Genomic DNA, 57,671 nt, shown 5'->3' on the forward strand with positions numbered 1-57,671 from the left:
TGGCGGCAAATTCGCGGCGGACTTTGTCTTTGATGAAGGAGACCCGTTTCAGGTCATCCCCTCGAGGTTGCATGATGTTAACCGGTTCCTGAGCTTTAGGAGACCAGCCTTTGCCGAAGTGGGGCGCGTTATATGCCAGAAACAGGAAGAACGGTTTCTCAGCAGTCCGCTGGTCTTTCAGGAAATGTTCTGCTTCCTCGGTAATCAGATCGGTGGCGTACCCGTTCTCGGTCACGTGCTGCCGGTTGTGGTACCAGTCAGGAATGTTTCCATAGGTCATTGTGAAGTAATCGATACAGCCTCCGGTATGGCCGCGAAAGAGATCAAAACCGTGTGATACGGGGAGAAAGGATTCAGTGCCGTGCCCCAGATGCCACTTACCGAGCAGGGCGGTCTGGTATCCATTCTGCTGCAGGACTTCTGCGATGGTCGTCTCGCCCGGCTGGATGCCCCGATTCTGATCGACGTCACTCATGAACATCAAAGCGCCGAGCAGTTGATCGCGTGAGCGACTCGGATTGCGTCCCGTCAGCAGTCCAAACCGGGAGGGCGTACAAATTGCGGAGGCAGAGTAGTATTGCCGAAACAGCAGCCCCTCTTTTGCCAGGTGATCGATGTTCGGTGTGGGAATCTCGCTGCCATAACAGCCGACATCATGGATGCCCTGATCATCGGTAAAGATAATCAGGAAGTTCGGCCGCTCGGCTGCAGGTAGAGGCTTTACAAGCGTGATCAGCAACAGAAAGCAGATGAGGTACCAGCGCAGGTGTTGTCGTTGCATCGTATTCTTACCAGAGTGAGTTTATTCGGGCAGCGAAACAGGGAGGGAGATTCTCCCTGTATGATTAACTCACCATTGTATAGAAAAGCCGGGCTCAGGCAATAATGTCCTTGACGACCTTACCCCCTTCGGTACCAGTGAGACGGAATTCCCGTTCCCCCTGCTTGAAGGTAAGCTTATCGTGCTGCAGGCCCATCTGATGCAGAATAGTGGCGTGCAGATCGCGGAAGTGAACTTTCCCTTCGATGGCCCGGGCTCCGGTCGGATCAGTCTTGCCGTAGGCCAGTCCCCGTTTGATACCACCGCCGGCCATCCAGAAAGTGAAGCCGCGGGCGTTGTGCCCGGTTCCATCTTTCTTGTTTTCCGGCACGAGGCCGGGGCGACCAAATTCGCCCCCCCAGACAACGAGTGTCTCTTCCAGCAGACCACGCTGTTCGAGATCCTCCAGCAAGGCGGCAATCGGTGCATCCGTTGATTCACAGTTGGCGGTCAGATCGGCCCTGTGGTTACTGTGTTGATCCCAACTGCCGTGATTGACTTCGATGAAACGGACTCCGGCTTCCGCGAATCGCCGTGCCAGCAGACATTGACGACCGAAGTCGGAATCTCCACAAGCTCCGACCACCTTGCCCTGACCGACACGGTAGCGTTCGAGCGTGGATTTGGTTTCGTTACTCAGATCGAGTAATTCTGGAGCAGCGACCTGCATCCGGAACCCCAGTTCCATGGACTGAATGACGGCTTCGAGGCGGGAATCGTCGGGACGACGCGTGGCGTGTTCGCGATTCATGGCCTGCACAAAATCGAGCTGACGACGTTTCACGCGGGCCGGCAGGTGATCGCTGGCGATGTTATTGATTGTCGCTTTCGACATATCAGATGTATTCAGGCCAATCGGCGTTCCTTCATAGACTGGTGGTAGAAAGGCACTCGAATAAACCGATGGTTTGCGGGGAAAGAGACTGATGAACCCGGGCACATTCTGATTCTCAGTTCCCAGCCCATATACGATCCAGGAGCCCAGGCTGGGGCGGGGTCGCAAGCGGTCGCCGGTATGCAGTTGCAGAAATGACTGGGCGTGATTTGTGATGTCCGCATACATGCCGTTGAGGACACAGAGCTTGTCGGCGTGTTTTGCGGTTTCAGGGAGGAGCTCGGAAATCCAGAGACCGCTTTCACCGTGCTGCTTAAAATCGAACACCGAGCCGGCGTGCTTCTTTTTGCCGGTCTGCGGTTTAAAATCGAATGTATCGAGCTGAGCTGGTCCGCCACTCATGCAGAGAAAGATGACCCGTTTCGCGCGAGCCGGTAGCTGAGGGGGCCGGGCGTTAAGACTGGGCGCCGTCGCAGAACTTGCTGCAAACGAATTCTGCCCGCACAAGGCTGACATGGCCAGATAGCCAAAGCCGCAGGAAGCGGATCGTAACATTTCGCGGCGCGAGATTCCGAGCATGGCAGGATTCCTTGTGTCGTCTTCTTTTCTCTTTTTGGATTTATCTTCTCAGTAGTTAATCAACGTAGCGGAATTCGTTCGTTGTCAGCAGTCCCTGACAGAGTGTGGCCCAGACTGCAACTCGCCGGAGTTCCTCTTGTGAGATTTCTGATGCGAGTGCCTGGTCTACATCATGGATCAATGCCAGAGCCCGCTCGAGCTCTCCGGAGTTTGGAGCGCGGTTCAAAGCACGGCGATAAGCCAGATGAATGCGACCGCTCTCATCGAGTTCAGAATCGGAGAGCACCTCTTTGGCAAACCAGTCTGCCTGCTCGACCAGGAATGGGCTGTTGAGCAGGAACAGGCTCTGTGTCGGCAGTGTGGATTCGTTTCTTCGGCCTACCGGTTTGGTGGAATCAGGAAGATCGAATGCAGAGAGTTCAGGGGGATCAGAATGGCGGAGCATGCAGAGGTAGATACTGCGATGATTGTGAGACAGATGCAGATTGCTGACCTTGTTGACCAGTTCATCGACGTTGGCAATCGCTGATCCCCGTGCAGGTTCCCGATTAAGCTGACCACTGGCCGCCAGAATGCTGTCGCGGAGTGATTCCGCATCCAGACGTCGACGGTTGTGTCGGCAGAGGAGGCGATTCTCTGGATCGGCATCGAGAATTTCTGCATCGCAGAACGTGCTGAGTTGATAAGTACGGCTGAGGACGATCGCGCGGATCAGCTGCTTGATCGACCAGCCTTCCGTGCGAAAGCGGGTTGCCAGATGATCGAGTAGTTCCGGGTGCGTGGGACGTTCTCCATAAACTCCGAAGTCGTCGGGCGTGCGGACCAGTGCCTGACCAAACAGATGCAGCCAGATGCGGTTGACCATCACGCGCGCTGTCTGAGGATGATCGGCGGAGGTGAGCCACTGGGCCAGTTCCAGCCGACCACTGGATTTGTCAGTAAGTTCAGGTGGTTGACCAACTTTGCAGGCCGAGAGAAAACCTCGGGGTACCTGGGGCCCCAGCTTCTTCGATTCCCCTTTGATATTGATCTTACAGTCAACAATTTTTTTCTTTTCGCGGACCCCCATTGCCAGAGCGGATCCTGCTGGATAAACGTTTTTGGGCTTCTTTTTGCGGGACTGCGCCCGTTTGTTGACAACCGGTTTCACGCCACTGTCGGGCGGTGCGACATAGTGGGTTTTGGCTTTCAGGATGTGCAGCGGTGTTTCAGGAGCCGTCAAAGGTTGATTGGCGGCATACCCCCACATGGTTTCGGTGCTGAGAAAGATACCGGCCAGGGCATAATAGTCGCTGGCGGGAATCGGATCGTGTTTGTGATCGTGGCAGCGGGCACAGGCGACGCTGAGGCCCATGACGCCGGTGCTGATGACATTGATCTGATCATCGACCACATCCATATCAAAGTTGACGTTCATTGCCTTGGCAGGTTTAGCACCGATGGCCAGGAAGCCTGTTGCGATCAGCAGACGATCCCGTTCTGCAGGAGTCCCGGCTGAAAGCAGGTCGCCGGCGATCTGTTCGGTGAGAAACTGATTGTAGGGGACATCATTATTGAAAGCCTGAATGACATAATCACGATACCGCCAGGCATGGGGGAAGGTTGGATTACGTCCCAAACCATCGTTGCCGTTGGATTCACCATAGCGGGCCACATCGAGCCAGTATCGTCCCCAGCGTTCACCGAAATGAGGTGAAGCCAGCAGTTCATCAACCAGTCGCGTTACCGCCTGTTGTCGATGTTGTTCATAATCGTTCAGAAATGTTTCTACCTGCTCCGCCGTGGGAGGGAGGCCGGTCAGATCAAAGTACAGGCGGCGGACCAGATGTACGGGTGAAGCATCGTGCGTGGGTTGTAGTTGGGCCTGTTCAATACGTGAGAGAACAAACCGATCTATGGGATCAAAGCACCAGACTTGTTGTTTCACCGACGGTGGTGAGGGATTCTTCACCGGCTGGAATGACCAGAGTTCCGGGTTCGCTGCCGCATTTTCTGCAGTAGGCTTCCGGGCGACCACCGGTTGTTCGACGCGCGGATCGGGGACACCCATTTCAACCCACTTAATGAAGTCCTGGATCACAGCTTCTGACAGCGGCTCATCCGGGGGCATCTCCAGACCGTCATAACGGAGTGCCTGAATCAGCAGACTCTCATTGGGACGTCCTTCGACAAACGCCGGACCGGATTCTCCTCCGACCCGCATCCCATCGCGGGTATCCATCCGCAGCTTTCCCCCCAGTTCTTCCGACTTTGAGGAATGGCAGGAATAACATTTTTTGACCAGGACGGGCCGAATTTTATTTTCGAAGAAGGCGCGTTCCTGTGGATGCATGTTTTTGGAGGGCTTGTTCGCACTCCAGGCAGGGATCGCGGGATAGAAAGCGATCGCAATGATCCAATAGACGGCAGTGAGCGGGGTGAGCAACTTACGCATGGCCGACGAATTCTAATCAGGTGGGATTAAGTCATACGCGACCAGGCGCGTAAAGGCAAGATTAGTGAACAAGCTTAAATCATACTTTGTTGATGCGTTTAAGTCAACAACCTTAAATATATCTTCGTCCTGTTTGAAGACGATGCCCACCATTTTTGTAAGTACAACACTGATCGCTACAGTCTATCTGATTGATGTGACCCGTGGTTTTGCTACGATGAGCGGCTGAACGGCCCTGAAATTGAGATTCAACAGAGAGTAAACCCCGTGCTGAATGAATTTGATGTTGTGATCGTCGGAGGTGGTGGCAGTGGACTGGCTGCTGCTGCACGGGCTTTGGAATTCGGTGCCCGGGTACTCGTGCTGGAGAAGCAGTCTCAGCTGGGTGGTACCACGGGGATGGCCATCGGTTCGTTTACTGGTAATGGCACCAGCCTGCAACGAGCTGCGGGGATCGAAGACAATCCCGATGATCATGAAACCGACGCTGGTCTGTTCGCGGTACCTGAGATTGAAGCACACAATTATTCTGAGTTGAGACGATTCTTTCTGGGACAGACTGCAGAGACCCTCGAGTGGCTTCACAGACTGGGGCTGCACTTTCATGGACCGAACCCCGAGCCTCCCAACCGTGTACCGCGCATGCATAATATTGTCCCGAATGCGAAGGCCTACATTGCCGCTTTCCAGACAAAGATTCTCAAGCGACAGGGAACGATTGTCTGCGATGCACCAGTGGTCGAACTGCGTCGAGAAGCGGGGCGAGTGACGGGAGTCGTCGCTGAGATTCAAGGCGAACGACAGACGATCCGAGCGCAACGGGGCGTCGTACTGGCAGCGGGCGATTATGCGAATGCCCCGGAGATCATCGGACGATTCAAGGGAGATCGTTTTCGCTCGATCGAAGGGGTGAATCCCAAAGCATGTGGCGATGGTCATCTGCTGGCAGAACAGACGGGTGCGCAACTGTTGAACATGGAGATCACCTATGGCCCGGAACTCCGTTTTGTGCCGCCCCCGGGTGATCCGTTTGAACAACTGCTGCCTACCAGCGGATTTCTGGCGCAACTGATGGGGCGACTGGTCCCCTATCTGCCTCAATTTCTGATTAACTGGCGCATCAAGCGACTGCTGTTGACGTGGCAGCATCCGGAAAATGCACTGTTTGACGATGGTGCGATCCTCGTGAATACAGTTGGGCAGCGTTTCTGCAACGAGCGAGTCTCTCCGGAGAGGGAGATTGCGATTTCGGAACAGGAGAATAAAGCGGCTTATATTCTGTTGGATGAACGCATCGCTGCCCGTTACAGCGAGTGGCCGCATTTTATTTCGACTGCGCCCAAGATCGCCTATGCGTACGTGGAAGATTATTTGAAACTGCGTCCCGATGTGAGTGCCGCTGCCGGTTCACTGGAAGAACTCGCGAAGCAACGCCAGTTAAATCCAACCCACTTACAGGATACTGTCGCCCAATTCAATGCGTATGCCTCAGGCCAGCAGGCAGATCCGTTTGGGAGAGCCGGTGATACTGAACCGCTGGCCGGAAATCGCTGGGTTTTGCTGGGACCGGCAAAAGCCTACTTCACCACAACGGAAGGGGGCGTAGCGATCAACCACGGACTGCAGGCACTGGACGAAAAAGGTGATCCGATTCCCGGCTTATACGCGATTGGCTGTAACGGCATGGGCGGACAAGTGCTGTGGGGACACGGACTGCACATCGCCTGGGCACTTACCAGTGGTCGCCTGGTGGGGGAAGCTCTGGGAAAACCATAAGCTCATTATCATAAAAGTTTTAGTGAAATGCAAAATCTTTTACTCCAGCGTCTCAAATGCCATAGTTCCTCCTATCGCATAAGCATGAGATGACCGCAGTTCCTCCAGTGATTCTGGTTCTGTTATTCCACCACCAAATTCCAGCCCCAGGTTCTCATTCAAATCAAGGACATAAATCCCGTGACTGATAACCTGCAGTGATGCTTGCTTACGATGATCTATGAGTTTCAACTCACTAACATCATTCAGACAAAGTACCGCTCTGGTCCAGCCTTCATTTTTAATGCATTCGGCATCGCGAGTCTTTAGTATGATTTTCAACTCACGCGTGGCATTATCTGAAAAGGCTAGCTGGATCGACTCGATTACGGTATCACAGAAGTTATAAAATCGATTAAGAAACGGAGCTATTTCTGCTGGTTTAACATGCTGTTTCAAAACTGATCCCCTGGAATGGTTTACTGCCCAGATGTAGTCAACCTATAACAGGTTTTCGTTTCACGTCATACAGATCAAAACCGTCCAGATGCCAGAACTTTTCCAGGCCGATTTCATCGTAGAGATCAATTTCCGATTCAAACAGTGGATAGAGCCCCTGTAGATGAATTGTTCGATCGGGCAGTTCGAATGTCGCTTCTTCCTGACTCAGAAACGATGGAGCGAATACCAGGTAGGCACTCATCTCACTTTCTTCGGAGATCGGATCGTCGATCTGAAAAATGTCACCATAAGAAAAGCGTTTTTCGTTGAAGAACGCGGAGGCGAAGAACCCGGCGGCGAAGCCCCAGCTCTGGTCCTTTGTATCCAGAGAAACAATCAATTCCGGCTTGGATCCTTCTTCCCAGTCCGGATGGGAGGCCTGTGAGAGACCACAGGTAACCGCAGTCAGAGTTCCCTCTTCGGGCAGGTTCTCAAAGTAGATCACTTTGATCTCGGGCTGATCGTCATTGGCTTGAACTTCAACGATACCATCAATCTCTCCAAAGCGTTCTTCTAATGCCTTGAGCCAGTTCGTTTCGAATGTGTCCACTTATTAATTTATCCTTGAGAGCGAGTAGTGATGGTGTTGTAGTTAGTTCAACTGGCCGGGTTATCTGATCCTGGAATGACCTGAGTCAGATCTTTACCGAGAATCGAGGGACACCAGTAGCGTTCAATATGTTCGATGATCATTTCGGTCCCCCGGGTATGGCTGACGTAAGGTTTGTCGCGGGGGTCGTAAAGGGCATCGGTCAGGTCACGACAGAGGACCACGTTTTTGTTGAGGTAACGCATCTGTCGGATCCCGAATGGTCGTCCCAGCACGCACATATTCGTATGCACGCCCATCAGCACGATATTTTTCCGCTGTTCCTGTTCCAGGAAGTTATAGATTTCCTGGCCGTTGGCACTGATGACATCATAGCCGATGATTTTGATCGCCGGATGTTCGTGTCGATCGTGATTGGGCTGGTAGGTCGGAAAAGGATCATCACAGCCCCGGATGGGACCATCGGTGCGCTTGACGGTATCGTCTACGGGGAGCGGTCCTTCTTTTTCCGGATTCAGATAACACCAGCCCTGGATTTTGACGGGGGGTTCGGCCGGTTTGGCTTCTTTGATTCGTTTGCGGTAAGGCGTATCCTCATAGAGCTGGATTCCCCCACTGGGTGCATGAATGATAGCGACGCCCCGATCGCGGGCTTTCGAGATGACGTCATTCATCCGGGGGGCCATCCGGCCGACCCGATGTGCAGCCAGCTTACAAGGATGATCGGCCCACATGTCGCAGATAATGATTGCGGTTTCGGAAGCCTTCCATTCAGCGGTTTCCATCTGAGCGGGCGCGGATTCCTCTTTCCCCCGTTTTCTCAATTCGACGGACAATACTCCCGGTACTGGCGGAATCTGGCGGGTTGCCTCAGTCGTCTCTTCCGCGAGCAAACCAGCCAGGGAAGGAGTCAGCGCACCGGCCAGGCTCCCCTGCAGAATTGATTGCAGGAACTGACGTCGCGAGCGGGGATCGGGATGTAACATCATGCCTCTTACCTCTATTCGGGGAAGTGAATACCGCTCACATTGTGCTGGGGCTGTCTGCACAATTCAATCGGAATTGATTTATTAATTCCAGATGAGCATTCCTTCGTTTTAAAGACAGGCTTTCCTTTGCTCTGTCTGCCATTCATAATAGAACAAGCTAACAGAAATCGCTCCTCTCCAGTGACGAAATTTCAGGATTTGAAAATATGCGCAATCAAATCGGATGGATGCTGCTGCTCAGTATCCTCCTGCTGTCTGTCCCTGCAATCAATGCGGCAGAGCAAGATCAGAGTCCCTCAAAACGGCTGATATTGCAGGAAGGGGATCGCATTGTCTTTATTGGTAATACGTTCGCCGACCAACTGCGGTTATATAACTACCTGGAAACGCTGCTGACGGCACAAGCGCCGGTCAGCAAACTCAGCTTTCGCAACCTGGCCTGGTCGGGCGACACACTGACGTTACAGCCTCGTCCCTTGAATTTTGGTTCGCTGGACGACCATCTCACAGCAGAGAAAGCGGATGTGATTATCGCCTGTTTTGGCATGAATGAATCGTTCGCCGGTCCGAGCGAGGTGAAAGCGTATCGCGAACACTGGGAACAGTTCCTCAAGCATCTGAAGTCCAAGAAGTATAATGGTTCCACTGCACCGCGGGTGGTGATCCTCTCTCCCATCGCCCATGAAAATATGGAACCACCTCTGCCTGATCCAGCAGACCATAACCAGAGTCTGGCTGCATACACAAAAACAATGCAGTCCGTAGCGGAAGAGCACCAGTTGCCTTTCGTCGACCTGTATCATGCGACTTCCAGGCAGATGGAAGCCAACCCTTCGCAGAAGCTGACCCATAACGGCATCCATCTCAACCAATATGGCTATTGGGCGGTGAGTCAGCTGGTTGCAGACAGCTTGCTGGCGAAGGAGGTCACAAGTCCTCAACTGGTGATCGATTTGAAATCCCAGAAGATCGAAACGACCAATGCAGAGGTCACACAGCAGAAGCTCAAGTCGGACCAGATTGAATTCACCGTCAAACCGCTGCTCCTGCCGATCCCTGCACCGCCGGAAGGAGCGATCGCAGACAGCGATCTGCTGGCCCGGCAACCTCGCCTGAGCGTTAAACAATTACCCGAGGGTAATTATCGACTGGTAGTCGGCGGAACTGTGATTGTGACGGGTAGTGCAAGCGACTGGGACCGGGGCATTGTGTTGCTGAACCTGCCGTCCCAGGTGCAGGTGGCCGATCTTCGTTCTACCATCAACCGTAAGAATGAGCTCTTCTTTTATGTGTACCGTGCACACAACGCCGAATATATTTTCGGTCGCCGCACGAAACCGTTCGGTGCCGTCTCATTTCCACCTGAGATGGAAACATTCGACGAACTGATCCAGTCTCGAGAGAAGGCGATTCAGGAACAGGCCCGACCCATCGAAGCAGCAAAATGGGAACTGATTCGAGTCGACTGATTACAAATCGACCTGACAAGACTTCCCCATCATTACTGAAACTTTTCAATTCGATATATAGAGTGACTCATGCGAAACTCAACTTATTCAGCCCGCTTCTGTCTGGGACTGATTCTGACTTCGATCTGCTTTGTGATGACACAATCCGCTTTCGCTGCGGATCAGAAACCGGCGCAACCACATGTGGTGTTTGTGGTGGGGACAACCCATTATGCTCCACAGAAAACACTGCCCGCATTCGCGAAGCGGCTAGAGCAGTATGGTTTCAAGACGACCGTGGTGCTGCCTGACGGTGATCCTGAACGAAACCAGAAAGGACTTCCGGGGCTGGAAGTACTGGAAGAAGCGGATCTAGCTGTATTTTTCATGCGGTTTCTGCAACTACCGCCGCGGCAGTTTGCACACATTCAGAACTACATCAAATCCGGAAAACCGGTGATCGGTCTGCGAACCAGCACACATGCCTTCGATTACGAAAAAGGGCATCCCCTGGAAGAGTGGAACCGGGGATTCGGTAAACGCGTTTTAGGTTCCGAATATTTTTTTCACCTCACAGGTGAAACAGTTGTGGAGCATGTGCTGGAACATCGCGATCATGACATTCTGAACGGGGTCGCAGCGAAATTTCTGGCCCCCGGTGTCCTCTATCAGGCAGATATCCCTGCAGACGCCACACCGCTCTTGACCGGTACAGGAAACTCCAAACGTAAAGGGATCTTCAAAAACCAGTTTGGCACTTATGAACTGACGGGCGAGATGAGCTGGCCGGTTGCCTGGACGTGGAAGAATGAATGGGACAGTCGTGTATTTGCCACCACACTGGGACATGAAGATTCATTTCGGCTGGACGCTTTTAATCGCTTGCTGGTCAACGCCGTGCACTGGTGCCTGGAATTGCCTGTAGGCACGACACCGGAAAAACTAGCGGTTGCGAATTCCGCTCCTAACCTGAAGCGACCTTTCGAACTGACTCAAGATCACTCACCCGAAACAGAACGCAAGACATTCCAGCTGCTACCTGGCTACGAGGTGAACCTGTTCGCTGCCGAGCCGATGCTGGTGAATCCGATTCACATGACCTGGGATCCCCAGGGACGACTGTGGGTGATCTGTTCAACCTCGTACCCACAGGTTTCTCCGGGAGAAAAACCAAACGATCAGATTGTGATTCTGGAAGACACCGACAACGATGGACAGGCAGATAAATCAACGGTGTTTGCCGACGGGCTCTATGTACCGACGGGACTGGAACTGGGTGACGGTGGCGTTTACGTTGCCAATGCACCGGACCTTTGGTTCCTGAAAGACACGAATGGAGACGGTAAAGCCGATCATCGGGAAGTGGTTCTGACGGGATTTGCTACGGAAGACAACCACCACTCCATCAGTGCCTGGCGATGGGGCCCTGGAGGCTGGCTCTACTTTCAGGAGGGGACCTTTATGCATACCCAGGTGGAGACCCCGTATGGTACGGTCCGCCTGGAAAATGGAGGCGTGTTTCAATTCCAGCCACGCACTCTCAAGCTGAAAGTCTTTGCGGACTATCGTGCTTCTAATCCCTGGGGGCACATGTTCGATGACTGGGGACAGTCATTTGTGATCGACAACCCGCGCATCTATTTCAGTGCACCACTGACCGCGAACAGTCGCGCCAAGCTGGGTTACGAGGCCAGCGGCGAAGGAACGAAGCAGTGTGGCGGTGAATTCGTAGCCAGCCGCCATTTTCCCCCGGAAGTCCAGGGAGAGATCTGGACCAATCAGTATAAAACACACGCGGTGGCACGTTATGAAGTCACCGATGATGGAGCCGGTTATTCGGTCAAAGGGCTGGAGCCGTTGCTACAGTCGAGCAGTTCATACTTCCGCCCGGTCGATCTGAAGATGGGACCGGATGGAGCCGCTTATGTGCTGGACTGGTACAATCCGCTGATTGGTCACATGCAACACAGCTTTCGGGATGAACGACGCGATACGACACATGGTCGTGTCTGGCGGGTGACCTATAAGGGACGTCCCCTGGTGGAGCGTCCTCAATTGACCGATGTCCCCCTGAAAGACGTGGTGAACCACCTGCGAGATCCAGAAAGCTTCACGCGTCAACAGGTCAGACGCGTCCTCTATGATGCGGACCAGCAACAGGCGAAAAAAGCCCTGGATGACTGGCTGCTGACACTGGCTCCCCAGGAACCGAACTATGATCATCATCGCCTGGAAGCGCTCTGGTGCTATCAGACCATTGGGGTCGTGAATGAAAAACTGCTGCGAGAGGTACTGGAAGCCCAGGATCCACGGGCCCGGGCCGCTGGACTGCGGGTGCTGCGTTACTGGTATCCCCAAGTAAAAAATCCGCTTGAGTTACTGGAAACTGCGATCCATGACGTGCATCCGCGTGTCCGCCTGGAAGCGATTCTGACCGCAGGCTATATTCCCGATCCCCGTTCAGTCACGATCGCAGTCAAGGCCATCGACGCCCCCATGGATCGCTACCTGGAACACGCGCTGAAGTTAACGATTGACGGGCTGCAGGATCAGTGGGTCAAAGCGCAGCAGGCAGGTAAGCTTCAGTTCGATAAGCCGGCACATAAAAATTATGCCTTGGCGAATCTGCTGTCGAATGAATCCATTGATGTGATTATTGATCTGCTCAATGCGGGCAGTATTGATGCTGATCTACTGAAAGGCCCCGCCCAGGTTGTCGCGGAGAAAGCCAATGCGAATCAACTGGAACCGCTGGTACTGAGTCTGGTGGAAGTCACACGCGAATACAAAACACAGGGTGGCAAAGGCATCTCTCCCGAGGCACTCAGCATCTTACTGGATGCGATGGATCGGGCTGCACGGGAACGGGGCGTCGTCCCAGAAGGCAACGTCGGTTCCATGCTCAGTCGCTCTGCGGTGGTGCCTGGTGTGCCTGTGCAAAAATCGGTAGCCCGACTGATTGGTTCCTGGAAACTGACGCGCGAAGGCAGACGCCTGCAGCGAAATCTGAATGCCGCAGATACTGACTCTGAAGTCAAACAATTGTCAGCAGAATCGCTGGGAATGCTGGGGGATGCGGGTTCGATCAAGTATCTGAAGGGGCTCGCGAATTCCGGGAAACCTGTCAACCAGCGTCTGCTGGGCGTCTATGGTCTGGCGGCACATGACCTCAAGGAGGCAGCCCGTCTGACACCAGGCATTCTGAGCCAGGATCCCAAGGACTCTGATCCCGGCTGGTTCCTGACCGCATTCACGAAACGGAAAGGGGGGCCCGAGGTTCTGGCAGAGCAGCTGAAATCGGCAAAACTGAATGCTCAAATGGCGGCCCGTATTCGCCAACATCTGATTGAGACCGGTGAAACAAATCAGGCTTTGATCGATGCTTTTGGCGGGGGAGTGATGCAGGATTCTCTGGAAGCGCAACTACTCAAAGAGAATGTACTCGATCTGGCCAGTGAAGCCCGAGAGCAGGGGAACGCCGCCCGTGGTGAGTTGATCTTCCGCCGAGCCGAACTGGCCTGCATGAAGTGTCACAGCATTTCCAATGCAGGACCTGTTCTGGGTCCGGACCTGGCAGCCATCGGTTCGAGTTCACCTCCGGACTACATAGTCGATTCATTCCTGCGTCCCTCCAAAGTGATTAAGGAATTCTACGAGAGCATCATGGTGGTCACCGATGAGGGACGCGTGATCAACGGAATTCTGGTGGTACAGGACGATTCCAAGGTGGTACTCAAAGACGCAGCCCAGCAGGGGAAGCAGGTCACGATTCCCGCAGATCAGATTGAATTTACGAAGAAGCTGCCTTCACTGATGCCCCAGGGGCTCGCGAGTAAGTTGAAAAGCCGCCAGGAATTTCTGGACCTGGTTAAATTTGTGACTGAGCTCGGACGTCCCGGTCCCTACACGACGAGTGCAGCACAGGTAGTGCGTCGCTGGCGTCTGCAGGGAGCAGACATGGCTATGACAGCGGAAAATTCTGTACAGATCAAAACACTGGCAGATTCAGGAGTTGCTGCTTACAGCATGGTAAATGGAACGCTGCCTGCGGCTGATCTGAATCTGCAAAAGCCCGTCACTCGTGCCATGGCTCTGGTTGATGTGACTCAAGCCGGGAATGTGCAGTTAAAACTGAACTCCGCGAAAGGGGTCAAGCTGTGGCTGAATGAGACGTCGGTGCCCGTATCTGAAATGACAACACTGGTTCTCCCTTCCGGACGGAGTCAGATCACGTTCGAGATCGACCGCGATGCGCGGGGAGACACTGGTCTGCGGGCAGAGTTCCTAAAAGCAGAACAACAGCCCCAGGGCCGCTTTAAAGTGGTCGGCGGTCCCTGAGGCTCGACTGTCAGGATACAAGATCAGTCCTGTTGAGCTGTCGTGCGTTTGATCCAGGCACCACAGAGTTCGGGCCAGTTGGAGACCGGGTTGTCTGAAGGTCGCAGACCGTAGCCGTGCCCCCCTTTGGCATAGAGATGCAGTTCGGCGTCGACTTTGGCGTCTTTCAGGTCACGTGTGTAATTGAATGCGCTGTCGACCAGGCGTCGGTCATCGAGAGTCTGGACGATGAATGCCGGGGGAGTCTGGTCGGTGACCTTGATCTCGGGAGCCGACTTACGTTTGTCGTCTTCCTGATAGATGTAAGCCGGGTAGATCAGAACGGTAAAATCGGGACGACAGCTGAGTTTATCGGCTGCATCAATGGGTTCATAATTCCGCTTCTCATAGTTGGTCGACAGGTTCGCTGCCAGGTGTCCGCCGGCGGAAAAGCCGAGTACACCAATCTGCTGCGGGTTAATGCCCCACTCCTGTGCTTTACTGCGCACGAGTCCTAATGCACGCTGAGCATCTTTCAGGGCCTGTTCACGCTGATTACCGGGGACCGTGTATTTGACGACCACGGCATGAATGCCGATGGAATTCAGCCATTCCGCGATTTCCGTGCCTTCCAGATCGTAAGCCAGGATGTTGTAGCCACCTCCTGGAAAAATGACGACGGCGGGGGCGTTGGGTTTGGCATTTTTGGCTTTGTAAAATTCAATTGCCGGCCGGTTCACTTTGGTAATACGAATGATATTGCTGTATTTGACTTCGTCATCGCTCTGGTCCAGCAGAGGACGATCAGGCCAGACTGCGACTTGTGCATCTGGTTTGGGAGTTTCAATGGGGGCTACGGCCAACGAACAGAGCAGAAAGGTGGACAGTAGAAAATATTTCACGATTGAGATCTCCTGTAGGAATCAACTTCAGTTGGAATCAGATATCGATCCAGAACTCACTATCATAACGGTCCCCCATAATCGGGTGTAGCTGGGCAGATTCATTTTTCTTGCGAAAAACATGTAAGTGTTGATTTGTAAAGAAATTTCAAATACCACTTGCAATTTGAGATAATCCCGCGACACTGAACTTCAGCTGACGCCATCTGTTTCATCTATTCATTTCACGACTCCGCTCCGTCATGAAAAAGCTAACCCGCCCCCGTCTGACCACGGTATTACTGATTGTGATTGCCATCCTGATCGGTGGGCTCGTGGGCGTTGGTACATTCACATTCGGCTACGCACAAGGTGCCTCTTATCTCAAAGCCGATTCCCAGTCCTGTGCGAACTGTCATGTGATGCAGGGGCACTTTGATGCCTGGCTGAAATCCTCGCATGGGAAATTCGCGGGCTGCAACGATTGCCATGCACCGCACGACGGTGTTGCCTCGAAGTATTACTGCAAGGCACGGAACGGCTTTTTCCATTCGCTGGCGTTCACAACGGGTGACTTCGAAGAGAACCTGAGGATTACCGATTACAACCGACGTGTCACTGAGCAGGCCTGTCGGAACTGCCACCAGGATCTAGTGCACCAGATCGACATCAACGCGATTGGTGAATTGCAAAACGACAAAACCGAGCGACTGGAATCCAATGCATGTATTCGCTGTCATTCCAGTGTGGGGCACGATACCTGAGTCAAATCTGATTTGAGATCCCGATTTCGTGGAACCGTATTATGAATAAGTCTAACAGACAAATCTCCCTGTCCACTCTGTTACTGGTGGCTGTTATCTCTGCAGCGCTCTGTTTTGGAGTGGTGGCTTTGCTGACGAATATTTTCGAGCGCAAGCAGGAAGCCCGTACAACAGTGATGCGGGTGGTTGAGATCGATGATAATACCACTGATCCCGCAGTCTGGGGGAAAAACTTTCCGCTGCAATACGATGACTATCTGAAAACAGCCGACATGGTACAAACCACGTATGGCGGGAGTGAGGCGATTCCGCAGGCACCGACCGATGCCGACCCGCGCGACTTTGTTTCACGGAGTAAATTAGAACGCATTCCTCAACTGAAACAGATGTGGGCCGGGTATGCCTTCTCAAAAGATTATCGCGAAAAACGAGGCCATGCCTTTATGTTGACCGATCAACTCTATACCGAACGCCAGAAAGTCGGTCAACCCGGGACCTGTATCCACTGTCACGCTTCCACATACGTCCCGATGAAGGAACTTGGAGATGGGGACATCATGGCAGGGTTTGAGAAACTCAACACCATGCCTTACATGCAGGCGAAAGATCATGTGAAGCATCCCGTTGCCTGTATCGACTGTCACGAACCGGAGACGATGGCACTGCGAATCACCCGCCCCGCGTTCATGGAAGGCATCGCTGCCTATAAAGCCTCGCAGGGAATTGAAGACTATGACGTCAATCGTGACGCCACGCGGCAGGAAATGCGGTCTTACATCTGTGGACAATGTCACGTGGAATACTATTTCAAAGGGGATAAAAAACGGCTGACCTATCCCTGGGCGAAAGGCCTCACGGTCGATGCCGCCTACGAGTATTACGAAGAAGAAAACTTCAAAGACTGGACGCACGCGGAAACAGAAGCGCCGATGCTGAAAGCTCAGCATCCGGAATTCGAGCTCTGGTCGCAGGGCATTCATTCACGGGCCGGTGTCAGTTGCGCGGATTGTCATATGGCGTATAAACGGGTGGGAGCGATGAAGATCAGCGATCATCATATTCGCAGTCCATTACTGAATGTGAATGCTTCTTGTGGCACCTGTCATAAAGCAGACGATAAAGAGCTGATTGCCCGCACGGAAATGATTCAGGCCCGTCATCAGAAACTGGTGGAGGTTGCCCTGGACAGTGTGATCGATCTGGTCAATGACATTAACGCTGCGAAGAAGAAAGGGATCTCTGCTGAGAAACTCAAGGAGGCCCAGCAGTGGCAACGTAAAGCCACCTTCTATGTCGACTATGTCGAAGCCGAGAACTCCTCTGGTTTCCATGCAGGTCAGGAGGCAGCCTGGATTCTGGGCGAGTCGATCAACTACTCCCGCAAAGGACAGAATGTGCTGCATCAGGCCGCACAGGACTGAATCACATTTCTAAATCTTATTTATCAAAATCGCACAACGCATGTTGATTGGCTGATATGTGCCGGGTACCATCGAAGGTATCCATCACTCCGCGATCAGCCCCGGCTCAGATCGCACCAGCCCTCACCTGATACCAGGAAACGATCAGCATGTACCGACTCTCGCTCTGCTTCGTGCTTGTTTTCATGCTTTCTCCACTGGCCACCGCTGGTGAATCCGCAACTCAGAAGACTCTGGAATGGAAGGCGGGGGCCGCTTCCGCAAAGATCACGCCTGACAAACCTTTAAAGATGGCAGGTTATGCGGGACGGAAAGAACCAGCAGAAGGCACCGAACAGGACCTGTATGCGAAAGCCCTCGCGGTAGAGGACCAGCAGGGGAATCGGGTGGTGTTTCTGACACTCGACCTGATCGGTGTAATCGATCGTCTGAGAAGTGATGTGACCAGCCAGGTGCAGGATAAATATAAACTCGATCCTGCAGCGCTGCTTATGAATGCTTCACACACGCATTGCGGCCCGGCCTACGGTCGCGATGACGCCCAGGAATATTACAACCAGTTGTCTACGACTCTGGTGAAAACCATTGGACAGGCGATTGAAAACCTGCAACCGGCACAGCTCAGCTGGTCTGCAGCCCGCTGTTCAGTCGCTATGAACCGCCGCACGCCAACCGCGACCGGCTATCGTAATCATCCCAATCCCGATGGACGCGTGGATCATCAGGTCCCTGTTCTGCGGGTCGATGATGCTGAGGGGAATCTGAAAGCAGTGATGTTCGGTTACGCCTGTCACAATACGACGATGGGCTTCCGCAAATGGTTGGGAGACTATGCCGGTTTCGCACAGGAATATTTTGAGAAAGATCACCCCGGCGTGACAGCCCTGTTCATGATGGGCTGCGGCGGTGACCAGAATCCATATCCCCGCAGCGAACTGCACTATGCTCAGAAACATGGACGCTCACTGGCAACCGCGGTCGAGGCAGCGTTGGAGGTCAACCAGCGGAGTCTGCTGCATCAGCACAAGCTGCATGGTCCGCTGAAAGCCGCCTTCGGCACTGTCGAACTGGAGTACCTGCCCGAGAAGAAACGAGAGCCCTGGGATTACCCGGTGCAGGTGATACAGTTTGGGAAGGATCTGACGCTGGTGGCTTTGGGTACGGAGGTCGTCGTCGACTATGCCCTGCGTATCAAACAGGAATTGTATGAGGAAGAGGGCCCCGCGATCTGGGTCGCCGGTTATTCGAACGTCTATTCCGGTTACATTCCCAGTAAACGAGTGCTGCTGGAGGGGGGCTATGAAGCGAGTCGTCCCTATAAACCCGATGTGGAAGAACGCATCATCGGAAAGGTACTCGAACTGAACGAAAGCCTGACTACCCAGGAATCAAAGTAAACCGACATCGGCCTGTTTCCTTCGGGAGAGAACTGCATGTACCCAGCCTGCAGAACATTTTCGCAGAGAGTCGCGACACTCAGTCTGATACTGTTGTCGCTGGCCGTCACCAGTCTTGTACAGGCCGAGAAGCCTGCTCCCGGTCTGGAACTGTTCGAGAATAAAATCCGACCGGTGCTGATCGAGCATTGTTACGAATGTCATTCTGCATCAACCACCGACATCAAAGGGGGACTGCGTGTTGACAGTCGTGAGGCGATTCGCAGTGGGGGAGAATCGGGCGCTGCGGTGGTTCCGCATCAGACCGGGCAAAGCCTGTTACTCGATGCGCTCCGACATGAATCATTTGAGATGCCGCCAGGGAAGAAGTTGTCTGAGGAGGTCATCGCTGACTTTGTGAAGTGGGTGGAGCTGGGAGCACCAGACTCTCGAGATCAACCGCCGAGCGTCGATGAGGCCGCCTCGCTCTCCTGGAAAGCGATCTTCGAAAAACGACGTCAGTGGTGGAGTCTGCAACCACTGCAGAAGGTCACGCCTCCCATCGTGACGAACAACGACTGGTCTGAACGGCCCGTAGATCGTTTCCTGTTAGAGAAGTTGCAGAAGTCACATTTACAACCCGCCAAATCTGCGAGTCCGCGAACACTGATCAGGCGACTTTCGTTTGTATTAACGGGACTACCTCCCACACCTGAAGAAGTCGAGGCGTTCGTCTCAGCAGCAAAACAGGATCGTCAGGCTGCCTACGAGCGACTGGTAGACCTGCTGCTGGCATCGCCTCATTATGGGGAGCGATTTGCCCGGCACTGGATGGACGTCGTGCGTTACACGGACACTTACGGTTACGAATGGGATAACCCGGCCAAAGGTTCCTGGGAGTACCGCGATTATCTGATTCGCGCATTCAACGAGGACGTGGGCTTTGATCAACTGGTGCGTGAGCAGATTGCAGGCGACCTGTTATCGAAGCCCCGGATTAACCGGCAGAGCGGGTTTCAGGAAAGCCTGATCGGCCCGATGTTCTACCATATGGGCGAACATCGCCACGGCGACAGCATTAATTTTAACGGCATTCACCAGGAGATGGTCAACAATAAGATTGATGCCTTCTCGAAAGCGTTTCTGGCGAGTACTGTTGCCTGCGCCCGCTGTCACGATCATAAGCTGGACGCCATTTCCCAACGCGACTATTACGCGATGGCAGCAGTCTTTATGACACCCCGCTGGACGTCACGCGTAATTGATGCCCCGGGGAAACAGGATGTACTGATCGGGCAGTTGCAAACACTGCGAAATGAAATCCAGCAGGAATTAAAACTGGTCTGGAGTCAGCAGGCCGAGCAGTTCACTTCGGAACTGGCGACAGCCCTCGATCCCTCTGCTGAAGACTCCCGTTCCCGCATCTGGCGCGAAGCACTCGGACTGACTACAGAAAAAGAACAGAAGTCCCCCAAATTAAAAGCAGGGGACATCGCCTGGCTGGCTAATCAACTGTTGAAATTCTCCACGCCAGCTGAAATCAAACCCAACTGGGAGCAACTGCAGGCAGCCTGGCGCACTGCCAGTGAAACACATCGTCGACAGAACAAAGAACGTTTTAAGGTACTGACGGACTTCTCAAAACCTGGTTTTCCTGAAGGCTGGCAGGTCGAAGGAGACGGCATTCAGTTTGGATATGTCAAGGAAGGGACGCCTTTAGTCTCCCTGGAGGGAGAGCAACTGATCCAGCAACTGCTGCCCCGTGGATATCATACACATGCACTCTCTTCTAAATTACCGGGGGCGATCCGACCACCGTCTGAGCGAAAGCTGCCGGGAAAGATGGTCAGCCTGAATGTGGCTGGCGGTGAGTGGAGCGGTTTTCTCCGCACACCGGACAATGCGTTTCAAACTGAGAATGTGATCTTCTTTGATCGAAGCGAGCCAGCCTGGCAGACCTTCGCTGATCGTCCGCTGGTGAATGGAATTCAGCGGATGATGTTTGAAATCGCAACCAGCGATCTGAATCCCGATTTTCCACCCCGGACCGGAAAAACCCGGGCCGGCGGCAAACTGCTGCCTGCGGAGGATTTTGGTTTTGATAAACGGAGCTGGTTCAGTGTGACGGAAATTGTCAGCCATGATCAACCGGGAACACCCGCGGATGAGCAGGCTCACTTCGCTACACTATATGATCAGACCGTTCCAAAAAATCAGTTTGAGGCCAGCCAGCGCATCGCAGCCTGGCTGACCGGAAGCGTGAAACGCTGGTGTCAGGATCAACCGAAGGATGGTGATGTCACGTTGATCAACTGGCTGCTGAAAAACCGGCTGCTGGATAATCATGCCGACACGGGTTCGCGTCTCAAGCAACTGGTCACGGAGTACCGCCTGATCGAATCGCAAATCCAGTTCGCGCATACAGCGAACAGCATGGATGAACGTGGATTGACTGAGATTTCCTATCCCCTCAATATTCGGGGGAATGTTGATGATCCCGGAAAACTGATTCCGCCTGACTTTCTGGAAGTTTTTGCCGGACGACATCAGGTTCCTCAGAGCCCGGGCAGTGGTCGACTGGAACTGGCAGAGTACCTGGTCAGCCCGGAACATCCTCTGACTGCGCGCGTCTATGTGAACCGAGTCTGGCAGTGGGTCTTTGGTGAAGGTCTTGCCCGAACCCCCAATGACTTCGGGCACCTGGGCGAACAACCCACGCATCCGGAACTGCTGGACTACCTGGCGCAGGAATTCATGGCAGATGGCTGGTCAACCAGACGCTTGGTACGCAGGCTGGTACTGACGCAGGCATTTCAACAGTCGGGAACCGTGTCTGAGCAGTCGAAAGACTTCGATGCAGACAACCATTTATGGCATCACTACCCGACCCGCAGACTGGAAGCCGAGGCGATTCGCGATTCTCTGCTGACGGTGTCCGGCAGTCTGGACCGCCGGTTGTATGGTCGTCCAATCGAAGTGCCCCGATCAAAACCCGATCCTGCGAAACGACTGTTCGATGGTCCCCTGGATGGTGCAGGTCGGCGCTCGATTTATCTGCGGATGTCGATCATGGATCCTCCCCGGTTTCTGGTTGGTTTTAATCTGCCGGATTTAAAACTCCCCACCGGCAAACGGGATGTCACTAATGTGCCCAACCAGGCCTTGATTTTGATGAACGATCCGTTTGTCATCAGTCAGGCAGAGGAATGGTCGAAGCGTCTGATTACTGATTCAAGTGAAACAGTGGAACAACGGTTACAGCAGATGTTTCTGACTGCCTATGGACGCCATCCCGAAGCGAGTGAAGTCAAACGCTGGACAGCGTTGATTGGAGAACTGGGAGGGACGCGTGAGCAGAGCGGGTTGCTGCAGAATCCAGAAGTCTGGCGGCATGTGGCTCACGCCATGTTTAATACCAAAGAATTCATTTATTACCGGTAACTGATATGCAGAGCTCATCATTCCGTTACAGTTGCTGCCCGGGGGCATTGCCCGTCAATTCCCGCCGTGGCTTCCTCAAGCAGACAAGTGCCGGTTTTGGCTGGTTGGCACTGGCAGGTCTGCTGTGTGAGCAGAATCGATTGCAGGCAGCACCGCCATCAACGCCGCCCCACCATACGCCGCGTGTCAAAAATGTCATCTTTTGTTTCATGGATGGCGGGCCCAGTCACGTGGACACCTTCGACCCCAAGCCGGCATTGAAAACGCATGAAGGGAAACCGATCGGGGCAGGCGCCGTTTCCAAGCGATCTCAATCGAGCGCCGGTCGGGTCTGGCTGGGAAGTCCCTGGAAATTCCGACAACGGGGTGAGAGCGGTCTCTGGGTCAGCGATCTGTTTCCGCAACTGGCTCAAGTGGCTGACGAACTGTGTGTCGTACGTTCTATGGTGGGAGAACTGCCCTTGCATGGTCAACAGAATCTGTTGTTGCACACGGGGCGGATTATCGGACAGGCACCGAGCATGGGGGCCTGGGTTTCTTATGGACTGGGTACCGAGAACCGCAACCTTCCCGCCTACGTCGTGTTGAATAACGACTGGGTGCCGAATGGAGGCCTGGAAAATTTTGGCAGTTCGTTTCTCCCCGCTACACATCAGGCAACGCAGTTACGCGCGAAAGGCGTACCCGTGGACAACATCCGGCCGGGTGATTCACTATCGCTACAACAGCGTAAACTGGAACTGCTGGCTGCACAGGACCAGATCTTTGCGGACAAAGCCTCGGCAGCTTCACCCATTGAGAGTGCGATCGCCAACTATGAAACCGCATTTCGTATGCAGACCCTGGTTCCTGAAGTCTCCGACATCAGTCAGGAGCCTGCTTACATCCAGCGCGAGTATGGCGTGGATTCGACCGACGAACATCAGCACTACTACGCAACCCAGGCGCTGCGGGCCCGGCGGCTTGTCGAAGCGGGAGTCCGATTTGTGGAGATCACGTGTCCCAGTTTCGACAGCAATAACAGCCCTTGGGACCAACACGGGCAGCTCAAGAAAAACCATGAGAAGAATGCGCGAATTACGGAACAGTCCGTGGCGGCGCTGATTGTCGATCTGAAACGACGTGGTCTACTCGACGAAACTCTGGTTGTCTGGGCAGGTGAAATGGGTCGGACTCCCCATACACCGAAAGTCACGCCGACCTGTGGTCGTGATCATCATGTCAACGGTTACAGTCTGTTTCTGGCCGGGGGTGGCTTTAAACCGGGAATCACGTTCGGAGAGACCGATGAATTTGGAAATGCGGTCGTCGAACACCCACTGTCGATTCATGACATCCATGCGACGATTCTGGATCAACTTGGACTGGATCATGAAGCACTGACGTTTCGACATGGGGGCCGTGACCACCGTTTGACCGATGTGCACGGACATGTAATCCAGGAGATACTGAGTTAAAGTAGTGATCCATGAAGTTCCAGTTAAATGTCAGATTCGAATCTGTTTTCAATGACTCTTGAGTTGCCGGGCCCCTCTCAGCGACCTTAAAATCTAAGTATCCATCCCGGAAGGTCGTCCACGGTAAATCCTCCGTCGCATCTGCCGTTCCCATTACGCGTGATCAACGCAGACACATTCATATAATTCCCACCCGCTAATTCCACTGAAACAGGTATATTACGTATGTTCGATTACAAACGGCTTAATGAAGCAGTTAAAGCAGAGAACGGTATCAGCCGTCGTCTCTTTCTTTCCTATGGTGCAGCGCTGTCGACTCTTCCTTTACTGGGTCGGGCCAGTTGGGCGAATCCCTCTCCCGTTTTCCAGAAAGATCCATTCACGCTGGGTGTCGCTTCCGGCGATCCGGACTCGACCAGTGTGATTTTATGGACCCGCCTCGCTCCCGAACCACTACAGCCCCACGGCGGGTTAGGTCCCCAACCGATCGAAGTCAAATGGGAACTGGCGGAAGACGAAGGCTTTCAGAAGCTGGTAGCTTCAGGCACGACCCAGGCAACTCCACAGCTCGGGCATTCCGTGCACGTGGAAGCGAAAGGCCTGAAAGCCGATCACTGGTACTGGTATCGGTTCCAGGCAGGCGATGCCGTCAGCCCCGTGGGACGCACGCGGACGATGCCTGAAACCACCGCGATGCCAGACCAGCTGAAATTTGCTTTCGCCAGCTGTCAGAACTATGAACAGGGACTGTTTACCGCCTACGAACAGATGGCCCAGGACGACCTGGACCTGGTCTTCCACCTGGGTGATTATATCTACGAATATCAGTCTGGCAGAAACGGCAAGATCCGCACACACTTTGGTCCCGAGATCGAATCACTGGGTGATTACCGGATTCGCCACTCCCAGTACCGCGCCGATCCCTTGCTGCACAACATGCATGCCAAATGTCCCTGGTTTGTAACCTGGGATGACCATGAATTTGATAATAACTGTGCCGCTGATGTCTCCGAAGAACTGGATGCCGACCCGATTGACTATCTACTCAGACGGGCCAACGCTTACCAGGCATACTACGAAATGATGCCGCTGAGACCTGGTTGCCTGCCTCAGGGACCGCATATGCAGCTTTATCGCCAGGGTGGTTTTGGACGACTTGCAGATTTCTTTGTGCTGGATACACGTCAGTATCGTTCTGATCAGCCGAATGGGGATAAGAAATCTCCGCTGAATCAATCAGCAATGGCACGCAGCAATTCGCTCCTGGGCGGTAAACAACGAAACTGGCTGCAGTCCCAGCTGATCAGTTCAGATGCGACCTGGAACGTTCTGGCCCAGCAGGTGATGATGGGCATGGTGAGTTTCTCTTCGAAAGACGCAGAGCGGGTCTATTCCATGGACCAGTGGCCCGGCAGTGCCTATGAACGGATGCAGTTGCTGCAATTCATGGCTGATCGCCGTGTCCCTAATCCGGTAGTATTAACCGGTGACATTCATTCCAACTGGGTGAATAATCTGCGCGTGGATGACCGCAAGCCCGAAACACCTGTCGTGGCGACTGAATTTGTAGGAACCTCTATCAGCAGTGGTGGGAACGGTGTGCAGAAGCGCAAAGGGCACGCTGACATTCTCTCACACAACCCCTGCGTGCAGTTTCAGAACTCCGAACGTGGCTATGTCCGCTGCACTGTGACTCCCAAGAACTGGATCAGCGATTACATGGTTGTGGATGATGTTACCCGTCCCGGGGGACATGTCACTCCGCGGGCTGCATTTGTAGTCGAAGCGGGTACTCCGGGAGCACAACCGGCTTAAGTGCCCAATCCGCTATGCTGACATTCGACTGAGATCAGAGCACCGAAGGAGGCTCGGTCTCAGTCGGCGTCTGCAGTGTAATCCAGTGCAGAAGCGTTTTCGCGAGTACTTTGCTGTTGACTGGTTTACTGAGGTAATCATCGCAGCCTGCGTCGAGGCACTTCTGTCGATCTTCGGCCATGGCGTGCGCAGTGAGTGCTACGATGGGTAGTTTTGCACCTTCGGCACGAAGCGTTCTGGCCAGAGTGTAGCCATCCATTTCAGGCATCTGCATGTCTGTCAGTAGAAGCTGATAGGGTTGTCCTGCCTGTTCGGCTTCCTGAAACTTGCGCAGTGCAATCGCTCCATTGTCGGCGACATCGACTTCGGCCCCTTTCTTCTTGAGCAGGAAAGAAATCAGCCGCTGATTGTCGGGACCATCTTCAGCGAGCAGTATACGAGTACCTGCGGGAAGTGCGAGCGGTGCGGGTGATGTTTTATGCTCAGTCTGTTCGGGCTCATCCTGAAAACGAGAGGTGCTATACCTGGTTTCGTCGACGGTCTCTATGGGAAGTAGCAGACGAAAACAGGTTCCGGTTCCTTGCCTGGTCCAGACAAGCGAGACCTCACCATTCATCAGTCGAGCCAGTTTCCGTGAAATCACCAGCCCCAGCCCGGTTCCTCCATGCTGCCGAGTGACTGAGGTATCGGCCTGGGAAAAGGCATTGAATATTTTCTCTGCCTGAGCGGGAGACATCCCGGGACCGGTATCCTGAATGTCGAATTGCAGAAACGATATATCGCCCTGCTGAGACAGTTCTACAATGAGTTGAATCTGTCCCTGCTCAGTAAATTTGACTGCATTCCCGACCAGATTCATCAGGATTTGACGCAGTCGTGTGGGATCACTTTTGATGAGATCGGGAATCGGATTCTGAATCCGTGTCACCATCTCCACTCCCTTTTCCGTCGCCGGGGGACGCAGCAGACTCTCGATATGATCCAGAATGTGGAACACCTGGGTTGTTGTGTAATCGAGTTGGACTTTCTGGGCTTCAATCTTGGAGAGATCCAGAATGTCGTTAATAACGGTCAGCAGATGGTTGCCGGCCTCCTGGATAGTATTCACTGCCTGATCCCGTTTTCGCGGTGATGTTGAGAACTCTGAATCATTTTTCAGCAGATCGGCATATCCCAGAATCGCCGTTAGAGGCGTGCGGATTTCGTGGCTCATGTTAGCCAGGAATTCGCTTTTACTTTGAGACGCTGCCAGCGCTGCTTCCTGTGCCTGTTTGAGTTCGGTGATGTCGTTTCGAATCGCGAGATAGCCCGTAGGATTTCCTTCTCCGTCCTTCATCGTCGCGATTGTCGTATCGACCCAGTAGGGCTCACCATTTTTACGCCGATTACAGATTTCCCCCTGCCACATGCCTTCCGCGGCAATGGTGCGAAACACCTCTTTCCAGAATTCCCGGGAATGAGTTCCAGAATTAACGATGCTGTGTGTCTGCCCGATGGATTCTGCTTCGGTATAACCACTGACTTTGCAGAACATTTCATTCACGTGACGGATAGTACCATTCAGGTCGGTCTCAGCCACAATCGCATGCTGATCCAGCACTTTCAGGCAGAGTTCCAGCCGCACTGTTGCTTCTCTGAGCGACTTCTCCAAAACAATACGATCGGAAATATCTACGAGTACATTTACCGCACCAGTGAGTTCCCCCTCGAAATTGAACAGCGGACTGACATGTGCCAGCGCGGTCTTGCGACTGCCGTCCTCAGACTCAACTACGATCTCACCACCGTGAAGAGTTTTCCCAGTGTTCAGAGCAAGTGCCATCCAGCATTTCTCATGCGGAATCGGACTTCCATCAGTGCCGAATAATTTAAACGAACCACAGAACCGGTCATTCGGATTTTCGATCTGTGGTTCCCGCCCCCAGAAATCGGCTGCTGCCTGGTTGTAATAGGTAATCAGTCCCTGGGTATTACACGTATATGCAGCGACAGGCAGGGCATCAATCAGGCGGCGGATTTTTTCCCGGCTGTCCAACAGTTCCTGTTCCGCCTGCTTGCGCTCCGTAATATCATTTTCGATGGCCATGAAACCGGTCAGTTTGCCATCGGCGTCCAGGATCGGATCAACTTTAAGATGCACCCAGTATTCTGCTCCTGACTTGTGATAGTTAATCAGTTCTGTTTCGAAGCTCTCTCCTGCGCTAATCTTTCGCGACATGTACTCGATCACCCGGGAATCCGTTTTTTCTCCCTGGAGCATCGCCCCAGGGCACTGCCCCATTACCTCTTCGAGACTATAGCCGGTGATCTGTGTAAACCGGTCATTGACCCATTCCACATGTCCCTGGGCATCGGTGATCACAACACCATTCGTCGACTTACTGACTGCCGTTGCCAGTCGCGACAGTTGTTTTTCATTCTGTTTCTGTAGAGTAACGTCGATGCCGACTCCAAGGAAGCCTTCGATTTGCTGATACTGATCGCGAATCGCTGTCACCGTCAGTTCAACGGTTCGATGACTGCCGTCTTTACAGACATAAGTCCATTCACGCTTGTCAGAATCTCCCTGTTGCGCCAGTGCGATAAAGGTTTCAAAATTTTCAATCTTACGTCCGAGTGCAGTAGTCAATTCCCGGGCATGTTCTTCAATTTCTTCTGCAAGATGAAAAAATTCGGGAGTCTGAATGCCAATCATTTCCCTGGCTGAATACCCCAGCAACTGCTCGGCTCCGGGACTGAACAGCGTGATAATCCCCTCGGGATCGGTGGCAATGATGGAGACTTCCGTAGCCGCCCGGATGACGCCATCCAGATGCGCACGCGAAGTGTATTCGTCATACTGCAGGAGTAGAAAATCCGCTTCGCGCTGCTTTTCTTCCGTAATATCCTGAAAAGCACCCACCAGGCGTACGGGGTTCCCCTGTTCGTATTCCAGTTCCCCCTGGGCTCTCACCCAGATATGTCGCCCTTTCGCTGTAATGAAGGGGAGCTTGAGATCCCAGGACTGCCCGGTTTCGATCGATCGTTCCAGCGCACTTTGCAAAACGGGACGTGCCTCAGGTGCATAAAAACTGTACGCAGTCTCGATGGAAGGACGATATCCCGGCTCGACTTCATGGATCGCATACGTCTCCTGGGTCCAGAACAATTCCCGCGTTTCGAGATCCAGGTGCCAACCACCGATCTTAGCGACTTCGCCAACACGTGATAACAGCTTTTCACTCTGGTTGAGCTGCATCTTCGTCAGCTGATAATCATGAATGTCTTCGACGGTTCCGATCAGGGTCCGCTGCCCCTCCCGTTCTCCGTTCAAGGCCTGGGCCTGGATTCGCACCCAGCGGGAGAACCCCAGTTGATTCCGGGTGCGAACTTTAAGATCGATTGGTTTACTTTCCTGCAAATGTCGCTCTATCGCTGCTTCCCAGGATTCTCTGTTTCCCGCCCCCAGATGATTGAGAAATACTTCATACTGAGCGAGGGGAAACTCTGACTCTGCTGTGTAGCCGAACACGCGCCAGAATGATTTGGAGCACCAGAATTCATTGGTCTGCTCAGTCCAGGACCAGGTTTCATGAAAGGAAGCCGAGATTGACGCAGCCAGTTGGGATTGATTGCTTTTCAGATTCTGTATGCGTAAATCGAGATCCGTTTCTCTCTTGTCCAGGCTGTCCTTTCGCTTTCGGACACGGGTCAACAGATAGAAACTGGCTGCATAGGCTGTGACTGGCAATACCAGCCAGAAAAACCAGTGATGCGAAACAGAAGCCGCCTGGCCTGTCTGCGCCTGGTCAGCATCAGGTAAGACAGACTGAAATTTCACCAGCAGGGGCATCAATTTCTGCTCGCTGGTGAGAACCCGAGGCAACATGGCCTCGGGACTCTGTTGCCCCGACAGCACTTTAAGAACGTCTGCTGTAATCTGCTCAAAGAGAGGGCTGATTTGCCTATCAAGCTTCGAGGCAGCGGAAGCGGAGCCTGCCACCGTCTGACTGAGCTGATGACGCTGAGCATTCCACTGATTTAATAATTCGTCCAGTCGCTGATAGCTACTGGCAGCCTGCTTCGGGTTACTCAACAACAGCAGATGCTTGACGATTTCTGCAGTCTGGACCTGAAGTTGACTGACCGTCTGTCGTTGCTGTATCGCAGTCGCGGATTCGGAAGCTGACTGCGGTATGATTGACTGCTTCTGAAACAGAACCAGTACCAGAACCAGGAAAAAGCTGGCGAGAGCAGCCTGTAGAAAAGGCGTTCGAACAGCATTTTCCCACCCGGAAACCTTGACACGGGCCTGGATTGAGTCACCGACATTTGAGTCAGAACTAAAACTATGATGCATGGTTGATAATCAAGGAATTACAGACAGATGACGACAGACCATTTCTCTAAGTGGCGAATCAGAAGGGAGGTCAGTTATTTCCTGAAGTTACAGTGGGGATCCCTATCATTTACTTTCGTCCCTGAAATTAAGCTGAGATGATAAAAACAGAGAACTTGAAACCCGTGACTGTTATGTCTGCTGGCAGGATTCTGTTGAATTTCTCTGCTGACACAGTTTCTCTGAAAAGTGCCTGAGGGATTCACCTGCAATTGATGCTAAACGAAAGAATATGCTCCTCAGCTTCAGGCTTTCAGATTCATGGTTTTTTCATTGGTATTATTAAATGAGCCGTCTAGAATAAAGCAAATCTGTACATCTCGTACGAGTTCAAAACAAAAGGCCTCTCAAAAGAATTGTTTATCATAAGCAATCCTCCGAACTTGCACTTGAGACGTTTTTCAAATCCAATCATCTCAGGGAGAATCCGCCATGAAGAGTTTATGCCGCTGGGGATCAATGGCTTTATTGATCTGTGCCACGCTGGTGACTCAAACTTTTGCCCAGCAGAACAGTTCCTCCAGGAAAAAACCAAATATTCTGGTCATTTTCGGTGACGACATCGGTCAGACCAATGTTTCTGCCTACACAATGGGACTGGTGGGTTACCGCACGCCCAACATCGATCGAATCGCCCGGGAAGGGGTGATCTTTACCGACTATTATGCGGAGCAGAGCTGTACTGCAGGACGCTCAACATTCATTACCGGGCAGTGCAGCTACCGCACGGGGCTGTCGAAAGTGGGCCTGCCTGGTGCGGATCTGGGATTACAAGCCGAAGACCCGACCCTGGCAGAACTACTGAAACCGCTGGGCTATGCGACCGGGCAGTTCGGAAAAAACCACCTCGGTGACAAGGACGAATTCCTGCCTACGAATCATGGGTTCGATGAATTCCTGGGAAATCTATATCACCTGAATGCAGAAGAAGAACCCGAAAATCGCAACTATCCGCGGGATCCCGAATTCCGCAAGAAATTTGGTCCGCGGGGTGTGATCAAATCCAGTGCGGACGGCAAAATCGAAGACACCGGTCCCCTGACGAAAAAGCGAATGGAGACAGTGGATGAAGAAACTTCGTCTGCAGCCATTGATTTCATTGAACGCCAGACCAAAGCAGAAAAGCCCTTCTTCTGCTGGTGGAACTCGACCCGCATGCACTTCCGGACGCACGTCAAAGAAGAACACCGCGATCAGCCAGGGCTGACTGCTCGCACGGAATATGCAGACGGGATGATTGAGCACGACAAACAGGTGGGAACACTGCTCAAGAAACTGGACGAACTGGGAATTGCGGACAATACGATTGTAATCTACACGACCGACAACGGGCCGCATAAAAACTCCTGGCCCGATGCGGGATTAAGCCCCTTCCGGAACGAGAAGAATTCGAACTGGGAAGGTGCCTTCCGGGTGCCCTGCGTGATTCGCTGGCCGGGCAAAATCAAGGCTGGTACAGTCTCTAATGAGATTGTGAGCGGCATGGACTGGCTGCCGACTCTGATGGCCGCTGCCGGTGACAGCAATATCAAAGAGGAGCTTTTGAAAGGGCATCGCGCGGGGAATAAGACTTACAAGGTCCATCTGGACGGGTACAATATCCTGCCTTACCTGACCGGCAAAGAAAAGAAATCGCCGCGCAGGTCATTCTTCTACTTTAACGACGACAGCCAACTGGTCGGACTGCGGTTCGAGAACTGGAAGCTGGTCTTCCTGGAACAGCGTGCCCGGGGGACCCTCAAAGTCTGGGCGGAGCCTTTCACGCCGCTGCGTCTGCCGTTAATGTTTGATTTGCGAGCTGATCCGTACGAGCAGGCCAATATCACGTCGAATACGTATTATGACTGGTTGCTCGACCATGCCTTCCTGCTGGTTCCCGCGCAGCAATACGCGGGTAACTTCCTGGAAACCTTTAAAGAGTTTCCTCCGCGTCAGAAACCGGCTTCCTTCAATCTGGATGAAGTGGCCAAAAAACTGCAGGAAGGGACCGGCGGGGCTCAATAAGCTCGCCTTACCAGTCTGTTGATATTACACTCAAAGCGGAGCGTCCACACGAGGCGTTCCGCTTTGTTTTCTTTGCCAGCAGGTAGTATCCAGGATGCTGCCAGACTCTGATTGAAGGAACGTGCATGAATCCGCGTGAATCGATTCTGCAAATCTCGGAATCAATGAATGCCGCTATTCTGGGGCAGGAAGCTGTGGTGGAACGGCTGCTGATTGCCCTTCTGGCGGATGGTCATGTGTTGCTGGAAGGCTTACCCGGCACGGCAAAAACGCGATCGATCAAAACGCTGTCGAGTCTCATCGAAAGTCAGTTCAGTCGCGTGCAGTTTACCCCCGACCTGCTGCCTTCGGATGTGACGGGCTCGGAAATCTACCGCGAACAGAACGCGACGTTCGAGTTTCAGCAAGGGCCTGTGTTTGGGAACCTGGTTCTGGCGGATGAGATCAATCGTGCCCCGGCGAAGGTGCAGTCTTCACTCCTGGAAGCGATGGAGGAACGCCAGGTCACCGTGGCGGGCAAGACGCATCGACTGCCGAACCTGTTTCTGGTGCTGGCGACCCAGAACCCGATTGAACAGGAAGGGACTTACCCGTTGCCCGAGGCACAGATGGACCGGTTCCTGCTCTATGTGAATGTGGATTATCCCATCGGTGAGAATGAGCTGGCGATCATGCGGCTGGTACGCCAGGAAAAAGCGGCTGCAGTAAAAAAGTTACCGGTTCCCATTTCGCAGGACGTGATTTTCGAGGCCAGGAAGCAGGTATTTGAAATCCACGTGGCGGAAGCGGCGGAACAGTATATCGTCGATCTGGTGTTGGCCACGCGTAACCCGGAGCGACGGGAGGGGAAACTGGCCAGCTGGATTCGCCTGGGAGCCAGTCCGCGGGGAACGATCGCCCTGGATGCGGCCGCGCGGGCACATGCCTGGCTGAACAACCAGGACTTTGTCTCGCCGGATAATATTCGTGAGGTGACACCGGCGTGCCTGGCACATCGGGTGCATCTGAGCTACGAAGCCGAGGCGGAGGGGGTCTCCCGGACTGATGTGATTGAAGAACTCCTGAAAACGGTCGTTGCCGTCTGAGGTCAGCCGATGAGTGCTGCTGTTTCGATTACTCTCGAAGAACTGATTCTGATGAAGGCGGAAGCGCGCGGCTTTTCGCTGCTGCCACGGCAGCCGGTCACTTCGTTGCTGGCGGGGCGACATGCTTCGCGTCTGCGGGGGCGGGGGCTAACGTTTGAGGAGCTGCGGCACTATCACGAAGGAGACGACGTCCGTTCGATCGACTGGAGGGCGACGGCTCGACTTCGTTCGCCACACGTGCGGGTCTTCAGTGAAGAGCGGGAACGGCCGGTGCTGTTTGTAGTGGATCAGCGGCTACCCATGTTTTTCGGATCGCGGCGGGCGATGAAATCGGTAGTGGCAGCTGAACTGGCGGCGTTGGGGGCCTGGCGTTCTCTCGAAGTGGGCGACCGCGTCGGGGGGCTGGTGTTCAACGAAAGTGAAGTCGTAGAGATCCGGCCGCATCGTAGCCGGACACGTGTGCTGCGGCTGTTTCATGAAATCGTCAACATGAACCAGCGGCTGGCTTCCGAACAGCGCGCGGAAGGGAGTGTCACTTTAAACAATGCCCTGGAGAAGGCCCTGCATGTGGCGAAGCATGATTGCCTGGTAGTCCTGATCAGTGACCTGGATGGTGCGGATGCGGAAACGCGTCGGCTTTCGACTTTGATTTCTGCTCGCAATGATATGCTGGTGGCCGCCGTTTATGATCCGCTGGGGGCCACGCTCTCCGGGGCACCGGGCATGCTGGCAGCCGACCGGGGAGAACTGTGGGAAATTCCCAGTCACGCTGCCTTTACAGACCAGTTTCGACAGGCCTTCCAGGAACGTGTGGATGAATGGCAGAAAATCTTTCGTAATCTGAAGGTGCCTGTGATGCCTGTGTCTACGTCACTGCCCGCGGGCCCACAGGTGCTTTCTCTGCTGGGGCACAGGGCGCGACACTCATGAAAAACGACGCAACCAGCCTGGACCGGATGCACGATATTGTGCTGCCGGATGCAATACCCTGGTGGCCCCCGGCGCCTGGCTGGTACGTGGTGCTGGCGGCGCTGGGAGGGCTGGTGCTGTATCTGTCGTACCGGGGCTGGCGGCACTGGAAGGCGAATCGCTATCGTCGCCTGGCACTGCGGGAACTGGAACAGGCGCATTCGGTATTAGAAGTATCTGAACTGTTAAGACGGACGGCGCTGATGGTGGTTCCTCGCGCGGAAGTGGCAGCGCAGACCGGAGCCGCCTGGCCCGGGTGGCTGGCGTCGCACGCACCTGTCGCAATGGACGAGCAGATTTCCCGGCAATTGACGGTGGGTGTTTACGATGGCTCAACGGATGAGATTGAGAGACTGAAACAATATGCCGCTGGCTGGATTCAACAACATCGACTTCCCGAACTGCCGCAGAGGGAATCAAGATAAAACATGTTAGCCTTTGCTTATCCCTGGATCTTCGCTCTCTTGCCGGTGCCCTGGCTGGTGAGATATTTTCTCCCGGCCCGGGAATCGACTGGGGTCGCGGTGCGGGTTCCCTTTGGGGAGCGACTGACGGCCGTGATGCGGAACCAGGCGCCCGTGGCTGCCGCCGTCAGTCAGTCTCGTCAACTGCTGATACCAGCGCTGATCTGGGGACTGGTGCTATGCGGACTGGCACGTCCGCAATGGATCGAGCCGCCTGTCGTGAAAGAAGAGCCGACCCGTGATCTGCTGCTACTGGTCGATCTGTCGAGTTCGATGGACGAGAAGGATTTCGTCAACACGGCCGGCAAGGCGATTACGCGACTGGAAGCAGTGAAAGAGGTATTGGGTGATTTCCTGGTCCGCCGTAAAGGAGACCGGGTGGGACTGGTGGTGTTTGGTTCCGCCCCGTATCTGCAGGCACCCTTTTCGACCGACCTGTCGCTGGTGCGGACACTGCTCGATGAATGCCAAGTGGGGATGGCGGGGCCGCAGACCGCCTTTGGTGATGCGATCGGGTTGGGGGTGAACCTGTTTCAGGAGAGCAAGGTTCCCGCCAAAACCATGATTGCGCTGACGGATGGAAACGATACCAAAAGCCAGGTTCCGCCTGTGGAGGCTGCCCGGATTGCCGCCCAGAGGGATATCCGGATTCATACCGTGGCGATGGGAGATCCGACGACCGCCGGTGAAGACAAGCTGGACGCCGAGACATTGAAAGAGGTGGCCCGCGTGGCCCACGGATCTTATTTCTTTGCCGGTGACCGGAAGCAGCTGGAGCAGATTTACCAGGAACTGGACCAGATCGAAACACGAGAAGTGAAGACGATCAGTCATCGTCCGCGGCGGGATCTGTACTATTATTTTCTGCTGGCGGCGCTGTTTCTATCACTGCTGGAGAAGGTGCTGGCGGTCTGGCGGGCCCGCAGCGAGACCTCTTTGAAACAAGAAACAGCGGAAGTGCGGGTGAATCCGGCGAGCGGTCAACTGGAGGTGGTGTCATGATGGAGACCTTCAGCCAGTTGCATTTCATTCGGCCAGGCTGGCTGTGGCTGCTGCCGCTGGTTGGCGGACTGTGGTGGCTCTGGCGTCGGCATACGACGCCGCTGCGGGGCTGGCGCGAACAGATCGCTCCTGAACTGTTGCAGGCGATGACCGTGCGGAATTCGACACGTCAGGACTATTCGGCCCTGTTGTTGCTCGCCGGTTGGCTGCTGGCGGTGATCGCGATAGCAGGGCCCACTTGGAAACAGGAACCGAATCCGTTTGCCGCCGATGCAGCGCCGTTGATGATTCTGCTCAAAGCGGACAAGAGTATGGACCAGCCTGATCCGCTGCCGTCAGCAATTGAACGGGCTCGATTGAAAGTGGACGATCTGGTTCGAATCCGCCAGGGACAACCGGTGGGGCTGATTGCATACGCAGGGTCGGCGCATCTGGTATTGCCTCCCACGCGGGACACGTCCATTGTGGCCGAGATGGCGGCGCAGATCAGTTCGGGGATCATGCCAGAACCCGGAGATCGGCTTGATCTGGCATTGGAGAAAGCGGATGAGATCCTGAAGGGGGGCGATGCAGGCGGAACGGTGCTGGTGATCGCAGACAGCGTGACAGACGATGCTGCATCACTGGTCAAAGCGGGACAGAAAAAAGGTGCGTTTCCGATTCAGTTTCTGGCACTGCGGAATGATCCTTCCCTGCAACGGGCGGCTGAGGCGGTGCAGGCTTCCCTGGTGGAACTGACGCCGGACGATGCCGATGTGACCGCGATTGCGAAAGCAGCCGAGCGGAAGTCGGTGGTCGGGGTGGCTGGTGAAGATCAGCGCTGGGAGGAAATGGGATACTGGCTGGTGCCTTTCCTGGCGGTGATTGTGGCGGCCGGGTTCCGTCGTGAGAAACAGTTCAACGGCAGGGAGGTCCAATGAGAGTCTCGCTGGTGTTGATCGTTGTCTTATCGTGGACGGGCTGGTGGCTGACGCCGGACCAGCGGGGGCAGCGTCTGTTTCAAGACAAACAATATCGTCAGGCGGCAGAAGCGTTTACGGACCCTGAATGGCAGGGGGCGGCCTGGTATCGGGCGGGAGAGTTCGAACAAGCGGCGCAGGCTTTTGCTCGGGGTTCGAGTCCCGAGGCGCGGTTTAATGCGGGGAACGCCTGGATGCTGCTGGGGAAATATGAGCAGGCGATTGCGGAATATGAGCGGGCGTTGAAACTGCGTCCCGGTTGGAAAGCAGCAGAGGAGAATCGTGCGTTGGCAGAAGCCCGGGCGAAACTGAGGGAAACGAAAGGGGGCGACCTCGGCGATCAGCAGGAAGGTGCCGACGAAGTGGTGTTCGACCTTAATAAAGAACGCGGGGGACAGAATACGCAAATTGCCGGGGAGCAGGCAGCATCGGATAACGCCGTTCAGGCGATCTGGTTAAGACGCGTGCAGACGAACCCGGCTGACTTTCTCCGCTCCAAATTTGCATATCAGTCTGCACTGCAGCAGGAAGGAGCCTCGGAATGAGAGTTTTCTCTGGCGTGATACTGTTAATGATAAGCCTGATGTCGCGGGCGCTGGTCGCTGCGGAGGTAGAACCGGCATCGATCAAGATCAAGGAGCAAACCTGGTGGGTGGGGCAGCAGGTTCCCTTTACGGTGCAGTTGCGGGCTCCAGGTTCGTTTTCCGGAGCGGCGGTGTTTTCCCTGCCTGAGATTCCGCGGGTAGTGATTATTAAGACGGGCAGCCCAGTGGTGTCTTCCGAGGAGATCGAGGGTAAAACCTGGTTCGTGCAGACGCATGACTTCGCTCTGTTTTCGCAACAGAGCGGAACCGTAACGATCCCGGAGTTCACAGTGCGGTTCAGTCATAAAGATGGTTTTACCGGGCCGGTGCATGATCAGAGTGCGCAGGTGCCCGCGGCCCAGGTGAAAATCGAGCGACCGCCGGGCAGTTCTGCCCAGGACTTTCTGGTCACTACTGACTCCTTCAAACTTAAGGAACGCTGGGATCCTCAGCCGGGCGCTACGGAACAGGGAGCCGTGTTTCAGCGAACGATTACCCAGGAAGCGGACCATGTGACCGGGATGGCACTGGCGCCTCCCCCTGAAGCGGTGCCTGCGGGGGTGCGGCTCTACCTGGGGCAGCCGACAGTGAGTGACAAGACGGAGCGTGGTGCTTTTATTGGGACGCGCGTTGATACGTTAACCTATCAGTTGCAGGAAGCGGGGACCTGGACCTTGCCGGCGATTCGCTATCAGTGGTGGGATCCGGAGAAGAAAACCTTCGGCTCCCAGACGCTGCCGGCGGTGACGTTTGAAGTGCAAGGGACTGCCGTTCCTGTCACTGATGCTCCTGCAGAGGCTTCCCCAAAATCGATTTATCTCGGGTTGGCAGTTCTCGGCACTTGCCTCGTTCTTATGTACTGGCAACGACAACGAATGAGGAACGGCCTGCGCTGGATCGGACAACACTGGAATTCACCGGAGCGCGTGGCTGCGGCTAAGCTGCTGGCGGGTTGCAGGACCAATAATCCTCATGCAACTCAAAGAGCCTGGCAGGTCTGGCTGAACTGCCGGGGAGCGGATGCTTCAATCAGCCCGGAACTCAAAGCGGCGGTGCAGGAACTTCAGAGCGCGTTGTATGGTGTGAATCAGTCGGCAGACTGGCAGGGAGCGAGACTGGCGGCCGCCTTTCGCGCGAATCAGAGAACGGACAAAAAGTCTGGTCTGAAGAAACAGAGCGCGTTGCCGGCGCTGAACCCGAGATGAAGGCACAACGAGGCAATTCCTTGCCCGTCACCAAATAAAAAATGGTCGTCGCAAATCACTTATTTCTAAGTATTTACAACGACCATTATTTTGAATACGGAGAGAACGGGACACTCTTAACCGCTTGTTCTAAGTAGTTTCAATCAAAACGATTATAACAACAAGCTCTTTCGAGACTACAAGTTACGTTTATTCACCTCTATTCAATAATATTCACGAATCATCAGGAATGATCAGCATTTTTGGCACACTGTGTCAATCAATTCTCCACGCCTCAATCACTATCTGAATGAGAGGTGTTAGAGATGAGCTTTACAAACACGACTTCATTTACCCCACGAGATAACCATGTCTTGCATGTATTGGGTGTAGAACGCATCAGTAAAGAAAGTCAAGACGAGCTTAGTCTTGATGATCAAGAGGCATTACTTAAGCAGTACATCAAGCAGAATTATGATGGCCCAATTGATTTTATAAGTATCAAAAGTCAAGGGAGCGGAGAATACTTAGATCGTTCTGAACTTTTCGAAATCGAAAGTTTAATAGAGTCAAGAAATTTAGACGTTGTGATTTGTGAAGATTTGGGACGCATTTGCCGGAGAAGGCGAGCTTATGACCTTTGTGAACTATGTGAAGACTATGGTACTCGACTTATCGCTTTAAACGATAAAGTAGATACTTCGCAAGATGGTTGGCAAGATAGTGCATTCTTATCTACCTGGCATCACGAACGAAGCAACCGGGATACTTCCGACAGAATACGGCGAAGTCTTCGAAATCGATTTATTAATGGTGGGATAATCCAAACTCTAGTATTTGGATATATCAAGCCTGATGGCACAAAGACAGATCAAGACGTCTATAAAGATCCAGAAGCAGAAGCCATTTACGAACACTGGTTCACAATGTTGGAAAACGGAGCCTCATATTCTGATGTTGCCGACTGGCTAAATAGGGAGAAGATACCTCTCGGTCCAGGATCTCGTTCAGACAAGTGGTCATGCAAGATGGTAAGACGGGTGACATACAATCCAATCTTGAAAGGCGAACGCGTTCGTAATAAAAAGAAGTCTAAACGAGTCAATCGGACAGGCCGACGAAAGTCTGAAAATTCCCCTCCGGAAGAAATACTTAGGAGGAATTGTCCTCATCTAGCTTTCATAGCTCCTGATCGCTATGACAGGCTCATCATGCTCCTTGATACCCGTAATAAGAAATACTGTCGAAAGGGCAAAAACGGGAAAGATACCCGAAAAAACGTCTCAAAAAAAAGAACACGTTTTCCGGGACAAATGGTTGAGTGCGGTATATGTGGTCACAAATACGTATTTGGTGGTCATGGTCAAAAAGATCATTTGATGTGCGACGGTGCTCGAGGTCATTCCTGCTGGAATGGTGTTACAATCGATGGACCACTTGCCACTGAAAAAATTCTTTCTGCAATTTTAACTGAAATTGAACAGTTACCGGATTTTGATCAGAAATTCCTGGCAAATGTCCAGAATGAGGCCAGAAGGCTAGATCAAGATTTGGTAAAAAAACAGAGTCAGCTTGAAAGTGAAATTCAGAGACAAGAGCAAGTAATAGAAAACCTTCTCAACTACATTCGCTCTGGTAACAGTAGTGAACGGGTTAGCCAAGATTTAAGTCGAGTTGAAACTGAACTTAAAGAAAATCAACTTAAACTTTCTTCTATTAAAGATAAACCTCATTCGACTGTAGAAATACCTGATATATTTGAACTAAAAGAGCTGGCAAGAACAAATCTTCTTCACCTCGACCAAGAAAGTTGGGAATTCAGAATATTGATGAAGCGACTGATTCCTAAAATAGTAGTTTTCCCTTATCAACTTTGTGATGGTGGAAAAATAGTTCTTCGTGCACAGTTTCGTCTTTTTATTGCGGGACTACTTGAGAACTCAAGCACTCGCGATACGCTTCAAAAACCACTGGAACGTGTTTTGACAGTAGACTTATTTGATTCGCCCCAAAGAAATGCATATAGAGAAGTGGTTGTGGAGATGCGTCAAGCCAATGCGGGGGATAACAATCAGACGGTTAAAGAGATTGCAGAAAGTTTAGGCATCACAGACACGGCGGTGCAATACGCTATGGCACTACAACGCCAAATGGATTCTCTTGGAATAACCGATCCTTACATACCGATTACAGAGCCTCCTGGAACTGGAAAGCTAATCCGACATAAGCACCCACGTTATCAATTTAACCCTCTACCACATGCTGGTGAGATCTGAATTTCAAGTTAAATAAACTCATGGACTTTCTTTGCCCCGTTTCATTATTGGATACGGGGCATTTTTGTGCGCTAGAATTAAGGAGAAACAGTATGGCATGCCCAAACAGCAGTAACCCGACTGAACCACCGACGTTCGATGAGGTTCAGAACGCTCTCGATCAATTAATCAGACTTATTGCTCAATCAGTTGTGAAAGAACTCAGGCTACAGCAACAGCAGGAAGCATCCGAGAGATAAATAATGGCGAAAAAGGCGTCATAATAAGTAGGATTATATGCAGCGTGTTAGCATTCAGGTGGAGCGGTTTTTCGGGGTGCTCAACACGCTGCATATGATCTATTGGACTGAACCGCAGGGGCGTTTTCGACTATGGGGATTGAATGCCCGCAGGGTGAAAACAGCGTTCTGTTTTCTCTGCGATTGCGGGCATAATTGTCCGACGGGATCGTTCGCTCAAGTGTCGAGGCAGGCCGCTGTGGCGGGTTGTAATTGCCAAGACGGTTGTGCGGGGCGTCCCGGAGGCGGAATCCGTCACCGGCGCAGACCCCGACCGGAACACTCTATAAAGGGAGATCAAAACGAGGGGCCGGTTCTCTTGCAGAAGACTCATGAGGTATCACAGACCTCCCAGAGTTCGGAAGCCGGAAGCGAGGCACGAACCAAATATGGAGCAGGAAGTCGCTCCCAGCGGGAGTGCAATTCCTGCGACCTCTGGAGCGCGGCCTGTCCGCAGGAGGGACAGATGGCAGACGATTCCCCGGGAACCGGAGACGCTGCCCGAGGACGTTTTTCGCTCAGAGGCCCCGCTCCTTCCAGCAGTCCGCGGCACAGCGCGATCTTCTCTGCCCGGAAGCGATTGGCCAGAAAGCCATAATGCCGAATCCGCATCAGCCCATCTGGAAGCACATGCTGCAGGAACCTGCGGAGAAACTCCGTGGCGGCGAGCGTCATGGTCCGCTTCCGACTGCCTTGGGCGTAGTCTTTATAGCGGAACGTGACCTGGCCGTCTGCGACGTTCAACAGCCGGCTGTTCGAGATCGCCACGCGGTGCGTGTAGCGTGCCAGGTATTTCAGTACCGACTCGGGGCCGCCGAAAGGCGGCCGGGCATACACGACCCATTCGGTCCGCACGGACTGGTTGAGAAGACGCTTGAAGCCCTGGGGATCGGCGACGGAAGCCAGCCGCCCGGGGAATTCCAGTTTTCCCGCGACATACGTCTGCTTGAGCAGGTCCAGAAACTTGCCGCGAAACAGCCGGCTGAGTACGCGCACGGGCAGGAAGAAATCGGCCCGTCCCGCGACCCAGCGTGTGCGGTCGGGCGCCAGTCCGCCGGAAGGGACCACGCAATGCAGGTGGGGATGCGGCATCAGGGTCTGTCCCCAGGTATGCAGCACGGCCAGAAACCCGATTTCCGCCCCCAGGTGCCTGGGATCGGCGGCGACTTCCAGCAGCGTCTGGCTGGCCGCGCGGAACAGCATCCCGTACATCAGCCGCGGGTTGGCAAGTGTCAGATCCACCAGCACGTTCGGCAGTGTGAACACCACGTGGAAGTAGGGCACGGGCAACAGTTCGGTCGCCCGGCGCTGCATCCACTGCGCACAGGCGGACCCCTGACACTTGGGGCAGTGGCGATTCCGGCAGGAATTGTAACTGATCTGTCGATGGTCGCAGGAGCGGCACGTTTCTACATGCCCGCCCAGGACCGCAGTCCGGCAGTTCTGCAACGCCCGCATGACGCGGCGCTGGGCAACGGACGTGGGATAGCGCTTCAGGTATTCCGCACCGTACTGCCGCACGACGTCAGCGAGTTCCCACCGGGGACGCGTCATGAGTCCTCCTGTGGCGTGTCTGGCTGGTCTTGCTCATGGAGCAGTTCCAGGGGACTGCGGGTGCCGCCGATCAGGTGCTTGGAAACGTGCGTGTAGATCGAGGTGGTCCGCAGGCTGGCATGGCCCAGGAGTTCCTGGATGACCCGCAGTTCCGTGCCGGCTTCGAGTAGATGCGTGGCGAAACTGTGACGCAGCATGTGTGGCGTGACGGCTTTGTCCAGGCCGGCCTCACTACAGGCGTCCCGGCAGACCCGTTGCACCGACCCCACAGCGATCGGCTTGATCCGTGAGGGACCGAGAAACAGCCAGTCGGCCGGACGGGCGGCCCACCAGTAGTGCCGCAGCGTTTGCAGCAACAGGGGTGAGAGCAGTGTATAGCGATCTTTGTTTCCCTTGCCCTGCACGATGCGGATCACCATCCGCTGGCTGTCAATGTCGCACACCCGCAGACGCACTGCCTCGGAAATCCGCAATCCCGACGCGTAGGCCGTCATCAGGATGGTGCGGTGCTTGAAGGAGTGCACCGCCTGAAAGAAGCGACGGACCTCGTCAAGACTCAGCACTTCCGGTAAATGCCGTTCGGGCCGGGGGCAGCGAATGTCCTGCACGATCTCGCCGCGCTGAAGTGTATTCCGATACAGAAACCGCAGTGCCGCCAGTGCCTGATTGTAGGTTCCCCAGGCGACTTGCCGGTCCTGGACCAGATACAGCAGATAAGTCCGGATGGCCTCCGGTCCCAGGACTTCCGGGCTTTTACCGAAGTGCCGGGCAAAGCGGGACACGTTGTTGACGTAAAGCTTGATCGTTTTCGGGGACAGGTTCCGCAGTTCCATGTCCTCGATCATGCGCTGCCGCAGTGGAGTCATCACTGGACCTTTCGTGAAACAGAGATTTCAGAGACCGGGAAGGTACTGAAACTATGCCTCACAAATGGCGGAAGCGCAAATCGGAATATTCGGAACAGTCCGTACAGACGGACCGGGGTGCTACGTGTACTTTGCAGTCCGGTGGGACGAGCCCTCAGCGGAGGGATCAATCACAGTTGCCGATCCCAGGCCTACCGCGAAGCGGTTTAGTTCAATACATAGGGGATAGATTACCTATTGTACGATGGTAGTCGATCTCCAAAACAAATTCGTCGTCAGTAAAACGCCCCGCATGGAACAGATATGCGGGGCGTTTTGTTTTTACACATCCTCAACAGAAAGGAGCCTTGCTTGGAATACATGGTTTTAACGTTCGTCTCTGTCGCCCTGTTGCTGACTGTCGTCTCATTCATCAAGGAACGGCGGTTGCGGCTGGCGCTGCAGGGAATTCTCAGACACCTGATTCAACGCTGGAGGGCACATGGAAAAACCGACTCTACCAATCACACTAACACTGATCCTGTTGACCGGAGCCGGATGTAGTTCCGACGAAAACAGCCGTGTGGCCGAACTGGCAACACGACAGCTGGAGCGCCAGGCTGAGCAGAACCAACGCATGACGGAACTCCAGCAGGAAGTTGCCTCCGGTTCACGGGAACTGGTCGAAGCAGACGCCAGATCCCGGCAGGAGATGGTCACGCTGCAGCGCGAGATGCAGACCGAGCGAAACGAGATCGGATACCAGCGGGACCAGCTGGAGGCAGAACGCCGTGAAATTGCTGACAGCAGAAATCGTGACCCGATCATTGCGGCGGCGATCACCAGGGTGACCATGGTGGTCGTTAGCCTGCTGCCCCTGTTGATCTGCTGGTTGCTGCTCAGGCAGAAAATCGAACCCGCTAACGATCAGCAAATGACAGAGCTGCTACTGGATGACCTGGTCTCAGCAGAACCATGGCTGATGCCACCTGCAAACACAAATCCGGACAAACCACGGCTGACGGATTTCCCGCAGCCCCCCGATCCTGATGATCCCACAGAAAGGAGCACATGAAATGTCACACATAGTCACGATCAAAACAGAGGTCCGCGACGTAGAAGCCCTGGGCCTGGCCTGCCGTCGACTCAAACTGGGAGAGCCCGTTCACGAAACCGTCCCGCTGTTTAGTGGGGAAGTCTCCGGCTATGCGGTCCGTCTCCCCGACTGGCGGTATCCCGTCGTTTTCGACGTCGACCAGGGTCAGGTCCGCTACGACAACTTTGAAGGCCGCTGGGGTGAGCCGACTCACCTCAATCGTCTGCTGCAATCGTACTGCGTGGAAAAGTCAAGTCATTCACAGTGCACCCCATGCAATGGTTTCAATTGAGAAATGATAAAAATATTGCCTGGTTTTACATTACCTAAGCTATTCAAGTCAGCGTTCGAGTATGGGTTGCATACTCATGTATTTTATATCGTCCAGTCACGCCATAAAGGAGAGTCAAATACCATGTCCCATATTGTTCAAATTCAGACCGAAGTTCGTGATCCCGTTGCGGTATCCTCTGCCTGCTCCAGACTATCGCTGCCTGCACCAACCCAACGTACTGTTCGACTTTTTAATGGAGAAGTTTCTGGATTGGCAGTCGAGCTTCCCGGCTGGCGGTATCCTGTTGTCTGTCAGCTTGCCTCCGGCCAGCTTCAATACGATAACTATGAAGGCCGTTGGGGAGATCAAGCTCATCTCAATAAATTCGTCCAGATTTACTGCGTGGAGAAGGCTAAATTAGAGGCCAGAAAGGCAGGCCATTGCATCAATGAACGGACACTACAGGACGGTAGCATACTGATTCAGGTACAAGTAAATTCCTGAGTTTCTTGCGGATCTCATGTCTTGTTCTCGCCCTTTGTGTTTTTTGTTTTGAGACCAGGATACCTACGGGGGGATGGAGGTGCGGTCAATTCCCGACATTTCGCTTCGTCTGCGGTAATAATCCAGCGGCCATCATCAGCTTTGCGAGCGTTTATTTTCCCATCCTTTATCCATTGATGGATTTTTCCATATTTCACCTGAAGCTTCTGAGCTATTTCAGAGATGTACCACTCATTTTCATCGAGCGGAGAAGTATTTTGATATGACGATTTTTTACACGTCCTCAATCCGTAACGGAGCATTAGCATTCGCACACGTGATTCGTTAAACGGCAACCCCCTGGGAGTCAGAAATCCTACCTCATTCAACTTGTTGGCAATCTGTGGTGCAGAGATTTTTGAGTCCAGCAGCTCTTTCAGGTATTGCATTAGTTGTGTTCCGGTACTGAGTTTCGAGAGTTGTCCGACAGGACGCCGAAAACGCGTATAGGTCTGGTGACCGCCGGCCCAATGGATTCGTGCCTCCACCCACTCACTTTTTCCTTCTACGTCAATGACCACATGGTCAATGATCTCACGGAGAATTTCTTTTCGGTCCACATCCGTTGTGCTGGCGGCGGTCCACAGGGCAGGAACATTTGCTGCTAATCCCTTGATTCGTTCCTGATCTTCGTTGCTCAGTGACTTTGGTTGCTCTTGTAGAAAACGCTCGTATTGTTCTTCCAGTTCACGTTGGGAACGTAGCTTTTCTTCCCAGGCCAGTTCCAGTGTTCTCGCTACCAGTCGATTCTCTGGTTCGACTGCATGATACTGCCTCGCGGCACGCTCTGCTTCGTAAGTAGCCCGCTCCAGTTTCTGGCTCCATAATGTTTGAGATGCTTCACGTTGTTCATGGAAATCGGAGGCAACTTGACAGCTGACAGCCAGAGCCGATGGTTGAAGCGCCAGCATTGCCAGTCTCACCACTTCATCATCCAAGGGTTGTGCTTTCAGTCTTTGACAGACTGGATCAGCATAGAGCGAAGATCGTGCGGAACACTGGTAACTGGGCCTGGAATTGCTTCCTCCGTACTGCGTTCGCAATCGATATCCACAGCGTCCGCACACCAGCATCCCTGCCAATAATGCTCGACCTTGCCGCACACTCCCACGCGAGGAGATGATTGACCGGTTCTGTTCCAGCCGTTCCTGATTTTCTTCATATTGAGACCAGGAAATATAGGCTGGAAATCGATCCCTTAATAAGACCAACCATTCGTTCTGTGATAAGCGGCTGGGACGTTTTTGTTGTTTTCTCTTCTGACTTTGGCAACTACGACCAAACACATACGCTCCTGCATAAACCGGATGAGTAAGCATGTTCTGTATGGCTGCCTGGTTGGGACGTCTCCATTCCAGTTGTCCTTTGTTAGAGCCTGAGGATGGTCGGACTGGCATGCGAATCCCCTCAGCAACCAGATGACGTAATACGGCATGCATTGTGCCTAACCGTTCGAACTGATCGAATATAGTTCGCACAACCCCCTGAGCCTGCTCATCGGGATCAAAAACTAGTTCGTCAGCCGAGCGAACATAACCAACGGGGCCTTTACTTAACAATTCACCGCGACGTGCCTTTTGCAGAGCACCTTGCCACATTCGCTGTCGCAGAACGTGTAGTTCGGCCTCGGACATGGTTCCCTTTAGTCCCAGCAGGAGTCGGTCGTTATAGGATGACGGATCGTATAGTCCATCAAGGTCAGAGATCAGTGTGTCAAACAGAGCACACAGTTCCAGCAACTGATACCAGTCTTTGCAACTCCGTGCTAAACGAGACATTTCAACCCCCAGGATGACACCAACATGTCCCAATGCCACCTCACTGAGTAAACGCTGGAAGCCCAGCCTTTTTTCACTCGAAGACCCAGAAAAACCCAGATCATCATCAATCACCAGAATGCGCTCGGTTGGCCATCCCAGTCGTTCAGCCTGGGCCACCAGACCATACTGGAGTTGTGTAGATTCCTGATGGTGCTGGACCTGATGGACGGAGGATTGTCGTACATAAACAACAGCCAGCCGTTCCTGATGATGACTCTTAATTTTTTTGTCACGAGCTGCCAGCAGATTCTGTTCGGGGTGACTCATTGTCCGGACCTCCTTGTGGTTGGTTCAGATTTTCTTGAATTAGCAGACTGAGCCGACCGATCAGTCGCTTTTGTTTCGCTGGCGGCATCTGATCCCAGAGCGTCGATGGGCAGATTGACTGCTGGTTTACTGTGGGCGGGGGGGACTGCGGTAATGTCCCCGTCAGCATCTCGGGTGAGCATGACTGGTCTCCTGAGAATAGTGAAAAACGCTGCTCGATCCATCGGGACAGCTTCAACAATTCAAACGGCCCAATTATGGGTATTTCAGAAAAGGAGTCTATAGATGTTTTTTTATGTGTATTCTGATGCTTTCGAGAAATGTCGTCTGGAAGCGCGCCGCAAGGGACATTCCGTCCTGGAAAACCGGCTCAGCGACGGTTCCATCAAACTCACTATTCAGATCGGAGAGGGCCAGTGAAAACCATTGAAATCATCATTTCAACCGACGGGCAGTCCCGGATCGAAACCCGCGGCTTTTCCGGTTCCCATTGTCGGGATGCCAGTCGGTTTCTGGAAGGAGCTTTGGGAAAAGTCTCCTCGGAACAGCTGACTGCCGAATACCACCAATCCATTCAACACCACCCCAACCAACTCAAACAGGAGAATTAGCTTTCAATTCACAACACATACAGGAATTACCTGAACGAATTGACGAAGCCCCCTCACGGGTGCGTGTGCTGGTGGTCGTCGAAGGGACACACGACATCAAGTTCCTGAGACGCATCTCGACGCTGCTCCATGCCGAGCAGCCCACACTTCCTGATCTGGCCGCAATGGAACGTAATAGAGAACTTATCTTCCTGCCGATCAGTGGACATCCTCAAGCTTGGATTAGACGACTTTCGCCACTCAATCTGCCAGAGTTTCATTTGTACGATCGCGAGCAGTCACCGGTTACGGAACAACGCCTGGAGACCGTCGACAGGATCAACCAACGCTCTCGTTGCCGCGGCATGTTGACGCAGAAACGGAGTCTGGAAAACTATCTGCATCCCCACTCGATTCAGGTTATCACTAATGTTCCACTGGAATTCGATGACCATGCTTGTGTGGCAACTCTGGCAGCACAACAAGTTTTTGAGAGCAGTCATGGAAAATCCGCCTGGCAACGGCTCACTCGTCGTGCTCAGGTACGACTAACGAATCGGGCCAAGCACTGGCTCAACACCAGTGCCGTTGAGGAGATGACGGTCCCCCTGCTGCAGGAACGTGATCCGGACGGAGAAATCATCTCCTGGCTGGAGACGATCCGTCAACTGGCTGAGACCGCTTAAGCACACTTCACACACCTATTTCTTTCAACCTAAGAGGAACACTTATGTTACTAACCGAACAACTGGCGGAGAACGTACGCGCCTGCTTTACCGGGATCTGGATTCGGAGCCACGAACATGACGAGGCGTTGTTGGAAATTACCCGGCTCTGCCACAGTGAAGACTGGGGCTTACTCTCTTGGGATATTGACCGGGGGCTACAGGGAACGCAAGCCATTGAAGAGAGTGATGCGTCGTACCCTGATCCCCTGGCAGCCATACACAGCCTCAACAGCCAGGCCGATTCAGATCGGCCCACGCTGCTCGTCCTCAAGAATTTCCACCGCTTTATTAACTCTCCCGAAATCATCCAGGCACTGACGCAACAGATCGGTCTGGGAAAGCAAACCCGAACCTTTGTGATCATTCTATCCAGTCTGATCCAGATTCCCCCGGAACTGGAAAAGCTGTTCGTCTGTCTGGAACACGATCTCCCCGACCGGAGCCAGCTGGAGGAGATCGCTCGCAGCATTGCCACGGAACCCGGCGAACTACCGGAAGGAACGGAACTGGAGCGTGTTCTAGACGCTGCCTGCGGCCTGACCCGCTACGAGGCAGAGGGTGCTTTCAGCCTCTCCCTGGTACGACACGGACGCATCGACGTCTCCGTCGTGCTGGAGCTGAAGGCTCAGACGCTGCTAAAAAGCGGTCTGCTAACGCTCCACAGCGGCTCGGAATCATTTGATGACCTGGGAGGCCTGGAATCTTTAAAAGCCTTTTGCCGGCGTGCGCTGCGTCCCAGATCACAGGAATCATCCCATGTTCGTCCTCGGGGCGTTCTGCTGTTGGGAGTTCCCGGGACCGGGAAAAGTGCCTTCGCCAAAGCACTGGGAAAAGAGACCGGAAGAGCCACACTGACACTCGACGTGGGAGCCCTGATGGGCGCGCTGGTCGGTCAGACCGAGGAGCGAACAAGACGGGCGCTCCGCATCGTTGATGCGATACAGCCCGCCGTCCTGTTTATCGATGAGGTCGAAAAGGGGCTGAGCGGGGCCACCTCGTCCGGACAGTCCGACAGCGGTGTTTCCACACGCATGCTGGGGACACTTTTAAGCTGGCTGAACGACCATACTTCAGACGTGTTCGTGGTCTGTACTGCCAACGACATTTCAAAACTTCCTCCCGAGCTGATCCGTGCCGAACGCTTTGACGGTCTCTTCTTTCTGGATCTGCCCGGAGATTCACAGAAGCAGGTGATCTGGAACATCTACCGGGAACAGTATGGACTCACAGAGGAGCAGAAGTTGCCCGAAGACCGGCATTGGACCGGATCGGAAATCAGGGCTTGCTGTCGCCTGGCAGCCCTGCTGGATGTCCCGTTAACCCAGGCTGCTGAAAACGTGGTGCCCGTGGCCGTCACAGCCGCAGAATCAGTGGCTCGACTCAGACGCTGGGCCAGCAACCGTTGCCTGTCTGCAGAGCAGCCAGGCGTCTTTGTTCACGGAGAGCGGTCGGAAGGCCGAGCGCAGCGCAAACTCTCCCGTGATCCCCGCAGAAACTAAACCTGACTTTGAATCAAGGAGAAATGATGACTATGGCTACGATAGAAGAAGTGGAAACTCACCACGATCCCATCGACCGTCTCAGAGCTACGATGTGTGCCACGCGGGTCAGTTTTGAATGGTTCGGTACCCGGAAGTCGCTCACACGTGACCAGAAGGCCCAGGCCGCTGAATCGTTTGGGGCGGAAGGGGCGTTCCTGAGTGCTGGTAAGAAGCTCCTGGATACAGGACATCCCCGTTTCCGGGCCGTGAGTGCCGTCCGCAACCAGGTACGCAAATACTGGACCTCGGTCAGTCTCCCTTTCCCGGAACCGGGAATCCGCTTATTGCGGCAGGATACACTAACCGCCTTCCAAGAGCAGATGCATCGGTTTACGGAAGAACTGGCCGAGGCGGTCGCGGAACTGGATGAACAATATCTGTCCATGAAAGCCGCGGCCCGTGAGCGACTGGGAAGTCTATTCAATGACGACGATTATCCCGCGACACTGGTGGGTTTATTCGATGTGACCTGGGAATTCCCCAGTATCGAACCGCCGAACTATCTAAGGCAGCTCAACCCTGAACTCTACGAACAGGAATGTCAGCGCGTGCAGTCGCGGTTCGAGGAGGCAGTCCGGTTGGCGGAAGACGCTTTTCTGGATGAGTTGTCGAAACTGGTGTCACATCTGACGGATCGCCTGAGTGGACAGGCCGACGGCCGTCCCAAGGTCTTCCGGGATTCGGCCATCGGGAACCTGCACGAGTTCTTTGAACGCTTTCGGTCGTTGAATGTGCGGTCCAACGAGCAACTGGATGCCTTGGTCTCTCAGTGTCAAAACATTGTGGAGGGGATTCAGCCCCAGGAGCTGAGAAAGCGGGATGCCCTCCGGCAGCAGGTCGCCTCCGATCTATCGGGTGTCCAGGCTGCCCTGGATGGTCTGCTGGTGGATCGACCGCGGCGTCAGATCATGCGGACTCCGAAGTAAGGAGGTCACATGCAACTCATCATCACAGCTGAAGGGCAAGTCCGTTGTATTTATGCGGAAGCCATTGACCTGGCGACCATCGGTCGACTGCAGATCTCACGCGGCTCGTTTGTTGAACCGAATGCTACCGGGCAATGGATCGTGGATCTGTCCCCCGTACGGGGTCCGCGGCTGGGGCCGTTCGCTCAACGGAGTGCGGCCCTGCAGTCAGAGATCGACTGGCTGGAGCAGCACTGGCTCTCTCCCAGCTCTTGAACATGTAATTTTCCCACACTGTGCCCCGGTCTTGCAGAGTTGCTTCTGCAGGGCCGGGGCTTTTTTTATTGAACCCTTGTTTTTAGGAGACAACAGATGAAACAGTCAGACTTGAATCGGGCTGTCGCCCTGACCACCGGCGAGACAATCGCCACCGTCAAACGCCTGGGCTTTTTATTAGCGGAACCCCAGGAAACCGTTGATCCGGATTCGGAAACGTCGGGACCGCTGGTCATCGATTGGGACGAACTGGAAAACCAGCGAATGGCTCCACAGACAGAGGGATTGAATCATGTTCCTTCATGGGTGTGATTCCGATCTCAAGGGATTTCACTGTCTCAGTCAGGCAGATGCTCCCTTCCACTCAAATCGACTGCAGATGCTCCGTAGTGGGCGGCAACGGGGACGACGCGTCGTTAAAAGTCAACGTCGAAAAAGGCGTCGCAAACGAAAGTCGCTTGGATAAAGCATTACTTCTTTTTAATACCTCTCCAAATCAATTCCAGAAAGGAATGCTATGAAAGTTTTATTGATTAACAACGATGGTGGCGGATTCGCGGACTACATTGAAGTCGCCGCGGGAACCACGGTCGCTCAACTGTTCGAACAACGCATGCCGGATGTGAACGCCTCGGACTATCTGATCCGGGTCAATCGCCAACCGTGTCCTCCCGATCAGACGTTACAGGACGGGGACCGGATTTCGATCACTCCGACAAAAATCGAGGGTGCGAAAAGCTAGTCGTCCCTATCAGTAATGTTTTGTCTAAGACAGGCTGTCGGGATCACGGTCCCGATAGCCTGTCTTCTATTAATGTAAAAGGAGTAAACGAATAATGAAACAGAGTCCGAAAACGGTCTGGCGGATGGCCAGTCTCGTTGAGCAACAACTCAGCTCACTGGGAGGTGAGACAAACATCGCTCTGCCGGAAGTAGCCTGGTTGAGCTGTCTGCGGTTGGTCCGCATGCGACAACAGGCACAGGAACGAGGTTGGTTTCGTGCGGCCGCAAAGCTGGAACGGGAACTGATCACAGAGGTGTTTCAGCTGACACAGCAACTGGTGTCGTTACAGCAGGAACTGGAATCAGCTGCTGCTGAAAAACCCTTACCTGCGGTACACACTATCTACGAAGACCTGCTGGCACTGGAAGAGGAGTTTGATGAATATTACATCGACCTCAAGAACAAGACGATTTCAGTCGTCACAGAGTCAATTATGCTGGAAGACGTCTATCTGGGATCGTTTGAGATTCGGCTGGAGTTTGCAGACATGAATTCAGACTCGCCCTTTCACTACCAGGTATTTGCTCAAGATCCACAGCCGCCGATCACCGATGATGCAGTCACGCATCCGCACGTGCAGTCTGACAACGTCTGTGAAGGAGACGCCCGAATGCCCATCAGACGCGCCCTGGAACAGGGACGACTGCTGGATTTTTTCGTGCTGGTGTCCCGTTTGTTACGCACCTACAACCCGGAAAGTCCCTATGTCGCCCTCAGCGACTGGCACAGTGCAGAATGCAGTGATTGTGCGGATGTCGTGACCACAGATGAGGAGACTCACTGCACCAGTTGCGAAAACCGCTTGTGTCGGCAATGTGCGAATAGCTGTACCGACTGTAGTTCCTCATTTTGCCACGACTGTTCGACCCGCTGTGAAATCTGCCGTGATGACTGTTGTGAATCCTGCCTGAAAGAGTGTGGACTCTGTGGTTCCAGCTGTTGTTCAAATTGCCTCGATAATGAAGAAAGGTGCCCGATCTGTGAAACACAGGAAGACGAAGAAACGTACGAACCGGATCAGGAAACCACATCGCCGGAGACGGTCCCCCCTGCCGGCGCTCCGCTTTAGTCCGACCGCCTGGGCCAAATTGCTGTTTTTACGTGATTATGGCGATACGGAGGTCGGCGGCTTTGGAATCACTTCCCCGACAGATTTGCTGCTGGTTCAGGACCTGCAACTGGTAAAACAGACCTCCTCGATGGTCCATGTTGCCTTCGATGATGAAGCGGTGGCGAATTTTTTTGATGATCAGGTCGATGCAGGACTCCGCCCGGAGCAGTTTGGTCGGATCTGGATCCATACTCACCCGGGTGCCTGTCCAGAGCCCAGCCCGACTGATGAAGCGACCTTTGAACGTGTCTTTGGTCGATCTGACTGGGCCGTGATGTTCATCCTGGCGCGGCAGGGGCGATCCTACGCGCGATTGCGGATGAATACCGGTCCCGCGTTTGAATACGAGATTCCGGTCAGGCGGGATTACTCAGAGCCCTTTCCCGGTTGTGAACCCGAAAACTGGGAAGGGGAATATTTAACGAACGTGCATCCCGAACAACGCCAACCCAGCAGGCCGTTATCGGCGTTCGACGATTTTGACTGGGATGCGGACTGGTTTTTCAATGAACCTGATAGGGAAGGAGACTTGAAGTGACAAATACAACGATCGATCGTTTTCAGAGACAGAGTGGACTTGTGCCTACAGAGAGACTATCTCAGATTTCGGTGACAGTCATTGGTGTGGGAGCCATCGGCCGGCAAGTGGCCCTGCAACTGGCGGCAATTGGGACGCCGCGGATTCAGCTTGTTGATTTTGATTTGGTCGAATTGACCAATATCACGACACAGGGATATCGGAGACAGGATCTGGGATCAGCTAAAGTCGAAGCAACAGCTCAGGCGATCCGGGAGCTCGATGATTCGGTTCAAGTGGAGACAGTTTCGGATCGGTTTCGTTCGTCTATCAGTACAGGAGAGGCTGTTTTCTGCTGTGTGGATTCGATCTCTGCCCGTGCGGCGATCTGGCGATCCATCAGCAGAAAATGTGCGTTCTGGACAGATGGCAGAATGCTGGGAGAAACGATCCGAGTGCTGACTGCCACAAAGGAATCTGGAATAGACCAGTTTTCAGAGACACTCTTTCCTCAATCCCAGGCTCAAGCGGGCAGCTGTACCTCACGCAGTACTGTGTATGCAGCCAGCATCGCAGCGGGACTGATGGTGCATCAGTTTTGTCGCTGGCTGCGTGGAATATCCTCAGATCGCGATATTTCTCTAAATCTATTGGCAGGCGAAACTGTAGTTAGCTGACCACTTGCTATTCTATATTATCCATCGTCGTTAATAAAAAATACCTAGAACAGGCAGGCCACCTTAGCTGGTGGCCTGCTTCCATTTTTTTATCTATCAGAAAAACTCAGAATATCTATTGTGTCAGAACGAAGAAATAGCCCTTGTGATTTTAGTCTTCTCTATTCCATTTTATTCGTAACTATCTAACTATCCACTGATTGAAACTGGACTTCAAATCTGGAGTCCTCGGCATCGTTTGCATTACCTTGTGCTTGAATCATGATTACTTGAGTAACGTCATAAGCTTCAGGATCCAGTTGAGCCTGGTTCTGGATTTTTTACCTCGATATAATCAGAAATAAGTCTGCTAATGATACGTCCCCCTTCACGACCATTCGAAGTTTCGTTTTGCTGGTGTCCTTTCTTTCCAATTGAGCGAGCGATTTCTCGTTCCCATTTAATCCACTTTTGATGCTTGATTAACCAGAGTTTACTCATTGCCTTAAATCTTTGTTCTGCTACGCCAGCAGAATCAAACAGACCCAGTTCCCCGTGGAAAAGGACCTAGACAGTTACTTCTTCTCTGCAACAAACGGTCCTGGGAAACAGAAGTTCATGGAACTTATGCGAAGCCGACGTGCTAATCGAATGCTGGAGGTAAGTTACAACTCTATCAGACCGCATAGCTCACTGTGCTACGGAGCTCCGGTGCCGAAAGCAAAGCTATTCTGCTATGTAGCGATTTTTCAAGCAAACAGAGAAGTTGTGAGAGAAATAGATCATCAAATCGTCTTCCTAGAATTATTCGTCTTGTAGGGGGGGATGCCAATTCTGTACACCAAGGCCCCTCAATATGTCATAATATCTGTTAGATGAAGGCAATTCAGATGAAAGAACTGCTTCAATAAACTCAATTGGCGGTTGATAAAGATGATCGCATACATAATGCATAATCAGATTAGGAGCAGCATACACAATACCATTCTTGCCAATTACTCGTATTTCAGATCTACCCAGTTTTATTTTCTGCGAATTATATTCAAACAGAAGTGGACCAATTGCAGGATTGCTACAAAGATGGCATTCATAGAATCCTCTAGTTTGAGGGACGGGTGTTAAACAAAATAACCATAAACGATCGATAAACTTTTGTTCCACTACCCCACTTGTAAAATCAATGCCTCTGCCTAACCAACCAATGTTTAACATTTTCTTATATGTCCACTGGTTAGAATAAGTATAAACAGAAAGGTCCTCGAAATAAGTCATTGCCAATTACCTTTCAAAATAAGCAGTATTAACCCACACTAAACCAACACCTGGAATATACATAAGTGCCTTTAGCACTTTGGTAGATCTCTCACTAAAACACCAACCACAAATCACTCGATCAGGTGAACTAACATATTTACTTAATTCTGATTGTGTTAATTTAGTGACATCAACGACTTTAATTTTAGATTTTGCCCCCCATCTTGCTATATCTTCCAGATAGAACTCAAGGTCGCTAAACCCACCACCCATTTGACCTAATTTTGTTCCGTGTGTACCCGTAAGTATTGTAATTTCCCCACCAGCATTTTTGAGATTGACAAGCTTTGCGAAGTCATTTTGATTTATGTAATCAACTGAAAGCCACACTCGCCCTCCATTCTTATTAGGTACAGAATAAAATAATGGGCTATTAGTACTTCGCCCAATCTGGTTTGAGGGCACATATTCAGAGGCAAGTGGAATTTTTTTTGCATCGCCAAAAACAGATCGGTCAATACATCCCCCCTGTTGTCTCAGCCTTTCAATTCCATTCCTCCGCATTGGGAAGAACAAACCAAGATAGTTTTCGCCTTTTGAAGGATTTCCCGCTATGTCAGTTCCAGTTAAGAGCGCGTTTACTTCTGGAACTAAAACACGAATTACTGGCGAGGTGTCTATAGGGTAGTTGTCTAGGGGGTCCTGATTTCCTGTAAAAGGGTCATAACCCATTACTTGACAGTCAGGGCCTTCGTTTACATAGTCCCGAAACTTTACCCGAAATGGTGCACGTACAACTTTGAGTATTCCAGATTCGATTTGATTCTGTAAGTCGCGTTGCTTGGATTCCCAAACTAATGTGGCCTCTAACGAGCAGTTTTTAGCATATGCCTCACGAAACTCATCATCATTTCTGTATCGTGGTGGTAATACGTCCGAGGGGGCAGAAAACTCATAGATATGTGTGTTGATAAAAGTCAAAAACCAATTATCTAGCATACCTGAGTTAACGTTATCAACAGGGGAACTCAATTCGCATTTCTTGTCGGAACAAGGTTGAATGCTCTCATCACAGGATTGGCGTAATTCGATGAAAAAAGACAAATCAGCTGAAGATAAGTGAAAATCTGACTCAGCTCCATAATGACATCGCGCCGTTTCCCTTTCTGATGCACCATAAGACCCTTGATATCCATCTCCAGACATTGCAATATTTCCTGTACCAAATGTTGCACCTTGGAGACCAGAAGGATCAATACCGTTGATCGGGTTATTACCTACATATGCGTAGAAGTTCCTGTTTCCGCTGTCTAAACCAAGCGGGTCTTCGCTGAGGAATCTTCCCTGGCCGGTTGAGTAGCGGCGGTTGCGGATTAAAGTCTGGCCGTCTTCGTCCTGGTAGTAGCCGATTTCCCCTTTCCAGGTGAAGGGGTTCACCGTCGTCCCGCTGCTGCTGGTCGTTTCGCCGAAGGCCGAGTATTTGTATTCGTCTGTTTCCGCTTCGGAAGCGTCGGTTAGTGCACTGGCGGAATAGTTTCCGTCATAGTGATAGAAGCTGGATTCCGCGTCGCGATACTGGCTGATCAGGTTGCCGTAGGCTTCGGGCTGGTAGTTGAACTGGGCTTCGGTAGTGACATCGTATTCCTGCAGGATGTTCTGGTTGTCCCAGATGTATTTGACCGTCTCTGCATCCGTCTGTTTCTGGACGACGTATTCATCCTGCTTGTTCGTTGGATCGTAGATGTACGTTACCAAGCTGTCGTCCGGCAGTTCGATCAGCGACAGGCGGTTTTCATAGTCCCAGCTGTTCGTTGTGATGTCATTTAACGGTGTTTCGACAGAACGCTGGTTGCCGTTATTGTCATAAATGTAAGTGGTGACACCGCTGGTCTCTTCACTGGTGGTCAGTTCGTTCGCGGCATCATAGACTGATGTGGTGACTCCCGTTGCAGTTTCTTTCTGCAGACGGTTGCCCACCGGGTCGTAAGCGAAGGTGGTAATAGTGGTATCGATATTTTCTGAGATCAACTGATCGATGCCATCGTACGTCCAGGTGGTGATTTCCCCCGTATCATCGGTACGGGTCAGCTTGTTGCCCACATTATCGTAACTGTAGTTGAAGGCCGTGATTGTCGTCCCTGAAGACGTCGTATCCAGTACAGACCGCATCCAGCCGTTGGCATCGTAGACCATGGTGGCAACAGTGCTGTTCGCCAGATGTTTTCCGGTTTCACGGCCGACCGTATCGTAATAGAATGTGGTCACGCCTGATTGTGGATCGACCAGTTTTGTCAGCCGTCCTGCAGAATCGTAAGTGTAGGTCGTTACGCCCCCGTCCGGGTCT

46 protein-coding genes (2 of these 46 only partly in view) are annotated in these 57,671 nt (G+C 53.1%); 32 read left to right on the top strand and 14 right to left on the bottom strand.

Annotated elements, in window-relative coordinates; genetic code table 11:
* From HG66A1_RS26265 to HG66A1_RS26275, 3 genes are all read right to left on the bottom strand, one after another.
* A protein-coding gene (locus HG66A1_RS26265) for a sulfatase (protein WP_145191264.1) crosses the window boundary here: on the bottom strand, positions 1 to 781 show its 5' portion. Its footprint begins 584 nt before the window's first position; the window shows 781 of its 1,365 coding nt (coding positions 1-781); it begins with the start codon at positions 779 to 781; the stop codon falls past the left edge of the window.
* Positions 782 to 875: 94 nt separating this feature from the next.
* Positions 876 to 2,234 (bottom strand): DUF1501 domain-containing protein, encoded by a 1,359-nt coding sequence (locus HG66A1_RS26270; RefSeq protein ID WP_145191267.1) that lies wholly within the window; start codon positions 2,232 to 2,234, stop codon positions 876 to 878.
* Between the two features lie 55 nt (positions 2,235 to 2,289).
* The gene (locus HG66A1_RS26275; protein WP_145191270.1) at positions 2,290 to 4,668 is read right to left on the bottom strand and encodes a PSD1 and planctomycete cytochrome C domain-containing protein; all 2,379 of its coding nucleotides are present in this window, start codon (positions 4,666 to 4,668) and stop codon (positions 2,290 to 2,292) included.
* Between the two features lie 267 nt (positions 4,669 to 4,935).
* Between HG66A1_RS26275 and HG66A1_RS26280 the strand changes: the two genes are divergently transcribed.
* On the top strand, positions 4,936 to 6,444 hold the full coding sequence (locus HG66A1_RS26280; RefSeq protein WP_197996819.1) for an FAD-dependent oxidoreductase: 1,509 nt from the start codon (positions 4,936 to 4,938) through the stop codon (positions 6,442 to 6,444).
* A 39-nt stretch (positions 6,445 to 6,483) separates the two neighbouring features.
* Here HG66A1_RS26280 and HG66A1_RS26285 read toward each other — a convergent pair whose 3' ends face one another.
* From HG66A1_RS26285 to HG66A1_RS26295, 3 genes are read right to left on the bottom strand one after another with little or no spacing between them, the layout of a single operon-like run.
* Positions 6,484 to 6,882 carry a hypothetical protein gene (locus HG66A1_RS26285; protein WP_145191276.1) on the bottom strand — a complete coding sequence of 133 codons (399 nt, stop codon included), beginning with the start codon at positions 6,880 to 6,882 and terminating at the stop codon, positions 6,484 to 6,486.
* Between the two features lie 37 nt (positions 6,883 to 6,919).
* Positions 6,920 to 7,474 (bottom strand): suppressor of fused domain protein, encoded by a 555-nt coding sequence (locus HG66A1_RS26290; protein WP_145191278.1) that lies wholly within the window; start codon positions 7,472 to 7,474, stop codon positions 6,920 to 6,922.
* Positions 7,475 to 7,521: 47 nt separating this feature from the next.
* A complete protein-coding gene (locus HG66A1_RS26295; protein ID WP_232106677.1) occupies positions 7,522 to 8,463 on the bottom strand; it encodes an isochorismatase family protein in 942 nt (313 codons plus the stop codon).
* A 206-nt stretch (positions 8,464 to 8,669) separates the two neighbouring features.
* On the opposite strand from HG66A1_RS26295, the gene HG66A1_RS26300 reads away from it, so the two are divergent.
* Both HG66A1_RS26300 and HG66A1_RS26305 read left to right on the top strand, forming a co-directional pair.
* Positions 8,670 to 9,932, top strand: coding sequence for an SGNH/GDSL hydrolase family protein (locus HG66A1_RS26300; protein ID WP_145191281.1), 1,263 nt, complete (start codon positions 8,670 to 8,672; stop codon positions 9,930 to 9,932).
* Between the two features lie 69 nt (positions 9,933 to 10,001).
* Positions 10,002 to 14,249 (top strand): PVC-type heme-binding CxxCH protein, encoded by a 4,248-nt coding sequence (locus HG66A1_RS26305; RefSeq protein ID WP_145191285.1) that lies wholly within the window; start codon positions 10,002 to 10,004, stop codon positions 14,247 to 14,249.
* A 23-nt stretch (positions 14,250 to 14,272) separates the two neighbouring features.
* Here the strand turns inward: HG66A1_RS26305 and HG66A1_RS26310 are convergent, their stop codons facing one another.
* Positions 14,273 to 15,130 (bottom strand): alpha/beta hydrolase, encoded by an 858-nt coding sequence (locus HG66A1_RS26310; protein ID WP_232106678.1) that lies wholly within the window; start codon positions 15,128 to 15,130, stop codon positions 14,273 to 14,275.
* A 242-nt stretch (positions 15,131 to 15,372) separates the two neighbouring features.
* Here HG66A1_RS26310 and nrfH point away from each other — a divergent pair, with 242 nt between their 5' ends.
* The 6 genes from nrfH (at position 15,373) to HG66A1_RS26340 (ending at position 25,383) form a co-directional block, all read left to right on the top strand.
* On the top strand, positions 15,373 to 15,873 hold the full coding sequence (nrfH, locus tag HG66A1_RS26315) for a cytochrome c nitrite reductase small subunit (RefSeq protein ID WP_145191288.1): 501 nt from the start codon (positions 15,373 to 15,375) through the stop codon (positions 15,871 to 15,873).
* A 41-nt stretch (positions 15,874 to 15,914) separates the two neighbouring features.
* On the top strand, positions 15,915 to 17,294 hold the full coding sequence (locus tag HG66A1_RS26320; RefSeq protein ID WP_145191291.1) for an ammonia-forming cytochrome c nitrite reductase subunit c552: 1,380 nt from the start codon (positions 15,915 to 15,917) through the stop codon (positions 17,292 to 17,294).
* A 149-nt stretch (positions 17,295 to 17,443) separates the two neighbouring features.
* Positions 17,444 to 18,691, top strand: a complete 1,248-nt coding sequence (locus HG66A1_RS26325) for a neutral/alkaline non-lysosomal ceramidase N-terminal domain-containing protein (RefSeq protein ID WP_197996820.1) — start codon at positions 17,444 to 17,446, stop codon at positions 18,689 to 18,691.
* Between the two features lie 36 nt (positions 18,692 to 18,727).
* Entirely contained in the window at positions 18,728 to 22,111 is a 3,384-nt protein-coding gene (locus tag HG66A1_RS26330; RefSeq protein ID WP_145191293.1) for a PSD1 and planctomycete cytochrome C domain-containing protein, read from the top strand.
* Between the two features lie 5 nt (positions 22,112 to 22,116).
* A complete protein-coding gene (locus HG66A1_RS26335) occupies positions 22,117 to 23,568 on the top strand; it encodes a DUF1501 domain-containing protein (protein ID WP_145191296.1) in 1,452 nt (483 codons plus the stop codon).
* 225 nt (positions 23,569 to 23,793) lie between these two features.
* Positions 23,794 to 25,383 (top strand): alkaline phosphatase D family protein, encoded by a 1,590-nt coding sequence (locus HG66A1_RS26340; protein WP_145191299.1) that lies wholly within the window; start codon positions 23,794 to 23,796, stop codon positions 25,381 to 25,383.
* A 34-nt stretch (positions 25,384 to 25,417) separates the two neighbouring features.
* On the opposite strand, the gene HG66A1_RS26345 is transcribed toward HG66A1_RS26340, so the two are convergent.
* Positions 25,418 to 29,722, bottom strand: coding sequence for a PAS domain S-box protein (locus tag HG66A1_RS26345; RefSeq protein WP_145191302.1), 4,305 nt, complete (start codon positions 29,720 to 29,722; stop codon positions 25,418 to 25,420).
* A gap of 471 nt (positions 29,723 to 30,193) precedes the next feature.
* Here HG66A1_RS26345 and HG66A1_RS26350 point away from each other — a divergent pair, with 471 nt between their 5' ends.
* The 9 genes from HG66A1_RS26350 to HG66A1_RS26390 all read left to right on the top strand — a co-directional run bounded on the left by HG66A1_RS26350 (position 30,194) and on the right by HG66A1_RS26390 (position 40,288).
* The gene (locus tag HG66A1_RS26350) at positions 30,194 to 31,765 is read left to right on the top strand and encodes an arylsulfatase (RefSeq protein ID WP_232106679.1); all 1,572 of its coding nucleotides are present in this window, start codon (positions 30,194 to 30,196) and stop codon (positions 31,763 to 31,765) included.
* 125 nt (positions 31,766 to 31,890) lie between these two features.
* Entirely contained in the window at positions 31,891 to 32,850 is a 960-nt protein-coding gene (locus HG66A1_RS26355; RefSeq protein WP_145191305.1) for an AAA family ATPase, read from the top strand.
* 9 nt (positions 32,851 to 32,859) lie between these two features.
* Positions 32,860 to 33,780 (top strand): DUF58 domain-containing protein, encoded by a 921-nt coding sequence (locus HG66A1_RS26360; protein WP_145191308.1) that lies wholly within the window; start codon positions 32,860 to 32,862, stop codon positions 33,778 to 33,780.
* Positions 33,777 to 34,244 (top strand): DUF4381 domain-containing protein, encoded by a 468-nt coding sequence (locus tag HG66A1_RS26365; RefSeq protein ID WP_145191311.1) that lies wholly within the window; start codon positions 33,777 to 33,779, stop codon positions 34,242 to 34,244. The genes HG66A1_RS26360 and HG66A1_RS26365 overlap by 4 nt, the downstream gene beginning before the upstream one ends.
* A 3-nt stretch (positions 34,245 to 34,247) precedes the next feature.
* Positions 34,248 to 35,285: a VWA domain-containing protein gene (locus tag HG66A1_RS26370; protein WP_145191314.1), complete on the top strand. Its 1,038-nt coding sequence runs from the start codon at positions 34,248 to 34,250 to the stop codon at positions 35,283 to 35,285.
* Complete coding sequence (locus tag HG66A1_RS26375) at positions 35,282 to 36,205, top strand: VWA domain-containing protein (RefSeq protein ID WP_145191317.1); 924 nt, start codon at positions 35,282 to 35,284, stop codon at positions 36,203 to 36,205. The genes HG66A1_RS26370 and HG66A1_RS26375 overlap by 4 nt, the downstream gene beginning before the upstream one ends.
* Positions 36,202 to 36,789 carry a tetratricopeptide repeat protein gene (locus HG66A1_RS26380; protein ID WP_145191320.1) on the top strand — a complete coding sequence of 196 codons (588 nt, stop codon included), beginning with the start codon at positions 36,202 to 36,204 and terminating at the stop codon, positions 36,787 to 36,789. The genes HG66A1_RS26375 and HG66A1_RS26380 overlap by 4 nt, the downstream gene beginning before the upstream one ends.
* Entirely contained in the window at positions 36,786 to 38,033 is a 1,248-nt protein-coding gene (locus tag HG66A1_RS26385; RefSeq protein WP_145191323.1) for a BatD family protein, read from the top strand. Before HG66A1_RS26380 ends, HG66A1_RS26385 begins: the two co-directional genes overlap by 4 nt.
* Positions 38,034 to 38,338: 305 nt before the next feature.
* Positions 38,339 to 40,288 (top strand): recombinase family protein, encoded by a 1,950-nt coding sequence (locus HG66A1_RS26390; protein WP_145191326.1) that lies wholly within the window; start codon positions 38,339 to 38,341, stop codon positions 40,286 to 40,288.
* A 608-nt stretch (positions 40,289 to 40,896) separates the two neighbouring features.
* Here HG66A1_RS26390 and HG66A1_RS26395 read toward each other — a convergent pair.
* Both HG66A1_RS26395 and HG66A1_RS26400 read right to left on the bottom strand, forming a co-directional pair.
* Positions 40,897 to 42,120: an IS91 family transposase gene (locus HG66A1_RS26395; protein ID WP_145188128.1), complete on the bottom strand. Its 1,224-nt coding sequence runs from the start codon at positions 42,118 to 42,120 to the stop codon at positions 40,897 to 40,899.
* Positions 42,117 to 42,986 (bottom strand): tyrosine-type recombinase/integrase, encoded by an 870-nt coding sequence (locus HG66A1_RS26400; protein ID WP_145188130.1) that lies wholly within the window; start codon positions 42,984 to 42,986, stop codon positions 42,117 to 42,119. The genes HG66A1_RS26395 and HG66A1_RS26400 overlap by 4 nt, the downstream gene beginning before the upstream one ends.
* A gap of 481 nt (positions 42,987 to 43,467) precedes the next feature.
* Between HG66A1_RS26400 and HG66A1_RS26405 the strand changes: the two genes are divergently transcribed.
* From HG66A1_RS26405 to HG66A1_RS26415, 3 genes are all read left to right on the top strand, one after another.
* Entirely contained in the window at positions 43,468 to 44,040 is a 573-nt protein-coding gene (locus HG66A1_RS26405; RefSeq protein WP_145191329.1) for a hypothetical protein, read from the top strand.
* 1 nt (position 44,041) lies between these two features.
* On the top strand, positions 44,042 to 44,353 hold the full coding sequence (locus HG66A1_RS26410; protein WP_145191331.1) for a DUF1257 domain-containing protein: 312 nt from the start codon (positions 44,042 to 44,044) through the stop codon (positions 44,351 to 44,353).
* 123 nt (positions 44,354 to 44,476) lie between these two features.
* Positions 44,477 to 44,839 carry a DUF1257 domain-containing protein gene (locus HG66A1_RS26415; protein WP_145191333.1) on the top strand — a complete coding sequence of 121 codons (363 nt, stop codon included), beginning with the start codon at positions 44,477 to 44,479 and terminating at the stop codon, positions 44,837 to 44,839.
* Between the two features lie 14 nt (positions 44,840 to 44,853).
* Here HG66A1_RS26415 and HG66A1_RS26420 read toward each other — a convergent pair whose 3' ends face one another.
* Positions 44,854 to 46,965 (bottom strand): recombinase family protein, encoded by a 2,112-nt coding sequence (locus tag HG66A1_RS26420; protein ID WP_197996821.1) that lies wholly within the window; start codon positions 46,963 to 46,965, stop codon positions 44,854 to 44,856.
* Between the two features lie 285 nt (positions 46,966 to 47,250).
* Between HG66A1_RS26420 and HG66A1_RS32700 the strand changes: the two genes are divergently transcribed.
* The 11 genes from HG66A1_RS32700 to HG66A1_RS26470 all read left to right on the top strand — a co-directional run bounded on the left by HG66A1_RS32700 (position 47,251) and on the right by HG66A1_RS26470 (position 54,094).
* Complete coding sequence (locus tag HG66A1_RS32700; RefSeq protein ID WP_261344696.1) at positions 47,251 to 47,385, top strand: hypothetical protein; 135 nt, start codon at positions 47,251 to 47,253, stop codon at positions 47,383 to 47,385.
* Positions 47,382 to 47,576, top strand: coding sequence for a DUF2997 domain-containing protein (locus HG66A1_RS26425; protein WP_145191335.1), 195 nt, complete (start codon positions 47,382 to 47,384; stop codon positions 47,574 to 47,576). The genes HG66A1_RS32700 and HG66A1_RS26425 overlap by 4 nt, the downstream gene beginning before the upstream one ends.
* A 59-nt stretch (positions 47,577 to 47,635) precedes the next feature.
* Positions 47,636 to 48,241, top strand: a complete 606-nt coding sequence (locus tag HG66A1_RS26430) for a hypothetical protein (protein ID WP_197996823.1) — start codon at positions 47,636 to 47,638, stop codon at positions 48,239 to 48,241.
* Between the two features lie 44 nt (positions 48,242 to 48,285).
* Entirely contained in the window at positions 48,286 to 49,782 is a 1,497-nt protein-coding gene (locus HG66A1_RS26435; protein ID WP_145191337.1) for an AAA family ATPase, read from the top strand.
* Positions 49,783 to 49,814: 32 nt separating this feature from the next.
* Positions 49,815 to 50,750 (top strand): hypothetical protein, encoded by a 936-nt coding sequence (locus HG66A1_RS26440; RefSeq protein WP_232106680.1) that lies wholly within the window; start codon positions 49,815 to 49,817, stop codon positions 50,748 to 50,750.
* A gap of 9 nt (positions 50,751 to 50,759) precedes the next feature.
* The gene (locus HG66A1_RS26445) at positions 50,760 to 51,005 is read left to right on the top strand and encodes a hypothetical protein (RefSeq protein ID WP_145191339.1); all 246 of its coding nucleotides are present in this window, start codon (positions 50,760 to 50,762) and stop codon (positions 51,003 to 51,005) included.
* Between the two features lie 96 nt (positions 51,006 to 51,101).
* Complete coding sequence (locus HG66A1_RS26450) at positions 51,102 to 51,317, top strand: hypothetical protein (protein ID WP_145191341.1); 216 nt, start codon at positions 51,102 to 51,104, stop codon at positions 51,315 to 51,317.
* Between the two features lie 205 nt (positions 51,318 to 51,522).
* Positions 51,523 to 51,747, top strand: a complete 225-nt coding sequence (locus HG66A1_RS26455; protein ID WP_145191343.1) for a MoaD/ThiS family protein — start codon at positions 51,523 to 51,525, stop codon at positions 51,745 to 51,747.
* 94 nt (positions 51,748 to 51,841) lie between these two features.
* Positions 51,842 to 52,858, top strand: coding sequence for a hypothetical protein (locus tag HG66A1_RS26460; RefSeq protein ID WP_145191345.1), 1,017 nt, complete (start codon positions 51,842 to 51,844; stop codon positions 52,856 to 52,858).
* Between the two features lie 19 nt (positions 52,859 to 52,877).
* The gene (locus HG66A1_RS26465; protein WP_197996824.1) at positions 52,878 to 53,438 is read left to right on the top strand and encodes a hypothetical protein; all 561 of its coding nucleotides are present in this window, start codon (positions 52,878 to 52,880) and stop codon (positions 53,436 to 53,438) included.
* Positions 53,435 to 54,094, top strand: coding sequence for a HesA/MoeB/ThiF family protein (locus HG66A1_RS26470; RefSeq protein ID WP_232106681.1), 660 nt, complete (start codon positions 53,435 to 53,437; stop codon positions 54,092 to 54,094). Before HG66A1_RS26465 ends, HG66A1_RS26470 begins: the two co-directional genes overlap by 4 nt.
* A 288-nt stretch (positions 54,095 to 54,382) precedes the next feature.
* Here HG66A1_RS26470 and HG66A1_RS26475 read toward each other — a convergent pair whose 3' ends face one another.
* The 3 genes from HG66A1_RS26475 to HG66A1_RS26485 all read right to left on the bottom strand — a co-directional run.
* Positions 54,383 to 54,574 (bottom strand): hypothetical protein, encoded by a 192-nt coding sequence (locus HG66A1_RS26475; RefSeq protein ID WP_145191347.1) that lies wholly within the window; start codon positions 54,572 to 54,574, stop codon positions 54,383 to 54,385.
* A gap of 303 nt (positions 54,575 to 54,877) precedes the next feature.
* A complete protein-coding gene (locus tag HG66A1_RS26480; protein WP_145191349.1) occupies positions 54,878 to 55,345 on the bottom strand; it encodes a hypothetical protein in 468 nt (155 codons plus the stop codon).
* Positions 55,346 to 55,351: 6 nt separating this feature from the next.
* A protein-coding gene (locus tag HG66A1_RS26485; RefSeq protein WP_145191351.1) for an RHS repeat-associated core domain-containing protein crosses the window boundary here: on the bottom strand, positions 55,352 to 57,671 show its end. 6,074 nt of this gene lie beyond the right edge of the window; only the last 2,320 of its 8,394 coding nucleotides appear in the window; its start codon lies off the right edge, out of view; its stop codon occupies positions 55,352 to 55,354.

It is taken from the genome of Gimesia chilikensis (assembly GCF_007744075.1).
GTDB lineage: Bacteria > Planctomycetota > Planctomycetia > Planctomycetales > Planctomycetaceae > Gimesia > Gimesia chilikensis_A.

Coding starts and splice junctions, on each gene's coding strand:
- HG66A1_RS26270 (WP_145191267.1), bottom strand. CDS start 2,234: ATGCTCGGAATCTCGCGCCGCGAAATGTTACGATCCGCTTCCTGCGGC.
- HG66A1_RS26275 (WP_145191270.1), bottom strand. CDS start 4,668: ATGCGTAAGTTGCTCACCCCGCTCACTGCCGTCTATTGGATCATTGCG.
- HG66A1_RS26295 (WP_232106677.1), bottom strand. CDS start 8,463: ATGATGTTACATCCCGATCCCCGCTCGCGACGTCAGTTCCTGCAATCA.
- HG66A1_RS26300 (WP_145191281.1), top strand. CDS start 8,670: ATGCGCAATCAAATCGGATGGATGCTGCTGCTCAGTATCCTCCTGCTG.
- HG66A1_RS26305 (WP_145191285.1), top strand. CDS start 10,002: ATGCGAAACTCAACTTATTCAGCCCGCTTCTGTCTGGGACTGATTCTG.
- nrfH (WP_145191288.1), top strand. CDS start 15,373: ATGAAAAAGCTAACCCGCCCCCGTCTGACCACGGTATTACTGATTGTG.
- HG66A1_RS26320 (WP_145191291.1), top strand. CDS start 15,915: ATGAATAAGTCTAACAGACAAATCTCCCTGTCCACTCTGTTACTGGTG.
- HG66A1_RS26325 (WP_197996820.1), top strand. CDS start 17,444: ATGTACCGACTCTCGCTCTGCTTCGTGCTTGTTTTCATGCTTTCTCCA.
- HG66A1_RS26330 (WP_145191293.1), top strand. CDS start 18,728: ATGTACCCAGCCTGCAGAACATTTTCGCAGAGAGTCGCGACACTCAGT.
- HG66A1_RS26335 (WP_145191296.1), top strand. CDS start 22,117: ATGCAGAGCTCATCATTCCGTTACAGTTGCTGCCCGGGGGCATTGCCC.
- HG66A1_RS26340 (WP_145191299.1), top strand. CDS start 23,794: ATGTTCGATTACAAACGGCTTAATGAAGCAGTTAAAGCAGAGAACGGT.
- HG66A1_RS26345 (WP_145191302.1), bottom strand. CDS start 29,722: ATGCATCATAGTTTTAGTTCTGACTCAAATGTCGGTGACTCAATCCAG.
- HG66A1_RS26350 (WP_232106679.1), top strand. CDS start 30,194: ATGAAGAGTTTATGCCGCTGGGGATCAATGGCTTTATTGATCTGTGCC.
- HG66A1_RS26355 (WP_145191305.1), top strand. CDS start 31,891: ATGAATCCGCGTGAATCGATTCTGCAAATCTCGGAATCAATGAATGCC.
- HG66A1_RS26360 (WP_145191308.1), top strand. CDS start 32,860: ATGAGTGCTGCTGTTTCGATTACTCTCGAAGAACTGATTCTGATGAAG.
- HG66A1_RS26365 (WP_145191311.1), top strand. CDS start 33,777: ATGAAAAACGACGCAACCAGCCTGGACCGGATGCACGATATTGTGCTG.
- HG66A1_RS26370 (WP_145191314.1), top strand. CDS start 34,248: ATGTTAGCCTTTGCTTATCCCTGGATCTTCGCTCTCTTGCCGGTGCCC.
- HG66A1_RS26375 (WP_145191317.1), top strand. CDS start 35,282: ATGATGGAGACCTTCAGCCAGTTGCATTTCATTCGGCCAGGCTGGCTG.
- HG66A1_RS26380 (WP_145191320.1), top strand. CDS start 36,202: ATGAGAGTCTCGCTGGTGTTGATCGTTGTCTTATCGTGGACGGGCTGG.
- HG66A1_RS26385 (WP_145191323.1), top strand. CDS start 36,786: ATGAGAGTTTTCTCTGGCGTGATACTGTTAATGATAAGCCTGATGTCG.
- HG66A1_RS26390 (WP_145191326.1), top strand. CDS start 38,339: ATGAGCTTTACAAACACGACTTCATTTACCCCACGAGATAACCATGTC.
- HG66A1_RS26395 (WP_145188128.1), bottom strand. CDS start 42,120: ATGACGCGTCCCCGGTGGGAACTCGCTGACGTCGTGCGGCAGTACGGT.
- HG66A1_RS26400 (WP_145188130.1), bottom strand. CDS start 42,986: ATGACTCCACTGCGGCAGCGCATGATCGAGGACATGGAACTGCGGAAC.
- HG66A1_RS26405 (WP_145191329.1), top strand. CDS start 43,468: ATGGAAAAACCGACTCTACCAATCACACTAACACTGATCCTGTTGACC.
- HG66A1_RS26410 (WP_145191331.1), top strand. CDS start 44,042: ATGTCACACATAGTCACGATCAAAACAGAGGTCCGCGACGTAGAAGCC.
- HG66A1_RS26415 (WP_145191333.1), top strand. CDS start 44,477: ATGTCCCATATTGTTCAAATTCAGACCGAAGTTCGTGATCCCGTTGCG.
- HG66A1_RS26420 (WP_197996821.1), bottom strand. CDS start 46,965: ATGAGTCACCCCGAACAGAATCTGCTGGCAGCTCGTGACAAAAAAATT.
- HG66A1_RS32700 (WP_261344696.1), top strand. CDS start 47,251: ATGTTTTTTTATGTGTATTCTGATGCTTTCGAGAAATGTCGTCTGGAA.
- HG66A1_RS26435 (WP_145191337.1), top strand. CDS start 48,286: ATGTTACTAACCGAACAACTGGCGGAGAACGTACGCGCCTGCTTTACC.
- HG66A1_RS26440 (WP_232106680.1), top strand. CDS start 49,815: ATGGCTACGATAGAAGAAGTGGAAACTCACCACGATCCCATCGACCGT.
- HG66A1_RS26445 (WP_145191339.1), top strand. CDS start 50,760: ATGCAACTCATCATCACAGCTGAAGGGCAAGTCCGTTGTATTTATGCG.
- HG66A1_RS26450 (WP_145191341.1), top strand. CDS start 51,102: ATGAAACAGTCAGACTTGAATCGGGCTGTCGCCCTGACCACCGGCGAG.
- HG66A1_RS26455 (WP_145191343.1), top strand. CDS start 51,523: ATGAAAGTTTTATTGATTAACAACGATGGTGGCGGATTCGCGGACTAC.
- HG66A1_RS26460 (WP_145191345.1), top strand. CDS start 51,842: ATGAAACAGAGTCCGAAAACGGTCTGGCGGATGGCCAGTCTCGTTGAG.
- HG66A1_RS26475 (WP_145191347.1), bottom strand. CDS start 54,574: ATGAGTAAACTCTGGTTAATCAAGCATCAAAAGTGGATTAAATGGGAA.
- HG66A1_RS26480 (WP_145191349.1), bottom strand. CDS start 55,345: ATGACTTATTTCGAGGACCTTTCTGTTTATACTTATTCTAACCAGTGG.